General features: G+C 32.3%; 53 protein-coding genes, 2 tRNA genes, 1 pseudogene and 1 riboswitch. Of the genes and pseudogenes, 7 read left to right on the top strand and 49 right to left on the bottom strand.

Going from position 1 to position 50,573, the window contains the following annotated elements:
• Nucleotides 1-102 precede the first annotated feature (102 nt).
• The 36 genes from rsfS to J2Z35_RS09520 form a co-directional block, all read right to left on the bottom strand.
• Nucleotides 103-450 (bottom strand): ribosome silencing factor, encoded by a 348-nt coding sequence (gene rsfS / locus J2Z35_RS09345; RefSeq protein WP_209661138.1) that lies wholly within the window; start codon nt 448-450, stop codon nt 103-105.
• Nucleotides 451-461: 11 nt separating this feature from the next.
• On the bottom strand, nt 462-1,763 hold the full coding sequence (locus tag J2Z35_RS09350) for an LCP family protein (RefSeq protein WP_209661139.1): 1,302 nt from the start codon (nt 1,761-1,763) through the stop codon (nt 462-464).
• A 2-nt stretch (nt 1,764-1,765) separates the two neighbouring features.
• On the bottom strand, nt 1,766-2,956 hold the full coding sequence (nadD, locus tag J2Z35_RS09355; protein ID WP_209661140.1) for a nicotinate-nucleotide adenylyltransferase: 1,191 nt from the start codon (nt 2,954-2,956) through the stop codon (nt 1,766-1,768).
• A gap of 147 nt (nt 2,957-3,103) precedes the next feature.
• Nucleotides 3,104-3,397 (bottom strand): YhbY family RNA-binding protein, encoded by a 294-nt coding sequence (locus J2Z35_RS09360; RefSeq protein ID WP_209661141.1) that lies wholly within the window; start codon nt 3,395-3,397, stop codon nt 3,104-3,106.
• Nucleotides 3,398-3,412: 15 nt separating this feature from the next.
• The gene (gene obgE / locus J2Z35_RS09365; RefSeq protein ID WP_209661142.1) at nt 3,413-4,693 is read right to left on the bottom strand and encodes a GTPase ObgE; all 1,281 of its coding nucleotides are present in this window, start codon (nt 4,691-4,693) and stop codon (nt 3,413-3,415) included.
• A 145-nt stretch (nt 4,694-4,838) separates the two neighbouring features.
• The gene (gene rpmA, locus J2Z35_RS09370; protein ID WP_209661143.1) at nt 4,839-5,126 is read right to left on the bottom strand and encodes a 50S ribosomal protein L27; all 288 of its coding nucleotides are present in this window, start codon (nt 5,124-5,126) and stop codon (nt 4,839-4,841) included.
• 3 nt (nt 5,127-5,129) lie between these two features.
• Nucleotides 5,130-5,459 (bottom strand): ribosomal-processing cysteine protease Prp, encoded by a 330-nt coding sequence (locus J2Z35_RS09375; protein ID WP_209661144.1) that lies wholly within the window; start codon nt 5,457-5,459, stop codon nt 5,130-5,132.
• Nucleotides 5,460-5,461: 2 nt separating this feature from the next.
• Entirely contained in the window at nt 5,462-5,770 is a 309-nt protein-coding gene (gene rplU / locus J2Z35_RS09380) for a 50S ribosomal protein L21 (protein WP_209661145.1), read from the bottom strand.
• A gap of 100 nt (nt 5,771-5,870) precedes the next feature.
• A complete protein-coding gene (locus J2Z35_RS09385; protein WP_209661146.1) occupies nt 5,871-7,271 on the bottom strand; it encodes a ribonuclease E/G in 1,401 nt (466 codons plus the stop codon).
• Between the two features lie 28 nt (nt 7,272-7,299).
• Complete coding sequence (locus tag J2Z35_RS09390; RefSeq protein ID WP_209661147.1) at nt 7,300-7,980, bottom strand: TIGR03936 family radical SAM-associated protein; 681 nt, start codon at nt 7,978-7,980, stop codon at nt 7,300-7,302.
• Nucleotides 7,980-9,815, bottom strand: a complete 1,836-nt coding sequence (locus tag J2Z35_RS09395; RefSeq protein ID WP_209661148.1) for a TIGR03960 family B12-binding radical SAM protein — start codon at nt 9,813-9,815, stop codon at nt 7,980-7,982. Before J2Z35_RS09395 ends, J2Z35_RS09390 begins: the two co-directional genes overlap by 1 nt.
• Nucleotides 9,816-10,008: 193 nt before the next feature.
• Nucleotides 10,009-10,794: a lysine 5,6-aminomutase subunit beta gene (gene kamE, locus J2Z35_RS09400; RefSeq protein ID WP_209661149.1), complete on the bottom strand. Its 786-nt coding sequence runs from the start codon at nt 10,792-10,794 to the stop codon at nt 10,009-10,011.
• 16 nt (nt 10,795-10,810) lie between these two features.
• Nucleotides 10,811-12,367, bottom strand: a complete 1,557-nt coding sequence (gene kamD / locus J2Z35_RS09405) for a lysine 5,6-aminomutase subunit alpha (RefSeq protein WP_209661150.1) — start codon at nt 12,365-12,367, stop codon at nt 10,811-10,813.
• Nucleotides 12,364-13,836, bottom strand: a complete 1,473-nt coding sequence (kamC, locus tag J2Z35_RS09410) for a lysine 5,6-aminomutase reactivase ATPase KamC (RefSeq protein ID WP_209661151.1) — start codon at nt 13,834-13,836, stop codon at nt 12,364-12,366. Before kamC ends, kamD begins: the two co-directional genes overlap by 4 nt.
• 1 nt (nt 13,837) lies before the next feature.
• A complete protein-coding gene (gene kamB, locus J2Z35_RS09415) occupies nt 13,838-14,878 on the bottom strand; it encodes a lysine 5,6-aminomutase reactivase subunit KamB (RefSeq protein WP_209661152.1) in 1,041 nt (346 codons plus the stop codon).
• Nucleotides 14,841-16,094, bottom strand: coding sequence for a lysine 2,3-aminomutase (gene kamA, locus J2Z35_RS09420; RefSeq protein ID WP_209661153.1), 1,254 nt, complete (start codon nt 16,092-16,094; stop codon nt 14,841-14,843). Before kamA ends, kamB begins: the two co-directional genes overlap by 38 nt.
• Before the next feature lie 29 nt (nt 16,095-16,123).
• Nucleotides 16,124-17,158, bottom strand: a complete 1,035-nt coding sequence (kdd, locus tag J2Z35_RS09425) for an L-erythro-3,5-diaminohexanoate dehydrogenase (RefSeq protein WP_245330833.1) — start codon at nt 17,156-17,158, stop codon at nt 16,124-16,126.
• 32 nt (nt 17,159-17,190) lie between these two features.
• The gene (kce, locus tag J2Z35_RS09430) at nt 17,191-18,012 is read right to left on the bottom strand and encodes a 3-keto-5-aminohexanoate cleavage enzyme (protein WP_209661154.1); all 822 of its coding nucleotides are present in this window, start codon (nt 18,010-18,012) and stop codon (nt 17,191-17,193) included.
• Nucleotides 18,013-18,026: 14 nt separating this feature from the next.
• Nucleotides 18,027-18,410 (bottom strand): 3-aminobutyryl-CoA ammonia lyase, encoded by a 384-nt coding sequence (gene kal / locus J2Z35_RS09435; protein ID WP_209661155.1) that lies wholly within the window; start codon nt 18,408-18,410, stop codon nt 18,027-18,029.
• A gap of 85 nt (nt 18,411-18,495) precedes the next feature.
• A riboswitch (Lysine riboswitch) is annotated at nt 18,496-18,674 on the bottom strand.
• 87 nt (nt 18,675-18,761) lie between these two features.
• Nucleotides 18,762-19,154 carry a methylglyoxal synthase gene (mgsA, locus tag J2Z35_RS09440; RefSeq protein ID WP_209661156.1) on the bottom strand — a complete coding sequence of 131 codons (393 nt, stop codon included), beginning with the start codon at nt 19,152-19,154 and terminating at the stop codon, nt 18,762-18,764.
• Between the two features lie 22 nt (nt 19,155-19,176).
• Complete coding sequence (gene minE, locus J2Z35_RS09445) at nt 19,177-19,449, bottom strand: cell division topological specificity factor MinE (RefSeq protein ID WP_209661157.1); 273 nt, start codon at nt 19,447-19,449, stop codon at nt 19,177-19,179.
• A gap of 17 nt (nt 19,450-19,466) precedes the next feature.
• A complete protein-coding gene (gene minD / locus J2Z35_RS09450; RefSeq protein ID WP_209661158.1) occupies nt 19,467-20,261 on the bottom strand; it encodes a septum site-determining protein MinD in 795 nt (264 codons plus the stop codon).
• A gap of 24 nt (nt 20,262-20,285) precedes the next feature.
• Nucleotides 20,286-20,954, bottom strand: coding sequence for a septum site-determining protein MinC (gene minC, locus J2Z35_RS09455; RefSeq protein WP_209661159.1), 669 nt, complete (start codon nt 20,952-20,954; stop codon nt 20,286-20,288).
• Between the two features lie 67 nt (nt 20,955-21,021).
• On the bottom strand, nt 21,022-23,712 hold the full coding sequence (locus tag J2Z35_RS09460) for a penicillin-binding transpeptidase domain-containing protein (RefSeq protein WP_245330834.1): 2,691 nt from the start codon (nt 23,710-23,712) through the stop codon (nt 21,022-21,024).
• Between the two features lie 95 nt (nt 23,713-23,807).
• Nucleotides 23,808-24,296: a rod shape-determining protein MreD gene (mreD, locus tag J2Z35_RS09465; protein WP_209661161.1), complete on the bottom strand. Its 489-nt coding sequence runs from the start codon at nt 24,294-24,296 to the stop codon at nt 23,808-23,810.
• An 11-nt stretch (nt 24,297-24,307) separates the two neighbouring features.
• Nucleotides 24,308-25,174 (bottom strand): rod shape-determining protein MreC, encoded by an 867-nt coding sequence (mreC, locus tag J2Z35_RS09470; RefSeq protein WP_245330835.1) that lies wholly within the window; start codon nt 25,172-25,174, stop codon nt 24,308-24,310.
• A 24-nt stretch (nt 25,175-25,198) separates the two neighbouring features.
• Nucleotides 25,199-25,885, bottom strand: a complete 687-nt coding sequence (radC, locus tag J2Z35_RS09475) for a RadC family protein (protein WP_209661162.1) — start codon at nt 25,883-25,885, stop codon at nt 25,199-25,201.
• 27 nt (nt 25,886-25,912) lie between these two features.
• On the bottom strand, nt 25,913-26,482 hold the full coding sequence (locus tag J2Z35_RS09480) for a Maf family protein (RefSeq protein WP_209661163.1): 570 nt from the start codon (nt 26,480-26,482) through the stop codon (nt 25,913-25,915).
• Between the two features lie 97 nt (nt 26,483-26,579).
• Entirely contained in the window at nt 26,580-27,557 is a 978-nt protein-coding gene (rnfB, locus tag J2Z35_RS09485) for an RnfABCDGE type electron transport complex subunit B (RefSeq protein WP_209661164.1), read from the bottom strand.
• A 16-nt stretch (nt 27,558-27,573) separates the two neighbouring features.
• The gene (gene rsxA / locus J2Z35_RS09490) at nt 27,574-28,140 is read right to left on the bottom strand and encodes an electron transport complex subunit RsxA (protein WP_408627189.1); all 567 of its coding nucleotides are present in this window, start codon (nt 28,138-28,140) and stop codon (nt 27,574-27,576) included.
• 23 nt (nt 28,141-28,163) lie between these two features.
• Nucleotides 28,164-28,781 (bottom strand): electron transport complex subunit RsxE, encoded by a 618-nt coding sequence (rsxE, locus tag J2Z35_RS09495; RefSeq protein ID WP_209661165.1) that lies wholly within the window; start codon nt 28,779-28,781, stop codon nt 28,164-28,166.
• Nucleotides 28,782-28,793: 12 nt separating this feature from the next.
• Nucleotides 28,794-29,351, bottom strand: a complete 558-nt coding sequence (locus J2Z35_RS09500; RefSeq protein ID WP_209661166.1) for an RnfABCDGE type electron transport complex subunit G — start codon at nt 29,349-29,351, stop codon at nt 28,794-28,796.
• Nucleotides 29,351-30,295 (bottom strand): RnfABCDGE type electron transport complex subunit D, encoded by a 945-nt coding sequence (locus tag J2Z35_RS09505; protein WP_209661167.1) that lies wholly within the window; start codon nt 30,293-30,295, stop codon nt 29,351-29,353. Before J2Z35_RS09505 ends, J2Z35_RS09500 begins: the two co-directional genes overlap by 1 nt.
• A gap of 14 nt (nt 30,296-30,309) precedes the next feature.
• Entirely contained in the window at nt 30,310-31,638 is a 1,329-nt protein-coding gene (gene rsxC / locus J2Z35_RS09510) for an electron transport complex subunit RsxC (RefSeq protein WP_209661168.1), read from the bottom strand.
• A 188-nt stretch (nt 31,639-31,826) separates the two neighbouring features.
• Nucleotides 31,827-32,696, bottom strand: coding sequence for a C40 family peptidase (locus tag J2Z35_RS09515; RefSeq protein WP_209661169.1), 870 nt, complete (start codon nt 32,694-32,696; stop codon nt 31,827-31,829).
• A gap of 130 nt (nt 32,697-32,826) precedes the next feature.
• Nucleotides 32,827-33,684, bottom strand: coding sequence for an FUSC family protein (locus tag J2Z35_RS09520; protein ID WP_209661170.1), 858 nt, complete (start codon nt 33,682-33,684; stop codon nt 32,827-32,829).
• A 313-nt stretch (nt 33,685-33,997) separates the two neighbouring features.
• Here J2Z35_RS09520 and J2Z35_RS14975 point away from each other — a divergent pair.
• Nucleotides 33,998-34,393 (top strand): annotated as a pseudogene (locus J2Z35_RS14975) (transglycosylase SLT domain-containing protein); the annotation flags it as partial.
• A gap of 178 nt (nt 34,394-34,571) precedes the next feature.
• Here the strand turns inward: J2Z35_RS14975 and J2Z35_RS09530 are convergent.
• The 4 genes from J2Z35_RS09530 to polA all read right to left on the bottom strand — a co-directional run bounded on the left by J2Z35_RS09530 (nt 34,572) and on the right by polA (nt 38,546).
• Nucleotides 34,572-34,656 (bottom strand) — tRNA-Leu (locus J2Z35_RS09530).
• 83 nt (nt 34,657-34,739) lie between these two features.
• Nucleotides 34,740-35,264: a lytic transglycosylase domain-containing protein gene (locus J2Z35_RS09535; protein WP_209661171.1), complete on the bottom strand. Its 525-nt coding sequence runs from the start codon at nt 35,262-35,264 to the stop codon at nt 34,740-34,742.
• Nucleotides 35,265-35,300: 36 nt separating this feature from the next.
• Nucleotides 35,301-35,897: a dephospho-CoA kinase gene (gene coaE, locus J2Z35_RS09540; protein WP_209661172.1), complete on the bottom strand. Its 597-nt coding sequence runs from the start codon at nt 35,895-35,897 to the stop codon at nt 35,301-35,303.
• 9 nt (nt 35,898-35,906) lie between these two features.
• The gene (gene polA, locus J2Z35_RS09545; RefSeq protein WP_209661173.1) at nt 35,907-38,546 is read right to left on the bottom strand and encodes a DNA polymerase I; all 2,640 of its coding nucleotides are present in this window, start codon (nt 38,544-38,546) and stop codon (nt 35,907-35,909) included.
• Between the two features lie 131 nt (nt 38,547-38,677).
• Between polA and J2Z35_RS09550 the strand changes: the two genes are divergently transcribed.
• A tRNA-Leu gene (locus tag J2Z35_RS09550) sits at nt 38,678-38,763 on the top strand.
• Between the two features lie 50 nt (nt 38,764-38,813).
• On the opposite strand, the gene J2Z35_RS09555 is transcribed toward J2Z35_RS09550, so the two are convergent.
• The 4 genes from J2Z35_RS09555 to J2Z35_RS09570 form a co-directional block, all read right to left on the bottom strand.
• Nucleotides 38,814-40,013 carry a tyrosine-type recombinase/integrase gene (locus J2Z35_RS09555; protein WP_209661174.1) on the bottom strand — a complete coding sequence of 400 codons (1,200 nt, stop codon included), beginning with the start codon at nt 40,011-40,013 and terminating at the stop codon, nt 38,814-38,816.
• A gap of 110 nt (nt 40,014-40,123) precedes the next feature.
• On the bottom strand, nt 40,124-40,300 hold the full coding sequence (locus tag J2Z35_RS14980) for a helix-turn-helix domain-containing protein (RefSeq protein ID WP_209661175.1): 177 nt from the start codon (nt 40,298-40,300) through the stop codon (nt 40,124-40,126).
• Nucleotides 40,301-40,768: 468 nt separating this feature from the next.
• Nucleotides 40,769-41,164 carry an RNA polymerase sigma factor gene (locus J2Z35_RS09565; protein ID WP_209661176.1) on the bottom strand — a complete coding sequence of 132 codons (396 nt, stop codon included), beginning with the start codon at nt 41,162-41,164 and terminating at the stop codon, nt 40,769-40,771.
• 210 nt (nt 41,165-41,374) lie between these two features.
• Nucleotides 41,375-41,926, bottom strand: a complete 552-nt coding sequence (locus J2Z35_RS09570) for a hypothetical protein (protein ID WP_209661177.1) — start codon at nt 41,924-41,926, stop codon at nt 41,375-41,377.
• 175 nt (nt 41,927-42,101) lie between these two features.
• Here J2Z35_RS09570 and J2Z35_RS09575 point away from each other — a divergent pair, with 175 nt between their 5' ends.
• Together J2Z35_RS09575 and J2Z35_RS09580 are read left to right on the top strand one after the other, a co-directional pair.
• Nucleotides 42,102-42,560 carry a helix-turn-helix domain-containing protein gene (locus tag J2Z35_RS09575; RefSeq protein ID WP_209661178.1) on the top strand — a complete coding sequence of 153 codons (459 nt, stop codon included), beginning with the start codon at nt 42,102-42,104 and terminating at the stop codon, nt 42,558-42,560.
• 14 nt (nt 42,561-42,574) lie between these two features.
• Nucleotides 42,575-43,036, top strand: a complete 462-nt coding sequence (locus tag J2Z35_RS09580) for an ImmA/IrrE family metallo-endopeptidase (protein WP_209661179.1) — start codon at nt 42,575-42,577, stop codon at nt 43,034-43,036.
• A gap of 45 nt (nt 43,037-43,081) precedes the next feature.
• On the opposite strand, the gene J2Z35_RS09585 is transcribed toward J2Z35_RS09580, so the two are convergent.
• Complete coding sequence (locus tag J2Z35_RS09585) at nt 43,082-43,366, bottom strand: helix-turn-helix transcriptional regulator (RefSeq protein WP_209661180.1); 285 nt, start codon at nt 43,364-43,366, stop codon at nt 43,082-43,084.
• Nucleotides 43,367-43,907: 541 nt separating this feature from the next.
• Between J2Z35_RS09585 and J2Z35_RS09590 the strand changes: the two genes are divergently transcribed.
• Genes J2Z35_RS09590 through J2Z35_RS09600 form a run of 3 tightly spaced genes read left to right on the top strand, consistent with a single transcriptional unit; the run spans nt 43,908 to nt 48,814 of the window.
• Nucleotides 43,908-44,495, top strand: a complete 588-nt coding sequence (locus J2Z35_RS09590) for a TetR/AcrR family transcriptional regulator (protein WP_209661181.1) — start codon at nt 43,908-43,910, stop codon at nt 44,493-44,495.
• Nucleotides 44,495-46,774: a bifunctional diguanylate cyclase/phosphodiesterase gene (locus J2Z35_RS09595; protein ID WP_209661182.1), complete on the top strand. Its 2,280-nt coding sequence runs from the start codon at nt 44,495-44,497 to the stop codon at nt 46,772-46,774. Before J2Z35_RS09590 ends, J2Z35_RS09595 begins: the two co-directional genes overlap by 1 nt.
• 36 nt (nt 46,775-46,810) lie before the next feature.
• Nucleotides 46,811-48,814 carry a methyl-accepting chemotaxis protein gene (locus tag J2Z35_RS09600; RefSeq protein ID WP_209661183.1) on the top strand — a complete coding sequence of 668 codons (2,004 nt, stop codon included), beginning with the start codon at nt 46,811-46,813 and terminating at the stop codon, nt 48,812-48,814.
• A gap of 270 nt (nt 48,815-49,084) precedes the next feature.
• Here the strand turns inward: J2Z35_RS09600 and J2Z35_RS09605 are convergent, their stop codons facing one another.
• Genes J2Z35_RS09605 through J2Z35_RS14940 form a run of 4 tightly spaced genes read right to left on the bottom strand, consistent with a single transcriptional unit; the run spans nt 49,085 to nt 50,558 of the window.
• Complete coding sequence (locus tag J2Z35_RS09605) at nt 49,085-49,462, bottom strand: type II toxin-antitoxin system death-on-curing family toxin (RefSeq protein WP_209661184.1); 378 nt, start codon at nt 49,460-49,462, stop codon at nt 49,085-49,087.
• The gene (locus J2Z35_RS09610; protein ID WP_209661185.1) at nt 49,459-49,629 is read right to left on the bottom strand and encodes a hypothetical protein; all 171 of its coding nucleotides are present in this window, start codon (nt 49,627-49,629) and stop codon (nt 49,459-49,461) included. The genes J2Z35_RS09605 and J2Z35_RS09610 overlap by 4 nt, the downstream gene beginning before the upstream one ends.
• Before the next feature lie 16 nt (nt 49,630-49,645).
• Nucleotides 49,646-50,341 carry a Fic family protein gene (locus J2Z35_RS09615; RefSeq protein WP_209661186.1) on the bottom strand — a complete coding sequence of 232 codons (696 nt, stop codon included), beginning with the start codon at nt 50,339-50,341 and terminating at the stop codon, nt 49,646-49,648.
• A 58-nt stretch (nt 50,342-50,399) separates the two neighbouring features.
• Nucleotides 50,400-50,558, bottom strand: a complete 159-nt coding sequence (locus tag J2Z35_RS14940; protein ID WP_334300513.1) for an ATP-binding protein — start codon at nt 50,556-50,558, stop codon at nt 50,400-50,402.
• Nucleotides 50,559-50,573 lie beyond the last annotated feature (15 nt).

Here is a 50,573-nt window from a genome sequence, read left to right on the forward strand (position 1 = left end):
TTAATTTGCTGCCTTTTTTTTATATTTTTTTAAGAATTAAAAAAAGCGACAAAGTCGCTTTTTAGAAAGGGGCTATTTCCCGACAGCCCCTTTTTCATGATATTATATTGCTTCTAAATCAAGTTCCGGAGCATCTTTCCATAATCGTTCTAAATTATAGAATTCTCTATCTTCATTTTTGAATATGTGTATTATAAAGTCCCCATAATCAAGAAGCACCCAATTACATGTATTTGTACCTTCTTTTCCTCTAACAAAAAGACCATTTAACTCAAGCTCTTTTTCTATATTATCAGCTATAGCCTTAACCTGTCTCTCATTTGAAGCTCCAGATATTATAAAATATTCTGTAAGAGACGATATTTCACCTATATTTAGAACTTTTGTATCTTCCCCTAGTTTATCATCAATTGCCTTGTATGCTAACTTTATATATTGCTCTATTGTCATCAAATTCCTCCTTAAAAATCTTTTCCAACTATCACTAAAACATCAAAGTCCACTCCATTTATCCTGTTTGATTCTTGTATTAATTTTCCTTTTCCAAGAGCTTTTTTTATGCCTTGAGCAGTTTTTTTATCTTCCTTATAGTAAATAAGGGTTTCCTCATAATTAAAGTTATCGGCATTACCAGTTCTTGTAACCTTTATATCTGAAATTTTTACAAGGTCAGAAGCTCTTGTAGCAATACCATTTCTTCCAGAACCATTTAGTATTATAATATTCGATGCTACTTTTTCAGAAGATTCATTCGTATGGCTTACCGGGTTAGCTTTTTGTGCCTCCTCGGTTTTTTCTGTTCCCACAGATTCTTCTGTCTCACCAGAAATTTCCTCTTCTTTCAAATATTTTCCTGACATCAGATATCCTACCATTTCAGCTAGCTCGCTTTCGTTTATCTGATAATAAGATATTCCACTTATCATGGTAGATTTTCCTGGAATAGTATGCTTTTCTATTTCTGATGGCTTTATTTTTATTGCTTCTCTAGTAATATCAAGCATATCTTTTTTACTCATATCTGTATCAACATAAGTATAAAGTGTATCTATATACTGTGGTACTCTTATAACAGAAGCTGGGCTCATTACCTTTTCGATTAACGCCTGCAAAAACTCCTGCTGAGCGTTAATCCTTCCAAGATCTTGATTTGCATATCCTTTTCTAAATCTAAGATATTCCATTGATTTTTGTCCATCGAGTACTTGAATTCCCTTATTAATATTTATATTCAGCGGTGGGGTTGCATATGGGTCTTTATATTTCATATCCATAGGAACATCTATTTCTACTCCTCCTATATCATCTACAGTCTTAAATAAAGCCTGATAATCTACTCTGATATAGTGATGAATAGGAATTTGAAGCAAGTCTCTTGTGGTTTTTAAAGCTAAATCCACACCACCATAGGCATGGGCATGATTCACTTTATCCATTCCAGATCTGCCCCTTATCTTAACACGGCTATCTCTTGGAATAGATAAAATAAATGATGTATTGGTTTGAGGATCTAAACTTAAAAGCATCATAGTATCAGTTCTTGAACTATTTCCTTCATATTTTCCGTCAAGGGCATCAATTCCAAGCAAAAGGACATTAACTCTTTCTCCTTTTACTTCCTTTGTGTCTAATGCATCAGTTTTTTGCTCCACTTCTTCTGCTTTTACTCTATCATCATAATCTAGATAAAAATAAAATCCTGCTCCGAATATGATTGTAAAAACAAGAAAAAATGTAGTAAATATTCTAATAAAATATTTCATAATCATTCACCTCTTTGATTAGAGAGTTCTTCAATTAAATAATTTCTGGCTTCTAAGGTTCTGGGGTGTATAATTTCACCCATCTGTATTAGATGCTCTATTGTTCCATCTATAGCATCTATAAGCGCTTTGTCTAAGTTCTTAAATGAAATATCTCTCAGTTTATCAACTCCAGGAAAGCTCCTGTTTGGTTCTATATAGTCAGCTAAGAATATTAATTTCTCGAGCTTTGACATACCTCTTCTTCCAGTAGTATGATACTCGATAGAATTTAATATATCCTCATCTGTTATAAAGTATTTTTTATAAGCTATATCTCTTGCAATTCTTCCATGCATTAATTCTTTATTTGAAGATTCTATCTTATCAAAAGTGATTTCATTTTCAGCTGCATATCTAGTCATATCTTCAAAATCCATATTCTTTGAAAAATCATGAAAAAGAGCTGCTATTTCTGCTTTTTCTTGGTCTACATTCCATTTTAAAGAGAGTTTTTTAGCAGCGTCAATTACACCAAGTACATGTTTATACCTTTTGGGTTTTAATGTATTTTTCAACTCAGATAAAACTAAGTTGTTTTTATTTGAGTTTTCTAAATTTATATATATTTTGTTCCTTTTTATATAATCTTCAACCTCTTTAGGGACAAGATACCTTATACTTTGGTTTTTTTCAACCTTTTCTCTTATATGGGTCGAAGAAATTTCTATAAAAGGGGTTTTTGTTACATATATTTTGCTACAAAAGTCGTCAAATCCCTTATGTATATCCATAGTCATATTAAAACTTCTAGTTACTATAAGAATGTTTGTATATGAAAATATTTTTTCATAATCCTTCCAAGTTTTCAATTGCCTAAATGCATCTTCACCCATTATAAAAAATTTTTCATATTCTGGATACATATCATTTAACTCTTTTACAGTATCTATTGTGTATGTCTTGCCTTTTCTGTCAAGTTCTATTCTTGATATGCTAAATTTTTCATTTCCTGCTATTGCATATTTAACCATTTCATATCTATCTTCTTTTTCTGTAATTTTTAAGTTCTGCTTATGGGGGGGATCTCCTGATGGAATGAATAAGACTTTATCCATATTATACAAATTGCTAACTGTTTCTGCAATTATAAGATGACCATTATGAATTGGATCAAATGTTCCTCCCATTATCCCCATTACTGGCTTTTTCATTAGTTCCTCCAAAATACAAAAACTTATAGATTTCAAGGTTTGTTAAAAAAAGCTACCGGCATTTGTTTATTTGCTCTAAGCATATAAATACCCTTACTGCTCAGTATATGTCAAAAAAATCTCTATTTATTTACTAATTAATTACAATTATTTTGGCAACGTAATTACAGGGTTATTTTTAGATTTTTTGTAAATTGTAAAGGTAGAACCAATAGCCTGAACAAACTCAGCATTTATCGCTTCGCATACTTCATTAGCTGCTTCCTTTGCATCTATACCGCAATTATCTAAAATTCTAACTTTTACAATTTCTCTTTTTTCTATAACTTCTTCAAGTGAAGATAAAAAAGAGTCAGTAATTCCTTCTTTACCAATATGTGACATAACATCTAGGTTATGTGCTAAAGATTTTAGATAAGCCCGTTGTTTTCCTTTAATCATTAGTCTTCTCCTATTCTAATCATAAAATTCGAATTCTAAATCGTATATTCTTACTGTCTCTCCATCTTGAATTCCAATGGCTCTTAATTTGTCAAATACTCCAGTTTTTTCCATTACACTCTGGAAATACCTAATTGATTCCATATCTTCGAAATCTATAGAATAAAGAAGTTTTTCTAGTCTTCTTCCTTCTACGATATATATATCTTTTTCTTTATATACTTTAATCTCATTTGAATTATCTATTACTACCTGTTCTTCAGTAAACATTTGGTCTTCTTCAAAAAGTTCTATATCTTCTGCTTCTTTAAGCATTACAGATATTGCATTAAGTATATCTTCGATTCCGTACATTGTAGCAGCGGACATCTTAAATACCTTAAACCCATCCTTTTCAACTCTTGTTTTAAAATCTTCAAATTGCTCTTCTTCGAAAAGTATATCAGATTTATTCGCTACAACTATTTGCGGTCTTGATGCAAGTTTTTCATTGTATTTTTTTAGCTCGCTATTTATCTTTAAAAAATCATCGTAAGGGTCTCTTCCCTCAGATGCAGAAATATCTACAATATGAACCAGAACCTTGGTCCTCTCTATATGTCTTAAAAATTCATGACCAAGCCCTATTCCCTCATGGGCTCCCTCAATAAGCCCTGGAATATCAGCTACAACAAAGCTATCTCCACTTTTTAGCTGAGTAACTCCCAAATTCGGAGTAATTGTTGTAAAATGATAGTTTGCTATTTTGGGCTTTGCTTTTGAAATTATAGATAGGAATGTGGATTTACCAACATTAGGAAAACCAATAAGTCCAACATCTGCTAAAAGTCTCAGCTCAAATATCAGATTCTTTTCCTCTCCATCCTTACCTGCTTTTGCAAAATTAGGAGCTTGTCTTACTGCTGTTTTAAAATTTGTATTTCCTTTTCCGCCTCTTCCCCCTTTTGCAATAACAAAAGTCTGCCCAGGGGTCTTTAAATCAACTATTACTAAATCCGTTTCCTCGTCTTTTATTACGGTTCCTACAGGAACCTTTATTATTAGATCTTCTCCAGTTTTTCCTGACATGTTGGAGCCTTTTCCATCACCGCCTGGCTCTGCAGAATATTTTTTCTTATACCTAAAGTCCATAAGAGTTCTAAGATTTGGATCTGCAACTATTATTACATTACCACCTTTCCCTCCATCTCCTCCTGCTGGTCCTCCTGCTGGAACATATATTTCTCGTCTAAATGCTACAGCACCATTTCCGCCATTACCTGCTTTTACGTATATTTTAGCCTTATCTATAAACATTTTTTATCACCTTTTGGCTTAATTTATTTAAATGAATACTACCATTATTATAATGTATTTTTTCAAAAATACATAGTTTCTGATTTGATATATGCATAATATAAATAAAAAATTAGGAGTGCTTAGAAGCACTCCTAGTTTTTATCTATTCCGCTGCAACAGGGTATATACTTACCTGTTTTCTTTTTTTATCTTTTCTTTCAAACTTAACTACTCCGTCAACTAATGCGAAAAGAGTATCGTCTCCACCTCTACCAACATTGTTTCCAGGATGAATTTTAGTTCCTCTTTGTCTCATTAATATAGACCCAGCTGAAACCTCTTGTCCATCAAACCTCTTTACTCCTAATCTTTTTGATACAGAGTCACGACCGTTTTTAGATGAACCTACTCCTTTTTTACTTGCAAACAACTGGAGATTCATATTAAACATGAATTACACCTCCTCTTTTTTTATATATAAGTAATTATTATAATTGTTTTTTATATTCTTTAGTCCAATTAATAAAGTCTTAGTAAGGACGTTAACCTTAATCGAGTCTTCCTCAGATAAATCTTCTGGGATTTCGAAAAAAAGATTTCCATCAGAAACTTCATAGGTAATCTCGTCTTTTAAAAAATCCAAAAGCCCAAGTAGTGTAGTCTGAGTTATAGCCGAAACAGCAGCACAGACAATATCCTCGCCATGGTCAGCATAATTTGCGTGTCCATTTACTAATATGCTTTTTATAGAGTTATTTTTATACTTTATAAGTACATTAATCATAACTAAGCATTGATTGATTCTATAGTTATTTTTGTATATGGCTGTCTGTGACCTTGCTTTCTTCTATAGTCCTTCTTAGCCTTATACTTGAAAACTATGATTTTTTTTGCTTTACCTTGTGCTAAAACCTTAGCATTTACAGTAACGTTTGAAGCTTTATCTCCAGTAAGCATTTCTCCATCTTTTGATAGAGCAATAACCTTGTCAAGAGTAACACTTTCTCCTGCTGCTGCATTTAACTTTTCAACAAACAGAGTATCTCCCTCTTTAACCATGTATTGCTTACCGCCAGTTTCAACTATTGCGTACATACTGCACCTCCTCATTCCAGTCTCGCCACGAAAGGTTTTCTGAATCAGAAATTAGACCTTGCATGTGCGGCTCTTACAAAAATTAATTTTATCATGTTGTTTATCCCTTGTCAAGAACTCCTTGTAACTTTATAGTTACTTGATTAAAGGTATCTTTTAGATACCTGCTGTAGATTTGAATTTTATATTTTTCTTCCATATCCCTTAAAGCTTTTTCTATATGTTCATCAAATTTATTGGGGATATCTATGCTCATATTTGTAAGAGTATTATGAGCTATTTTATTTTCAATTTCTTGGGAAATTTCTTGAATAAGTAAATCAGTAGATATGGTTCTCCCTGTCCCTTTGCATAGGCTGCATTGCTTAGTATATCTAGATATTATATCTTCCTGATCTCTTTTCCTTATTATTTGCATAATCCCAAGCTCAGTGATTGATATCACAGAAACTCTTTTATAGTCCTCTTTTAGAAGCTTTTTCATTTTTTCAATTAGCTTGTTTTTGTTTTCTTCTTCTTTCATATCTATAAAATCAATTAAAATAATCCCTGAAAGATCCCTTAGAATAATTTGTCTTACAATTTCTGTACAGGAGCTTAGGTTTATATCTAGGGCATTTTTTTCAAATCCATAGGTATTTTTATCTCTAGTTCCATTTACATCTATAATATGAAATGCTTCCAAAGACTCTATATATATAGAATTTCCATTGCTTATTTTTACTCTTTTTTCAAAAAGCTGTTTGATAGACTTATATATTCCATAGTTTTCAAATAGAAAATTTTCATCTTTATAAATAAACTCTTCAATCTCTATTTTATGTTCAAGTTTTTCTTTAATGATTTTCAAACTATCCTTATCATTAGAGATAATCCTGTTTATCTTCAAAGGATTTATTTTCATTATGAATTTCTCATAAGGATCATATTGTCTTATTAACAGCTTTGGAGCTTTTATGGTTTTATATAAACTGGATTTTTCTTTCCATATATTTTTTAATTCTTCTATTTCTTTTTTTATTAGTTCCAAGCTTCCTAAATTAGAAATAGTTCTTATAATAATACCTGAATCTTCAAAGTCTTCTTCTTTTATTTCATTTTTTATATAGTCTAAAGTATTAGTATCTTTTATCTTATTTGAAATACTAATGCCCCTTGAAAAAGGAAGAAAAACTATATATCGCCCCACTATACTTATTTCTTTTGTTAGCTTTGGATGCTTTGAATCAATTCCAGGCCTTTTTATTTGGACAAGAATTTCCTGACCATTTTTTATTTTATCAGCCAGCTTTCGCTCCTGAAGAAATCCTATTTCCTTATTCCCTAAATCTACTAAGGCAGCATCCATCCCTGTAAGAATTTTTTTCACTACCCCTAGATATATGTCCCCTTCATATATAGATTTAGTCTTATCTATAAAATCAAACTGCTTAAGCTTGTTTTCATCAATATAGGCTATCTTATCTATATAATCTCCTTTTTCTATACATAATTCATTCATAAATTCCACCTCTTTTAAGGCTACAAATTTATATCAGATATCGCTTATTGTCTTTTTCATCAATGTGAAATGCCTCTAGCTTAATGAGCTCAAAATCAAAATCTTTATCTAATATGTTTTTTATATGTTCTATTACCGTTTTAGGATTAATACTTTTATCAGATCCGCTACAAACTGTTAGGGTGAGCTTTATAGAATCATTCGAATCAGTAATTTCTATATTCCCTATAAACTCCTTCATGTTGTATTCTTTAATTTTTCCCTTTTTTGTTTTTTTAGTGAGCATTATTTCATCTTTAGTATTTATTGAGTTAACAACTTCTTCTAGCTCCTTTATTTCTATTTCTTCTTTAGGAATTAATATTTCATATGTTGAGTGAGTGATAAAGGCAACAATTGAGTTTACTTTTCCTTCTAATATTTTTCCTTCAATAAACTCAAGACCATCTACAGAGGATTCATTCATTTTTTTGAGTATATGACTCAAGTCATAATCTTCATCTAGGGTGATATCAACAAATTCCGAAAGACTCTGAACTCCTAGCTGAAGCGCGGGAGAGAAAGAAATTTTAGGATGAGGATTAAAACCCTCTGAATATCCAACCTTTAACTTTGCTCTTCTTATTATTCTTTCAAGGAGTTTAATTACGTCTAAATGTGAGATATAGCATATATCTCCAGTCTTTTTGTATTTTAGTCTGATATTCATTAGCACATCCCCCTAGCGATATCTGTGTTGATGCCGCATCCACTACAATTTTCTCTACAGTCCGGTGTAAGATTTGCATCTATTGCTTTTTCATTTTCCCTTATTAGAAAGTCCTTAGTTACTCCGCAGTCCATGTTGTCCCAAGGAAGGATTTCCTTATAATCCCTCTCCCTAAGACTATAGAAATCTGGATTTATATTTGCCTCTTCAAAAGCTTCTAACCATTTTTTGTAGTAAAAATGCTCATGCCATCCATCAAATTTACATCCTTTATCTACAGCAATTTCTAAAACTTTCGACAGTCTTCTATCACCTTTAGCAAATACAGCTTCAAGATTGCTTGTTAAGGTATCATGATAATTGAAGGAGATATTTTTATTTCTTAATTTATCTTTTAGATACATCTGCTTATCTCTAAGCTCTTCTATTTTATTTTGACCAAACCACTGAAACGGTGTAAAAGGTTTTGGCACAAATGAAGATACGCTTACAGTTACATTCATTCTAGGACTTAGTCTTCCGTTATTGACGCTCTTATAGACATCTAGTACGCTATATGCCATGTTGATAATTCCATCCAAATCTTCATAGGTTTCAGTAGGAAGTCCTATCATAAAATAGAGCTTTATCTTATTCCATCCATTGGAAAAGGCTTTGGTTGATGTTTCAATTAGGTCCTCATGTGTAACCCCTTTGTTGATTACGTCTCTAAGTCTCTGTGAACCTGCTTCGGGTGCAAAAGTAAGACCTGATTTTTTTACCTTTTGAACTTTTTCTGCAAGCTCCACAGAAAAATTGTCCATTCTAAGGGAAGGCAAAGATATGCTTGTCATATCTTTTAGATGAGCATCATTAAGCTCGTCCAAAAGACCTCCCAAATCACTATAATCACTACTACTTAGCGAGGTTAAGGACATCTCTTCATAGCCTGTGCTATCAGAAAGCTTTTTTGATATTTCAAGAAGCTTTTCAATACTTCTTTCTCTTATAGGCCTATATATCATTCCTGCCTGACAAAATCTGCATCCTCTTGTACATCCTCTAAAAATCTCAAGCATTATTCTACTGTGAACAATCTCTATGTTTGGCACAATTAGGTTTTCAGGATAAAATGTGCTATCTAGATCATTAATTATTCTTTTTTTAATTTTTGATTTTACCCCTTCAAATTTTGGTTTAAATGAGTCTATAGTGTTGTCTTCTTTATAATTTATTTCATAAAATGATGGAACATATACTCCTTCTATATTAATAGCAGCTTCAAGAAGAAAATCATGTTTATTTAGGCCTTTTTCTTTATGTTTTTTATAAACCTCCATAACCTCTGTTATGATTTCTTCCCCTTCCCCAATAAGAATTATATCTGCAAAATCCGCAATTGGCTCTGAATTATAAGAGCAAGGCCCCCCCATCATTATAATAGGATGACTTTCATCTCTGTCTTTTGAATATATTGGTATAGAGCCTAGCTTCATCATATTGATAATATTTGAATATGATAACTCATACTGAAGAGTAAAGCCCAGAAAATCTAGCTCACTTACAGGAGTTTTTGATTCTAGTGTAAAAAGATCAATATTTTCAGCCTCCATCTGCTCCTGCATATCTGTTGCCACAGCAAAAACTCTTTCACACCATACGTAGTCAAGGCTATTTAAAACGCCATACAGTATATGAAGACCAAGATGACTCATTCCTATTTCATATAAATCCGGAAAGGCAAATCCATATCTTATTGATACATTATTCTTATCTTTAACTACACTGTTTATCTCATTACCTATATATCTTCCGGGTTTTTCAACCTTATCCAAAATTTTTCTATATTTTAACAACTTTTACCTCCTATTATTAATCTCTATTTAAATCCTATCCGAAAACAAATTATACCTTATATATCATTTTAATGTCTATAACATATAGAGAAGAACTTTCATAAGATTTGTTTTGTAAATAGCTTTTTAAAAATAAAAGATACCAGCACTAGGGCTGGCATCTTTTATTTTAAGAAATCTTATTTACTAAAGTTTACTTTACTTTTTCATGAATCATTTTTACTGCAAATGTAGCTACATCATCCGCAAATTTACCTGGACCAAACCCTGCGTCATATCCAAGCTCTTTAGCAACCTCATTTGAAATCCTTGGTCCTCCGCAAAGGAGTACAACTTTATCTCTTATTCCTTCAGCCTCTAGAATTTCAACAAGATTTGTAAGGTTTTGTATATGAACATTTTTCTGAGTTACAGTTTGAGAAACCAGTAGTACATCAGCATTTAATTCAATTGCTTTTTTTACGAAATCTTCATTTGGAACCTGACTTCCAAGATTATAGGCTTCAATCATTTCATATCTTTCAAGACCATAATGTCCTGCATAACCCTTCATATTCATTATTGCATCTATTCCAACCGTATGAGCGTCTGTACCAGTACTTGCCCCTACAATTACTAATTTACGTCCAATATTTTCTTTGATATATAAATCAGTCTCTAACATATCCATTATTTCTGAATTGATGACTTCAACTTCTATTTCATTATAGTTTACAGTGTGAGTCAAGTTCCCATATACCACGAAAAACGTGAAGTTTTCATCTAGTGGTTTGAAACTAACTACAGATGGCTCCTCTAATCCCATTTTGTATGCAAGCTGCTTTGCGGCTTCCACAGATCTTTCATCTGCTTTTAATGGAAGAGTGAAGCTTAGCTGTATCTTCCCATCGTTCATTGTATCTCCATAAGGCTTTACTCTTTCTAGGTCTAAAAATTTGTCAAAATCCTTTTTTTCCATAGAATATAATCCTGAACTCATAGCTTTCACCCCTTTATTATTTATGGTTTTGTAACATTAACTCTATAAATGGATTGTAATAATTTTCGTCTTTTTCAAGTACTCCATCTAAACCTTTTCCACCATCTTTAGGTCTTTTAACCCCTCCGAAAACTCCTTTTTCTAAGGTGTCAAATAATCCTAAGTCTCTTATTTCTTCAAGTACCTCATGGGCCTTTGATACAATATGTTTTGCTCTTTGCTGAATGATTCCATCTTTCTTAAACTCTATTTCTTCATTCATGGAGTTCATATTGTTGAATATATAACTTGCATTTTCTATCGAAAGAGCTCTATCCGACATAAAAGGTGTGTGTATAGCTTCTGTAAGCATTCCCAAAAGATGTATTCTTTGATTAGTCATTATAGTGATCATATTGAATAACGTATCTTGTACATGTCCTTTAAATATATCTCCTGTTTTAAATTTTGTTGGAGGCATATACTTAAGGGGCGCTTTAGGGAAAATCTCTTTTGCCATTTGAGCCTGAGCAAGTTCGTATAGGAATCCATCTTTTAATTCAGGATCCATCTCAAATGCATGTCCAAGTCCCATTTGCTCTTCTGGAAGGCCTGCTAGTAAAGCAAACTGCTCGTTTATGTATTGTGATGCAAGTACAGTATGTGCTTCTTCAAATGCATCTGCAGTTGTAAGATAGTTATCTTCTCCTGTGTTGATTATAACTCCAGCAAATCCATTGATTATTCTGGAGAAGTTCTGGTCTACCATAGTTCTTTTCATATTAATATCTCTAAATAATATTCCGTAAAGAGCATCATTTAGCATCACATCTAATCTTTCTATTGCTCCCATAGCTGCTATTTCAGGCATACAAAGACCTGAACAGTAATTACAAAGTCTTATATATCTACCAATCTCATCTCCAACTTTGTCAAGAGCCTCTCTCATTAGTCTGAAGTTTTCTTGAGTAGCAAATGTACCTCCAAACCCCTCTTCAGTTGCTCCATACGGAACATAATCAAGAAGTGACTGTCCTGTCGTTCTGATTACTGCAATTACATCTGCTCCTTGTTTTGCAGCTGCTACAGCCTGAGTTATATCCTCATAAATATTTCCTGTTGCAACTATAACATATAAAAGAGGACCTGATTTGTCTCCATATTTCTCAAAAAGATTTTCTCTATGTTCTCTATTTTTCTTGATTTTTTCCACGGATTCCTTTGCCATTGAAAGGGCCTTCATTTTCACCTCAAACAAATCTCCCATTGGTATAGCTACAAGATTTAACTGCCCTTGGGAAACCATCTGTGCTATCTCTTGAGGAGTTTTTCCTGTGTGAAGCGCTGCATTAGCTATATACATAGCTGCTCCAATTGCAAGACCGTTTTCTTTTTTCAGGTGGTCAACTATTATATTTGGAAGGGGAACATCAAATTCATCTACCCCATCTATTCCAAGAAGTCTACATACTGATCTTTCTACAGTTGTTGTTGTATGTTTTTCAATAAATTCCTGTGTTTCAACTGCAATCTCTTTTGCAACCTCTTTAGATTTTGATACAAGTTCAAAATCCAGATTCAGCTTACTATTCATTGCTTTTCCTCCTTATAGTACTGCTCTATTAAATTAAATAATTCTTCATTAAGACCTAAAAAATTACAGATATTGAGTGCATCTTTTGGAACTTCACTACTTTCACTTAGTTCAAGTCTGTAATCCATCAATTCTTGAAGCAGTTCGCTTGGATATACCTTATAACCTTGATATTTTAGTCTTACTTCTTCAAAGTCTACATTCTTAAGACCAATAACTCTATATTGTTTGATTCCCTTTAGATCAACTCCATCATAATGAGTACTTATTATAGAATACGAGGGTTTGTCGTTTAAATATTTTAAGGTTGCATTAACTATAGATCTTCCTTCTTTAGGGTTTGTTCCTCTCGCAAGCTCATCTATTATAATAAGTCCTTTGTATGAATTCGCAGCCTCTATTGCCTTGTGAAGCCCTTTAATCTCTGCACCAAAGCTACTAAGCCCTCTATTAACAGATTGCATATCATCTGATATCATAAATATAAAATCAAGCAAAGGCACTTTCATTTTTTTTGCAAAACAATAAAATCCTAATTGGGATAAGGCAATATTTAAACAGAGTGTCTTTAGGGTTAGGGATTTCCCTCCCATGTTCGCTCCTGTGATAACTGTAGAACCGACTTTTAATGAAAGTGAAATTGATACATATTCTTTTCCTTTTAAAGAAAGGATCTCTCCAAAATAAGGATTATGCATGTCTATTATCTCAATCTCATCATTTGAGTCTAATAATCTAGGCTTATTGCATTTATTTTCTATTGCAAACTTTGCTTTTCCTAATAAAATATCAATATATGTAATCTTTTTAAGATTGTTAGAAAGGTTAGTAATGCTTGAATAAAGCTCTTCGGAAAGTTTCTTTCTAATTTTTGCTTCATTCGATTCTTCTTGATTTACAAGCTCTCTTCTAGTTTTTAGCATGTTTTCATATTCCAAAGAATTTGATTCTTTATACATAAGTTGTTCAATATCTCTTTTTTGAGACCTTATTTTTCGTAAATCCTGGGAGTATGAATCATATATCATAAATGTTGGAAGCCTCAAATTTTCTGGGTCAAGAAGAGAATACTCTTTAATTAATCCTTTAAGCTCTATTTCATCTATATCTATCTTCCATAGTTCAAAGAAGTTTATTAATTCGTTGCTATAATAGCAAAAAAGCTTTATTTCATGGAGCTCAACCATATCTAGAACCTTAGAGTTTTCTAAATTTTTTATAGAACCTGATATATCTTTTATCTTCCCTAAAATACCTGCTATTTTAGGATAAAAACCTTTATTGTTTATTATATAATCTGATATTTTTTCAATATTGTCATACTCTCTTTGAAGTAAATCTTGGTTTTGACTTCCCAAAAAGTCTAATTTTTTAATCCTTGCCCTTGCCATAGATGTAAAAAGTCTGACATTATTGAAAACATATTCAAGACCTATTTCCCGGATTTGCTCTGTGCTTAAATAATTCATATTAAGCTCCTTCTAAAACATTAACTATTTTTAATGGAATCTCTTTTTCCAAGAGCATCTTAAATTCATTATTGTCGAACAGATAGCCATCATACGAGTATGGGTTATAGCAAAGTAAATTCATAGCTATTTCATCTTTGACATATAATTGGACGTTGTTTCTACTTAGTTGCTCAAAGATTTCTTCTGAAATAAATGATTTGGTTCCATCTTCAATTATTAAATCTATAGTCTTTTTAGTGTTTTTTATGGAAACTATTTTCTTGCAGAGATTTTCAGAAAGCACTCCCTTTATTGAAATTGCTTTTAAGTCGTCATCAATATAATCCTGAATTTTTTCAGAAAGTTCGAGGGCAGTTTTGCAATCTAAGTTTAATATTTTATTTTCATAAAAAAACAATGCTCTTTTGTCTTCATTTTTCCTTATATAATCTAGTACATTAACATCTTTGAATTTTGAAAGAGTAAGCATTTTTACTACATGGGAAGTTTTTTTCGTTACCTCTATCATATTTTTGCTAAGAGAAGCCCCAGTACATAAGATAGCCTCGTCTACAATAGAAGGTGAACATTGAGTCATCCTTGATATTGCCCCATCAACCAAAATAAGATCTGCTCCCCATTTTTTGAGCTTTTTTACGATGATTTTCATTTGCTCTGTTACAGAAGGACCTGCAATTTCAACAAATCCGTCACTTAGTGCTCTAATTATTATTATTTTTCCCATAGGGGTATTCATATCTGTGGTTTCAAGTATTTCTTTAGTAATATCTGACTGTTCAAGACACTGTCTGGATGTCCCTATTATTGTATTTTTTCTAACATATATTTGAGGTTTATATGTCTTTGTTACTCTGTCTTGACTCTCTCCATCTCTTCCAATTGAAGTAAGACCAAGGATTTTAGAATCCTCAGTCTTACTAATTATATGATTCAAAACTGTGGTTTTTCCTACATTTTTATCCATACCTATTATAGCTATAGATCCACAGCTTCTTATCAAATTAAGCATGGCTTGAGTGGCCTCTTTGTTTACGCTCAAGACCTTCTGGCTCCATTGTAGCAACTTCTCCATTTAAAAGTCCTGCTACTCCTACCTTATGTCCTGTTTTTTCTCCAGTGCATACTTCACAGTCACATTTGAAAGTATAGTGATCTGGCTCATCATAAGTAGTTATTACCCCTTCAAAGTTTCTAAGGATTACCTTATTATGATTTTGAGATATTACATAATTTGGCATTACAGGAGTCTTTCCACCTCCACCAGGAGCATCTACAACAAATGTAGGTACGCAGTAGCCTGAAGTATGGCCTCTTAATCCTTCTATTATTTCTATTCCCTTAGCTACTGGAGTTCTAAAATGCTCAATTCCCATAGAAAGGTCACATTGATATATATAGTAAGGTCTTACTCTTATTTTTACTAGGTCGTTAACTAGTTTTTTCATTACATGCATACAGTCATTTACTCCAGCTAAAAGAACACTTTGGTTTCCAAGTGGAATTCCAGCATTTGCTAGGAGCTCACAGGCCTTTTTAGACTCTTCAGTGATTTCACTTGGGTGGTTGAAGTGAGTGTTAAGCCAAATTGGATGATATTTTTTAAGCATATTTACAAGATCTTCTGTGATTCTTTGTGGCATTACAACTGGAACTCTACTTCCAATTCTTATAACCTCAACGTGAGGAATCTCTCTTAATCTTTTAATAGTATACTCAAGCTTATCATCTGAGATTAAAAGTGCATCTCCTCCAGAAAGCAGTACGTCTCTAACTTGAGGAGTATTTCTTATATATTCAATCGCTCCATCTATTTGACTTGTGCTAACCGCAGCATCAGTTTGTCCTGCAAATCTTCTTCTTGTACAGTGTCTGCAGTACATAGAGCATTGATCAGTCATAAGAAGAAGTACTCTATCTGGATATCTATGAGTAAGCCCAGGTACTGGAGAATCTCCATCCTCGTGAAGTGGATCTTCTTGATCAGAAGCTGATCTATGAAGCTCTAAAGATATAGGAACTGCTTGTTTTCTTATTGGGTCATTAGGATTTTTTTCATCCATTAGAGAAAGGTAGTATGGAGTAATTGACATTCTTAATGTCTCAAGACATCTTGCAACTCCATCTTCCTCCTCTTTTGTAAGAGGTATGTATTTCTTTAATTCATCAACACTCTCTATTCTGTTTCTTACTTGCCATTTCCAGTCATTCCAGTCTTCCATGCTTACAGTTGAAAAAAACTTATCTTTTAAACTCATATTTTTTCCTCCTAAATATTTTTAAAGTTTTATATATACATTTCCTCGAAAACTTTTCTAACTATTTCAGATTCTTTTAGAATTGCAAGTGTGATTTCAGCATGTCCTTTTGTGTATCCGTTTCCTATTATCATATTGATATCTTTTCCTACACCTTCAGCTCCAAGCGCTGACTTTGTAAAGCTTGTAGCCATAGAGAAGAAGTAAACCGTTCCCCCATCTTTTACAGGAAGGATTGAAGACATTTCTGTGTTTTCTACATTTACGCAGTTTATAGATATGTCATATTCTTCACCTTTGTTAGCATTTAAGCTCATCTCCATAACCTCAACAGGCATCTGAGCATTTGCAATTATTACATCATCAACTACTCCAAGTTCCATTAGTTTTCTTTTGCTTTCTTCATTTCTTACAAGACCAACAACTCTTCCTGTAGGGCCCACCCTTTTCTTTGCTTCATAGCAGCATAACATACCTGATTTACCAGCTGCTCCAAGTATTAGTACTGATTCACCTGGTTTTACTAGTTTTGCTGTTTGAGCTGGAGCTCCTGCAACGTCAAGAGCAGCAAGTGCTAATGTTTCACTCATATCATTTGGAAGCTTTGCATATATTCCACTTTCAAATAATACTGCCTTCCCTTTTATTTCTACCCTATCTATATCCATTTTAATATCTATAATTTCATCTATTTTAAGTGGAGTCAGTGAAAGGGAAACAAGAGTAGCTATTTTATCCCCAACTTTTAAATCTATTTTTCCCTCTAAATCTTCTCCTATTTTTTCGATTGTTCCAATTAACATTCCGCCAGATCCTGTAACTGGATTTTGCATTTTACCTTTCATTTCAACTATTTCTTTTATTCTTGAGGCTATTTTTTCTTTGTCTCCATTTACTTCATTTTTGATTTGAGTGAAGCTTGCTGAGTCAACGTTAAGAGCCTGAACATCTATAAGTATCTCATTGCTGAAAATATTCATGTCATTTGATATTTTGTCTGCTGGTTGTGGAAGTGTTCCTTTCGGCTCTATTACTCTATGTGTTCCGTATTTGCATCCTTTCATAATTCATAACCTCCTAAGTATGTTTTTTTATTTTATTTTTTTAGTCCAAGAATTCTCCTAGCATCTTCTGGAGTAGCTATTTCTCTTCCAAATTCAGTTGCAAGTCTTACAACTTTTTTTACAAGCTCTCCATTGCTTTTTGCAAGAACTCCTTTTTCAAGATAAACGTTGTCCTCAAATCCAACTCTAACGTGACCACCAGTTATAATAGCCATTGCTGCCATTGGGAACTGGTTTCTTCCCAGTGCAGATATAGTAAAGGTTGCATCATGAGGTATACTATCTCTCATAAATAAAAAATCTCTTGGTGTTGCAGTAATCCCACCATTTACACCTAAAACAAAATTGAAGTGAAGAGGTTCTTGTATGTAGCCCTTTTTAGTCAGTCTTAATGCCATATCTATCATACCTTTATCAAAGACTTCGCACTCAGGCTTTACTCCATGTTCTATCATTTTTTGAGAGAAATTAATAATCATATTTTCTGTATTTATAAAAATTTCATCTCCTCCAAAGTTACATGTTCCGCAATCAAGTGATGCCATTTCTGGAGATAAAAATACAGGCTGAAGTCTTTCATCATCTGTCATCCCTACAGCTCCTCCAGTGGAAGGCTGAATTATTGCATCTGGACATAATTCTTTTATAGCATCCATGCAGGCTTTGAACCTCTCTTTTGATTGAGTAGGTTTTCCATCATCTTCTCTTACATGAAGATGAATTATACTTGCTCCAGCCTTATAGGCTTCATAAGCTTCTTTAGCTATTTCTTCTACGGTATACGGAATGCTTGGATTATGCTCCTTTGTAACCTCTGCTCCGCATATTGCAGCTGTTATTATTAATTTTTCCACTCTATTCACCTACCTTATTTTTTTCTTTGCTTATCTTTAGGCACAACGCAGGTTCCTATAGCTCTACAAACTACTACAGGCTCCTCTAAAACATCACATGCCGAATCATTTAAGTCAGGTCTTGGAACTATTGTTTTTCTAGCCTCAAATTTCATTTTTCTTGATGAGTTTCCTTGCTCAATTATTTCTCCTTCTATCTCTATGTATTCTCCTGCATATACAGGAGCCATAAACTCAACCATTTCATATGCTTTAAATAATCCTTCATCACCATCATTCATTATTAAAAGCTCTGTTGCTACATCTCCAAAAAACTGAAGCATTTTTGCTCCGTCTACAAGCCCTCCACCATAATGTGCATCATGGGAACTCATTCTAACTTTTAATATACTCTTCATTACTTTCTTCCTCCCTAATTAATGATGTAATTTTGTGAAATCTTATTGTTAGCAATAAAAAAACGCCATCTGGTCAATTTATTTTCGACCAAATAGCGCTCCATAGTTTTTCTATGGCAGTGATAAGTGCTGAACATTATCACCAAAAAACCAACCTAAGAACAGATAGATTTTTTTCGGCAACAAAGACATTCCTATAATGTATTGGATGTTCTTATCCTTTGCACCATTACAGTACCTTCTTGTTGCACCTCTATTTTGCTAATATTTTGTTATATTTTTAATTAATTATATTCCTTTGAAAAGTAATTTGTCAACCATGTATTATAAATAAATATTTATAATACATATTTATGCATTATTTCTATAATCCAGTTCGCCTCGTTCTATGGCTTTTATAAATATTTCCGCAGATGCTAGATTTGTTGCAAGGGGAATCTGGTGTACATCACAAAGTCTCAAAAGGGCCTGTACATCAGGCTCATGGGGCTGAGATGTAAGGGGATCCCTTAAAAAGATTACAAGATCCATTTTTTCTTCAGCTATTTTAGCTCCAATCTGCTGATCTCCACCAAGAGGACCTGAAAGGAATTTGAAAACTGGAATTTTAGTGTTCTCCTCCACCAGCTTTCCTGTTGTTCCTGTAGCAAAAATCTGATGTTTGCTTAAAATATGTTTGTAAGCAATTACAAAATTTACAAGCATTTCCTTTTTCTTATCATGTGCGATTAAAGCTATATTCATATAATTCCTCCAAATAATTGCATTATTTCATTCTTTTTATTGGAATATTGGCTACAAGGGCAGGTACAAATTCGCCTCCATCTTGGCTTTTAGTTTTAATCATTTTTACATCTATATTTTCTTCGTCAACTTCCATATAATTATCTATCACTTTTAAAATATCTACTCTCAGACTTTCAAGAACTGATGGAGAGTAGTTGCCTTTATCATGTATAAGAACCAGCTTCAAACGTTCTTTAGCTACATTTTTACTGGCTTTTTTATCATTAGAAAAAAACTTAAATATATCCAGCATAAAAATCCCTCCATAAATTATTTTAGTCCAAAAATATTTTTTAATTTACCTAAAAATGTCACTTGGGTATTGAGCTCTAAAAACCCTACCTCTTCCCCCTGAATTCTTTTAGCAATATTTATATAGGCTTGGGCAGCAAGAGATTTTGAATTTTCTACTACTGGTTCTCCTTTGTTAGTTGATATTACTATATTCTCATCATCTGGTACTACACCTATAAGATCAATAGCTAATATATCTATTATATCATCTATATTCATCATATCTCCACGCTGTACCATATCAATTTTAAGTCTATTTATTATTAGTCTCGGGTTATAAATCTCACTTGCCTCTAAAAGACCTATAATTCTGTCAGCATCTCTTACTGCTGATACTTCAGGAGTTGTAACAACAATAGCTTCATCTGCACCTGCTATAGCATTTTTGAATCCATTTTCAATACCAGCAGGGCAATCAATTATTATGTAATCAAAATCCGTTTTTAGACTTGCACAAAGTTCCTTCATTTGCTCTGGAGTTATGGCATCTTTATCTCTAGTTTGAGCCGCTGGTATCAGATAAAGATTTTCATATCTTTTATCTTTTATCATAGCCTGCCTAGCTTTACATCTTCCTTCGATTATATCCACAACGTCATAAACTATTCTATTTTCAAGACCCATCACAACGTCTAGGTTTCTAAGACCGATATCGGCATCAATAACCACTACTTTTTTTCCATCTAGACTAAGAGCTGTTCCTATATTGGCTGTTGAAGTGGTTTTACCTACTCCACCTTTACCTGATGTTATAACAATAACTTTGGACATTAATTTGCCTCCTTAAATCTTTTTCTATTCCATTATTTTCACTCTAGTTTGGTACGACTCTATCACTATTATGTTTTCACTGATAAAAGCAATTTGTGGCTCTGTCTTTAGACTGGTTTCTTCCTCAGGAGGAATTGCTATAAAATCTGATATTCTAAGCTGAATTGGGCTTAGCTTGTTTGCAGCCACAAAGGCATTGTTGTCTCCTTTTGCTCCTGCATGAGCAATTCCTCTTAATGCACCCATTACAACTATATTTCCAGTAGCTATAAGCTGAGCTCCTGGATTAACATCTCCAAGGACCACAATATTGCCTTCGTAATCAATAAAACTCCCAGATCTAATTGTAGTTTTTACAAATTTTGTAGGAAGGTCTTCTGACATAGATTCTTCTTTTTCATCTTTAGCTACTGTCTCTTCCTTTTGAGTATAACTTACCTTTTTATGAGTAATATCCACAAATTCTATAGCACATTTTTCTTTAAGATGATTTATTATTTCCTCAGTGGTTTTTTTATCTAAATTGTCAGAATTAATCCCTATAAATTTTGCTCCTTTAAAAAATTCTATATTTGAGTTTAACTTATTTATTAGTTCTGACTTAACTGCATTAATATCAAAATCGCCTTTTATATTAATCAAAAAACCATTTTTTGTGCCTTTAAATTCGATACTTTCATGTAAATTTCCCATATACAGACCTCCAGATTAACTTATATATATTAATTCGTGACTTTTTCGTAATATCCTTCAAAAGTCTCTAAAAATCTGATGTTGAATCCGGATCTTCTTCTAGTAGTTCTTCTTCCTCATTAAGCCCAAAATACTGGGCCATTATATCTCTAGCAACAGGACCTGCATAGCCTCCACTACCTCCTTGGAAAATAAGAGAAACAACTGCGATTTCTGGATTATCGTGAGGGGCATATGAAACAAACCAAGCAAAGTTATCGTAAGTCTCTTTAAATCTATTTATCTGAGTATCTGTTAAAGATGGGTTTAAATCTTTAATAGCTCTTCTTATATATCGATGCTTTGGAAGATTTTCATTAGACTCTTTTTCTAATTCCTCTGCACGCTCAAGTACTCTAGCTTGATTTAAATTGAAATCTCTAAGGTGTCTAAGTAAATATGCCTCCTCATCAGCCTCAGGGATAGTACCTGTTTTTTGAGCTGTTCCAGTCTTTGAAGCTACTTTGATTGGAAACTTTTCAAAAAGCTGTTTTGCTGTTCCCTCATCAGATACGTCAATCATACCTCTTCTTAAATATTCTAGATTACCATAATTATTTAGTGGAATTCTTTCAGATTCTCTTGGGATTTCGTTTATTTGCTTTTTATCATATGATTCTATTTTATCCACGACTGTAACTTTATTAAGATATCCATCATTTGCTATAGCAGAAATATAATTAGCCATTTGTATAGGAGTATAGGCATGCGCTCCCTGTCCTATGGCTAGGTTGAAGGTATCTCCTTGATTCCAGTTTCCTTGAGTGTAATAACTATATTTCACATGATCAGTAATTTCTTCAACCAATTCTTTTTTTACATTTAGGTCAGTCATTCTTCTCATAAGCTCACTTCTTGAAGGATTTTCCTGAGTCCATCCTACTATTTCATTTATTCTATCTTCATAGGTTTGAGAATTTTGGGTTATATCTGTAAAGTGATTAGCCATTCTATTGTAGATATCAAAATATAAAGATCTTCTTGTTTCAATAAGTTTTTGATCTGGATTTGGAACCCTTCCAGAAATCTCTTCAATCTGAACACCTGTAAGGTTGTCTAGCCCAAAGAGCTTTGACATCTCAAGAATATCCTGTGAACCCATCTTAACAGGAAGTGGTTTGTCCTTTGAATAATCATATCCTACACTTATAGAATAAAAATAATAGTTACAAGAATCCCTAAGTGCTCCTATCAGATCTTCTTCTCCATGCTTTTGCCTATAGACATTCCATAGCCAGCATCCAAAGGTTCTTCCTCCAAGTTCTATATATCCTTCATCTTTAATTTTATAATTTGGATCTAAACCATTTTCAATAGCTGCAAGTCCAGTAATCATTTTAAAGGTAGATCCTGGCTGTACTGCAGTCATAGTAGCGATATTATAAAGAGGCTTTGGCGCTAGAGGATCATTCATATTGGCTGGCATTAAATTCGCCATATCCTCAATAGATATACCTGTTGCAAATAAATTTGGATCATAATCCGGATAACTTGCCATTGCAAGTATCTCTCCAGTTCTTACATCCATAGCAACTACAGCTCCTGAAGTTGCCTTGTTGTATACTCTTCTGTTGTTTCTAAGCCTCATATTGCCCCATTGACTTTCGTAAATTCCTCCAACTTGAATTGTTTCAAGGGTCTTTTTCAGGGATTCTTCAGCAACCTTTTGAAGCTTTGAATCTATAGTAAGGTAAACAGTATCCCCAGCACTTGGTTGAGTCGTTTCAATATTTTCGATTAGTCTTCCGAAAGCATCTACCTGTACTCTTCTATATCCGTTTTCTCCCCTTAGTACATCCTCAAAATGTTTTTCAATCCCAGTCTTTCCTATCATATCCGATCTATTGTAACCTAAACCTGTAACATATTTTTCAATTTCATCCTGGGAAGATATTCTTCCAATTTGTCCAAGGATATGAGATGCGAAAGCACCATTTGGATAATATCTAATAGGCTCTACATCTACAGAAACTCCTGGCAATTCTAAAGAAAGCTCTTCTATTTTGGAAACTGTGGTCTTTGAAATATCCATTGCCACAACAGCCGGTTCATATTGGAAATAACCTTTTGACCTTAGAAGGTCTTTGATTACCATTATATCTCTCGCCTTGTCATCACTGATATTTTCATCTATATTATGAAATGTTTTTAATCTTTTAAAAGCTTCTTCTGCAGTTATATCTTCCTGTCTAATCCTATATCTCAAAAGCCATTCCTGCTTTTTAATAAATTCAGTAAACTCCATCTTTGAAATTGATATAGGAGGATAGAAGCCTGCCTGATTTATTTTTCTTTGAATCTCTAAATCTGAATCATCAGGATTAATTTTTATAATTCCTTGATCATTGAGATTTCTTGCTACGGTTCTAAAACTTTCTTCAGCATTTTTTGATAAATCTATATTATTTTGTATTTTCCAATCCCTTACTTTTTGCTCATAGGTAAAGGCATATCCATTTTCTGTAAACACTATAGGAAACTCATCTATGTATGTTTCTTGATTTTCTTTTAATATATTCATAAGTAAGCTGGCAGTTTCATTAACCCCTTCTTGATTGAGCTCATTTTGGGATATTGATACTGTAAAGCTAGGCTTGCTTCCTGCTAATAGTACTCCATTTCTATCTCTAATCTCACCTCTAGGAGCTTGAGTTTCAATATTTCTATATACTTTGTTTTCTGCTATTAAATAATAATCTTCTCCTTTAATAGCTGTCATATATACGATTCTCGCAAATAATAATATAAATAAAAAACATATAGCGGTATAAACTATTTTAAATCTATTTTCTGTATTATTAGACATATTCACCATCAGCTTTCAATCTTATTGACAATATATTTTATAGGATAGTAGGCGATTATTCCTAAAAATATATTCATAACCATTATTTCTATTATCCGCATTCCATTTTGATACAAATTCAAGCTATTAAAATTAACATTGCTAATTAAAGTCATAACAAAGCTATCAATCATCACTGCAAGAATTAATAAAATAATGGGAGCAAAAACTCTATCTTTAAAGATTTTATCCTTAAATGTTCCATATAAAAGACCCAGCAGAAAAAAAAGTAGACCGTTTAGTCCAAAAAATCTACCTACGGAGACATCTAATACAAGCCCTAATATAAGACCAATAATAGATGATCTCTCACTACCTATAAATATAGAAAGATAGACTATATATATGATTATAATATTGGCCTTATAATTAAAAATAAGGGGTTCTCTAAAATTCAAAACAGCACTTGATAAAGAAACCAAAAAAAGACCAATTACTAAATATAAAATATTTTTCATTTTTCACCTCTTTAATTGATTTCCCTAGGATTTAATATAAGTAATTTGCTTAAATTTCTAAAATTGACATAAGGTCTTATCTTTACGTATTTTAAGAGGTTGTTTGGATCTTCTATTACTTCATATATTTCCCCTATCTGGATTCCTCTTGGATACATCCCCAGCCCAGATGTGATTATTACATCGCCTGGTACAACATCATAGTTTATATCAAACATATAACCCTTAATAAAACCCTCAAAATCAGTTTCAGAATCTATGTTTATATTCTGACTTGCAATTCCTGTATACTCATTATTTCTTAGGACTTCAAAGCTTACAGAAGATTTATTATCAAGGATTGATATAGCTTTGGAATAGTTGGCTGATACTTCATATATCCTGCCAACTAGGCCTTTTCCTGCAAGCACAATACTATCTTTTTTCACCCCATCATTTTCTCCTGCAGAAAGGGTAAATGTAGTGTAATAATTTCCATCATTTTTTGCAACTATTGATGTGGTAATATAATTTTGCTCGTATTCATCTTCTATAAAATTTAGAGCTCCTTTAAGCTCTCTAAGTTCTATCACATCTCTTTGAACTATAAAATCATGAATTTGCTTATCTCTTAATTCTGCAACTTGATTTTCTAGTTCCTGTATTTTTATATCTTTTTGTCCATTTGGAAAAAAACTAGAAATCAAATTTGAAAATCCACCTCTTGCCTCACTAATCTGACCGTTTACTGGTGAAGTTGTTTCTAGTATTGCTTTGCTTGCTATATTATTGTTTCCATTTTTTATAGAGAAAAAAAGAGTTAATATTAAAATTCCCCCTGTTACAATAAAAAACAGGGTTTTCTTTTCCATTTTTCTTGGGTCTTTATAAAAGTTCATGTTTTTCACCTTATATAGTTAAATTTATAGTCTTTCGTCTTCTTTAAAGCTGTAAAATTTATGGTTCCCGATAATTACATGATCCAAAACTTCAATTCCAATTATTTTCCCAGCTTCTACAAGTCTCCTTGTTATTGCTTTATCTTCACTACTTGGCTCTATGTCTCCAGAAGGATGATTATGTATTAGAATTATCTTATTGCTGCTTTTTTTTATAGCTTCAATAAATACCTCTCTAGGATGCACTATTGAAGCATTTAGAGACCCTTCTGAAATTATTTTGTCTGATATTATTTTATTTTTAGTATCTAAAAGTACGATTTTAAATATTTCTTTTTTCAGATGCATCATTTCATCCATATATATATTTCCTACATCTTGGGGAGAGGATATTTTAAATCCCTCTTCTTTAGATGCTACAGCTACTCTTTTTCCAAACTCTAGGGCGGCTATAATATTTGATGCCTTTGCAAGCCCTACTCCTTTTATAAGAGAAAGCTGCTCAACTGAAATATTGGATAAATACTTTATCCCTCCAAAAGTCGTTATTATCTCATTTGCAAGGTCTATAGATGATTTTTTCTTGGTTCCAGTACCAAGGATTATAGCAAGAAGCTCAGCATTAGAAAGATATTTTTCTCCCTTTTTTAATAGTCTTTCTCTAGGTCTTTCATCTTCTGAAATATCTCTTATAAATATATTTTCCCCCATAGAAAATACCTCCTTGATATGAAGCATCTAAAATACATCAAAATCAAAATGCGTCTTTAATACATCAGCTACTTTGCTTATGGGAAGTCCAACCACGTTAAAATAGTCTCCTGTAATTTTTTCAACCAGTATGCTACCCATTCCTTGGATACCATAAGCACCAGCTTTGTCTAAAGGCTCTCCTGTATTTACATATTTACTTATCATTATATCATCAAATTCTTTGAACATTACCTTTGTCTCAACATAATCCACATATTTTTTTGTGTCCGATAATATTGCAAATCCAGTAATTACGCTGTGACTTTTTCCAGAAAGAGACTTCAGCATAAAAACTGCCTCATCCTCACTTTTTGGTTTTAAAAGTATTCTTCCTTCAAGCTGAACTATAGTGTCTGCAGCAAGTACAATGCAGTCTTTGTTTTTGTTTTTAATATCTGCTCCTTTGATATAGGCATTATACATTGAGTTTATTTGAGGAGAAAAACTCTCATTTATGGATTCTTCAACGTTTGAAATTTCTACATCATATCTTAAATTAAATAGATTTAATATGTCCTTTCTTCTGGGAGATCCTGAACCTAAAATCAATTTCAAACCTATCTCTCCTTCCAGTGTCAACTTTGCATTTTAAGTTTATCATTACAACCAAAAAAAAACAATAAGACTAAGAAAAGCCTTATTGTTTTTAAGCTTAAATCATTTTAATTGCATCTTTTGGGCATTTTTTGTAACATACGCTACAACCAATGCATTTTTCTTTATCCACTTTATGGATTGCTTTAAGCTCTCCTTCTATTGCATCTACAGGACAGTTTTTAGCGCAAATAGTACAACCTATACACTTTTCATCTATTACCTCAGCTTTTTTTCTAAGAGATAAATCTCCCCTTATAGCCTTAGTAGGGCATTTTTCTACACATATCATACACTGGGTACATTTAGAGTAGTCTATTTTTGCAAGATTATTTTCAAAACCTATCGCTTCAAAAGGACAAGCCTTAACACAAATTTGACACCCTATACAGCCAGTTGAGCATTTGTCTTTAACTTCTTTTCCCTTATCATTGCTATTACAATCAATAGATACTTCTTGAGAATAAGGTATCCATTCTATGACATTTTTCGGACAGGCTTCAAGACATTTCCCACAGGCTACACACTTCTCCTTATCCACATGAGCTATCCCATCTTCAAGGACATGAATAGCATCAAATGGACATACTTTTTCGCATGTACCAAATCCTATACAGCCATATGTGCAAGATTTCGGACCATTAGACACCATAGTGGCCGCCTTACAGTCTAATATTCCGCTATACATTGATTTATCTTTTGCGTTTTTATTTGTTCCATTACATATTACATTTGCGATTTTTCTTTCTCCCGCACCTGCATTTACTCCCATTATATTTGCTATTGTTTCAGCAAGCTCTGGGCCTCCAACTGGACATGCATTCGCTGGCGCTTCTCCCTTTGCTATAGCAGCTGCTAGTCCTCCACATCCTGGAAAACCACATCCTCCGCAGTTTGCCCCAGGCAGACTTTCAAGAATAGCCTCTTCCTTTGGATCGATTTCAACTGCAAATTTCTTAGATGCATATGCAAGACCTGCTCCAAAGATTAAACCCATAGCGGAGAGACTTGCAACAGAATTAATTATTGAGCTCATAAAATCCCTCCTAATTTTAAACTAGTCCACTAAATCCTAAAAATGCTATTGACATAAGTCCCGCTGTTATAAGAGCTATAGGATAACCCTTAAACACCTCAGGAACATCTGAAATTTCAAGTCTTTCTCTAATTCCTGCAAATAAAACTATTGCTAAAGTAAATCCTATTGCCGCTCCAAGTCCATTGAAAATAGTCTCTACTAGAGTATAGTTATTTTGTATATTAAGAATTGCAGCTCCAAGAACAGCACAGTTAGTTGTTATCAGTGGAAGATATACACCAAGTGCCTGATAAAGAGTAGGACTAGTCTTTTGGATTACCATCTCTACAAATTGTACAAGTGATGCAATAACAAGAATAAATGCTATTGTCTGCATATACTGTATCCCCATTGGAACAAGCACAAAATTTTGTATAAGGTATGTAATTATAGAGGCAAGAACCATAACAAAGGTAACTGCCATTCCCATTCCAAGAGATGTTTCAACTTTTTTTGAAACTCCAAGAAAAGGACATATCCCCAAAAATCTTGAAAGTACAAAGTTATTAACAAAAATCGAGCTTATCATTATTATAAAAATCGATTGCACCTTTGACCCACCTCCTAGCTAGCAGCTTTAATTTCTTTATTTTTTTTAGAACTGGTTACCTTTTTAAATACAGCAAGCATCATACCAAGAGCTAAAAACGCCCCTGGAGGTAATATCATTATAAGAGCAGGCTTAAAGCTTTCTCCAAACAATGAAACCCCAAATATTGATCCCGCTCCTAGTATTTCTCTTATAGATCCAAGTATAGTAAGGGCAAGTGCAAAACCAAGCCCCATAGCTACTCCGTCTACAGTAGACTCTATAGGATTGTTCTTAGATGCAAAGCTTTCCGCTCTTGCTAGTATAAGACAGTTAACAACTATAAGCGGAATAAATAATCCAAGTGCTGCATCTAAAGCTGGAAGATATGCCTTAAGGAGCATTCCCACAATAGTAACAAAAGTTGCAATTACAACAATAAAAGCTGGTATTCTTATTTTAGAAGGAATTACCTTTCTAAAAAGAGATATAACAAGATTTGACATTGTAAGCACTGCAGTTGTTGCAAGCCCCATCCCCATACCATTTATAGCTGAGGTAGTTACTGCAAGTGTTGGACACATTCCAAGTACCTGAACAACTATAGGATTTTCATTTATAATTCCGTTTTTGAAAATCTTAATTAATTTCATCACTCCTACCTCCTATTCTAATGATTCTTTAAATATTCTAATGGCCTCGTTAACACCTCTAGTAACTGCATCAGATGTAATTGTAGCTCCAGAAATTGCTACTATTTCATCATCAGAAGGCTGACCGCTTTTAATTACATTTATAAAGCTATCAACGCTCTTTCCAACATATTGACTTAAGTAAGACTGTTCAGTTATTTTAGCCCCAAGACCAGGAGTCTCCGTCATTACTCCTATAGATACCCCAGATATGTTTCCATCTAGGTTTATTCCCGTAGTAACCTCTATCTCTCCACCATATCCTTTGGGCATGGTTTTGATAGTATACCCAACTACAGATGAACCACTTCTCCCTTCATAAACTTCCTCTACATCTGGTCCAAAATCTCTATCTATAAGCTCAAATGAGTCAGCCTCTGGAAGTATATCTTGTCTTGCTTGATTATTAGCCTGCTCGATTTGATTCTCAATAACAGGGGATGTAACTTCGTTTACAACTCCAAGTAAAAAAGCAGCTATTGCAGTTATAAGAAATAAAATCAAGCCTAGTTTAAGTATGTCATTTTTCATTATTTAGCCACCTCCCCAAAAACTCTAGGTGAAACATATTTGTCTATAAGAGGAGTAGCTACATTCATAAGAAGTATTGAGTAAGAAACTCCTTCCGGGTATCCTCCATAGTATCTAATAACAGCCGTTAAAAGACCACATCCAATTGCATATATTATTTGGCCCTTTTGATTTACAGGGGATGATGAATAGTCTGTTGCCATAAAAAATGCTCCAAGTATAAGTCCACCTGCAAAAAGATTATAGCCAACCATAGAAACATCAAAACCAGAAAATAAAAAGCTAAGTACAGCAACTGTTCCAATATAGTATGTAGGTATAACATATGTAATTACACCTCTATATATTAAATAAAGGCCTCCTAGAATCAGAAGAATAGCAGAAGTTTCTCCAATAGATCCTCCTACATTTCCTATTAAAAGATCAAATATAGACGCACTAGAAGCTCCAGCTTCTGCACCCTTTAGTACAGCAAGGGGTGTAGCCGCCGCTATAGCATCAGGACCTGGTGCAACCCAATTTGTCATTTCTACAGGCCAAGAAGCTAAAAGCACTGCTCTTGCAGCAAGTGCAGGATTAATAAAATTATGTCCTAGTCCTCCAAATAGCTGTTTTGCAACTGCAATTGCAAAAATCGAACCGATTAGAGTCATCCACCAAGGAAGTGTTGCTGGAACGTTAAAAGCTATTAGAAGTCCAGTAACAACTGCACTGAAATCTTTAATTGTAACTTTTCTTTTGAGAAGCTTTTGGATAATAAATTCTGTAGCTACTGCACCTATAACTCCTACAATCATATTTATAATTGCACCAGTTCTAAAATAATAAGCTCCTGCTAATGCGGCAGGCAGTAAAGCTATTACTACATCTCTCATTACAGAAGAAACATCTTCTTTCGAGCTCACATGAGGAGATGAGGATAGCGTCAACTTAGGCATTTCCATTAAAATTTCCCTCCCTATTTTGATTCTTTTCTTCTTTTAGCTAGTATTTCTTTTTTTGCTACTCTGATTGACTGAAGTAGCGGTCTGCCTGATGGACATATAAATGAACATGATCCACATTCAATACAGTCTAATGCCCTATAAGAAGCAGCTTTTTCGTAGTCATCATTAAGAGAATATGCACTAATAAAAAGTGGCTGTAAGCCGGCAGGACATATATTCACACACTTTGCACATCTCATACAGTTTTGAGTTTCTTTTGGCTTCACTTCGTCTTCTGTTACACATAATATCCCTGAAGATCCTTTATTTGATGGAACCTCTAGTGTAAATTGAGATATTCCCATCATAGGTCCTCCACTTATAACCTTATATGGTGGAGTAGAAAAACCTCCGCATTCCTCAATTATCTCATTATAAAGTGTTCCAATTTTTATTAATAGGTTTTTAGGGTTTTTGACTGCACTTCCTGTTACAGTACAGATTCTATCTATAAGAGGCATACCTGTTCTTATAGTTTTAGCAAGCTGAGCCGCAGTTGCCACATTATTCACAACTACTCCTACATCCATTGGAAGTCCACCAGAAGGAACTTCTCTTTTTGTACATGCATAAATTAGCTGCTTTTCTGCTCCTTGTGGATATTTAGTTCTAAGTCCAACAACCTCAACGCCTGCTTTTCCTTCAGCTGCTTTAGAAACTGCTTTAATGCAATCTGGCTTATTGTCCTCTATTCCTATGTAACCCTTTGTAACATTTAAGGCTTTCATTATAGCTAGTAAGCCTTCAACAACATCCTCAGGAGTTTCAAGCATCAGTCTATGGTCAGCCGTCAAATACGGTTCACACTCTGCGCCATTAAGTATAATTGTGTCTATTGGTTTTTCTTTTGGAGGGCTTAGCTTTACAGCTGTTGGAAATGTCGCTCCACCCATACCTACAAGACCTGAATTTTTTACAATTTCTAGAATTGCAGATGAACTTAAATCCTCAAATTTTCCATATGGTTTTATTTCTTCAAAGATTTCATCTGTAAAATCGTTTTCAATGACTACGCACTGAGTCATCTGCCCACCTGGTGAAGTCATCATTTTTATTGCTTTTACTTTACCGGAAACAGAAGAATGAACAGGAGAAGATACAAATCCTTGAGGTTCTCCAATCCTTTGTCCGACCTTTACTTCGTCACCGACTTTTACAAGGGGACTACAGGGTGCTCCTATATGTTGAGACATTGATATGTATACAACTTTAGGGCTGTTAGCTTTTTCTAACGGAAGATGCTCTGTAGCCTCTTTGTTATGGCTAGGATGAACTCCTCCTTTAAAGGTTAAAAGCTTCATTAACGTTACTACCTCCTTTAAAATGTATAATTATAAATAGATTTTTATAAAACTCTGTCCAAAAAAATAAATGGTCAGGGTATAATTGACATCCTTATTAAGTATACTACATTTTCATCAAATGATAAGTTTAAATAATAAATTAACAATATGCAGTGTTTAATGCAAAAAACTAACCTAAAATTAGGTTAGTTTATTATTCTAGTTGCACCAAGATATCCATTTTTATAATGTCTTTCATTTAGCGATGATACTACTACTTGTCTTACTTTTCCCGATGACGCATGTATAAATTCATCATTTGATATGTATATCCCTACATGTGTGACTTTACTTCTGCCTCCTGTAGTATCAAAGTATACTATATCTCCAGGCTGAAGTTCCTCTCTTGAAACTTGAGTACCTGCCTTACTTTGACTTGAGGATACTCTTGGAAGCTCTATATTTAAAGCATTCTTATATGTATATTGCACAAAGCCTGAGCAGTCAAATCCGCTACTGCTTGTTCCCCCAAATTTGTAAGGAGAGCCAAGCTTTGAATAAGCAACCTCTAAAATCTTGTCCGAACTTCTCATATCACCCCTATTGGTGGTGGTATTTTCTTTAGTATTTACAGTTAAAAGTTCGTTAAAAACATAACCTTCCTTATCTTCAAATCTTATTTTGCTCCATTGAGCTTCTTGACTTACTACTTGAACCATGCTGCCTACTCCCATAATTGTAATTACATCACTTTCTGTTGTAGGAAACATCCTAAGATTAACTCTATCTTTATTAATAATTCCTGTTTTTAAAACTTTCATTGAAGAGCTGTCTATATATCCTTCTATCCCTGCACCAAATTTTATTTTTGACCAGTTTCCATTTTCTTCAAGAATTAGTACCTCTTGTCCCATTGCTACCTTTGAAATAACAAGAGATGTTTCTGCTGCTTCCTGTTTTATATCTTGAATAGGAACAATGATTTCTGCTGTTTTATATGCATTGGCATGGGATATTCCTGTCATAGTAAAGAAACTGCTGGCTATCAGAGCACATGAAATTAAGACTTTTTTCATGATTAGTACCTCCTATGCTAGTTAATTTAATTTGCATTTTTAAAATGAAAGCTAATTTTTGATTACATATTTAGTCTATCTGTTAAATTCTATTTAATTATACTATAAGGTTTTAAAGTGTGCAAATATTTCAACTATATCTATAAATTTCTAGTTTTTTCATTTTACTAATATCGTTTGTAATAATTTTAATATGATAATTGTATACCAAAAAATCTTCAGTATCATTTTCAGGACTTTCATTCACTTTTATATTGAGCTTATTATAGATTCCTAGAGCATTTTTACTAGAAATTTCTTTTTTCATTGAGTTAATTATGCTAAAGTTGTGAGCAACTTCATCCATAAGAAATAAAATTCTCATAACATCTTTTTCAACTAATATTTTTTTTTCATTTTGTATAAATTCTGATTTGTAAATATCAAAAAGCTGGGACAAGGCTTCAAGTTTTTCTTGAATATCTTTTACATTTAACTCCGTATCAGAAAGCAGATAAGACTTAAATTCTAAATAAGCACTATCAATTAGCTCCACAGCATTTATATATATTTTTTCCTCATGTTTTGGAGGGGAAATCACAGTGTTGATTACAAAAGCAATTATAATTCCAAGAGTTGTATCTATAACTCTAAGTGCAGAATTGAGAACAACATCTTGTCCATAGCTCATCATAATCGAAGAAAAAACTATAAGAGATATAACTAGTGACTTTGACCAGTTCATCTTATTATTTATTGTTATTAAAAGAATAATCCCAAGGCCTGTAAGAACTATGTTATTTGGACTTATATTAAAAAATATAATTCCAATTACAGCCCCTACAATTGTTCCTAGTATTCTATTGAGGCCGCTTTGAAAGGATTCATTTAGGCTACTTTGCATAGATACAATAGCCCCTATTGTAACGAATAGAGGATAGTTAACATTGAGTCTCATAGAAACAATAATAGAAATCATTACAGCTATAGCAGTTTTTATAGTTCTCATACCTACCAACAGACTCACCCTGACTCATCTATTATATTTTAAAGATTAAAAATCTATTTTCTAAATATATAATAACATATTTGACTTAATTTATCATTTTTGGGATATATATAATTACAATGGAACTAATTAAAGTTTGACTAAAAGTTTTTTTTATAATATAATCCATAACCTGTGAAAAAATAAAAAAAGGAGTGATTTAATGATTTTAGAAAATTCACTGCTGTTTCTCACTATAACTTCTTTTTTCTTATCTCCTTCATATGCAGATTTTCAAACTGCTAAAGAGCATAATAGACCAGTAATCCAGCTGATGGACACATATAACACCCATCCTTATATAATTGAAGAAAAAGATACTCATCCCATATATGATATCCCATTGTCTGAAGAACTTCAAAAATACGTCTACGAAATATCGCTTGAGTACGAAATCGACCATAAACTTCTTCTTTCAATTATGTGGGTAGAGACTGGCGGAACCTTCAAATTAGATTTAATCAGCAAAACCAATGACTATGGATTGATGCAGATTAACAAGTCAAATCACAAGTGGCTTTCTAATGCTGGCCTTGATGATATGCTTGATCCTTATGATAATATAAGAGCAGGCGCTATTATTCTTGGAGGACTTGTTGAAAAGTATGGGAATTCACATCAAGCCCTAATGGCATATAACTTTGGAGAAGGCGGAATGAAAAAAGTAATGAGAAATGGACATCAAAGCAGCAGATACAGCAGAAGGGTCTTTGAAATTAAGAAGACTCTATTTAATGAAAGTCTAACATTTTTAGAGACAGAAATATTTTACGAAAAAAATAGTAAGCTAAAATTTGCAGATAAAGTAAAAGACCCATCTATAATAGATGGGTCTTTTACTTTATCTGTGGTGCGAGAGATGGGACTTGAACCCACACATCCTAAGATACACGCCCCTCAAACGTGCCTGTCTGCCGATTCCAGCACTCTCGCTTATACGGGCAAAACTAAATCACAGTTCACCCGAGAAAAATAATATCATTTATTGAAAACCCTGTCAATATGTCTATTTATAATTAATCTAACTCTTCGTACAGCTTAATATATGAAGATTTGAATTCATTTACTTTATAGATGTAACTCTTTGTTTCAGGAAAAGGAATATCCCACTTAGTAAAGTCTTCTCCATCAAGCCTTCCTTGACTTATCCAGTTTTGAACATTGCCTGAACCCGCATTATAGGCGACTATTGCAAGGTTTTCATTTTCAAACTCTTTTAAAAGTGCAGAAAGATACCAAGCTCCCACCTTTATGTTATAAAAAGGGGAATATATGCTAGAGATATTTGCACCAGTTTCATTACAAGCCCATTCCCATGTGATTGGAGCTATCTGCATAAGTCCTTTTGCATTTTTTCTGGACTTTGCATAAGGGAAAAAACCGCTTTCAGCTTTCATTACAGCATATATAAGATAGGGGTCTACATTATATAATTCTGCGTTTTCATAAACTATAGTTTCATATCTTAATGGATATTTTAACCTTTCAGTAAAATTTAATTTATTTTCAGCTAAAAAAGCTAAAATTATTATTAACGCCATTAGGATATATATATTTGACTTGTTTTTTTTCATATTCTATACCTTTACAAGCTCTTGTAATATAATTTCCAGGCTTTCAAATAACTTTTTTCTGCTTTCATTGTTTTTTAAAATGAAATCTGCAAAAACTCTTTTTTCCTCAAAGCTCATTTGAGCATTAATTATTCTCCTAGCCTTAGTCTCATCTATATTATCTCTTTTTATGATTCTTTTAATCTGTATATCTTCATCAGCTGTAATAAGAACTACTTTGTCTACATTTTCATAAAGCTTAGTCTCAATCAATAAAGGAGCGTCTATAAAAACAATAGCCTCCCCTTTATTTTTATAGACGTTTTCTAGTTCACTAATTTTGTCTATTATAACAGGATGAAGTATAGAGTTGAGCTTTTCTAGTTTTTCTTTGTCAGAAAAAACTATCTTTGAAAGTTTTTGTCTATCTATATTTTCTTCTTTATCAATTATTTCCTTTCCAAAGTAGTCTAACAGTTTAAAGTACCCTATCTCTCCTTTTTTTACAACATCCCTTGATATCTTATCTGCATCTATTACCTTATATCCTCTTTCTAAAAGGTATTTTGTAACAGTTGATTTTCCTGTCCCTATCGAACCAGTAAGCCCTACCGTAATCATTTCACTCTCCTACTTCGTATCAAACCATGATTTTCCAGATTCAATATCCGCTTTTAACTGTACATTTAGTTTAACTGCATTTTCCATCTCTTCTTTTAGGATTTTTATTGCAATTTCCTTTTCATTTTCCGGGGCTTCTACTATAAGCTCATCATGTACTTGAAGAATTAATCTAGATTCTAACTTTTCTTTTCTTATTCTTTGCCATACTTTTAGCATAGCTATTTTTATAATATCTGCGGCTGTCCCCTGGATTGGAGTATTCATTGCCAGTCTTTTACCAAGTGATTTGACAACAAAATTCTTCGAGCTAATTTCAGGAATATATCTTCTTCTCCCTAAAAGCGTGGATACATACCCCTTTGTTTCTCCATCTTTTACTACGTCTTCCATATATTTTTTTACATTAGGATACTTTGCAAAATAACTCTCTATATATTCCTTTGCTATCTTTACAGGAATTCCCAAGTTGTTTGAGAGTCCAAAATCGCTAATTCCATAGACAATCCCAAAATTCACTGCTTTTGCGGCACTTCTTAGTTCCTTTGTTACATCCTCAATAGCAACATTAAAAACCTCCGATGCAGTTGCTGTATGGATATCTATATTTTTAGAAAAAGCTTCTATAAGGTTTTTATCATCTGATATATGAGCAAGAACTCTTAACTCTATCTGGGAATAATCCGCATCCACTAATATACTCTCTTCTTTTGAAACAAATACCTTTCTAAGCTCACGTCCAAGCTCTAATCGTACTGGTATATTTTGAAGGTTTGGATCTGTAGATGAAATCCTCCCTGTCGTAGTAATAGTTTGGTTAAATGAAGAATGAATCCTCCCAGTATCTGGGTTTATAATCTTTGATAGCCCTTCTACATATGTGGATTGTAGCTTAGTATACTGTCTATAAAGGGTTATTTTCCCAATTATTGGATGCTTCTCCTTTAAGGCTTCAAGCACTTCCGCATTTGTAGAGTATCCAGTTTTTGTCTTTTTTATTACCGGAAGCTCAAGCTTATCAAAAAGTATATGACCAAGTTGTTTTGGAGAATTTATATTAAATTCTTCCCCTGAATAAGAATAAATATCTTTTTCTAGTAATGATATTTCAATAGAGAATTTTTCCTTGAGATTATCCAGTACATCCTTTCTTACCATGATTCCATGGTACTCCATATCTCCCAGTACCTTTATAAGCGGTATTTCTATTTCAAAGAAAAGATTTTCCATTTCATTTTCTTTGATTAGAGGCATCATAATATCTTTTAATCTTTCCGTTGTTTCAAGGACATCCCAATAATAAAGAAATAACTCTTGCTCAGGAATTTCCATAAGATTTTTCTCGGATTTTCCTTTTCCAAAAAAATCTTCTTTTGATTTTATGTCACCAGCTCCATATTTCTTTGATAATATGCTCAAATCATTATTGGTTCCTGATGAGTCAATCAAGTACTCCCCTATCTCAACGTCGAAGTATATCCCATCTAGCTCAATTTCATAAGGTAAAAGCAAAATATAATCCTGCTTTAAATCGAATCCAGATTTTTTAATGCCTTCATCCTCTAAAATATCTTTTATAAGAATTACATCATCTTCTTTAAAAAGGTATAGTTTATCATCTATTTTTATAAACAAGCTACTTATTTTTCTATGTCTTATATTTCCTTTATGTGCTGATGCTTTAATAAAAATTTCCTTACTTTTATTTGCACTAATTTTAAAAGCTTCAAGATTATCTTTATCAACTTTTATAAGCTTCATTTCCCTAGATATAATTTCAGGATTTGGAGTAGTCTTTATTTTGCTAAGTAAAGTATTGAATTCAAATTCATTGAATAATGCACAGAGCTCTTCAATATTTTTTTCTCTAAGCCTAAGTTCATTCAAATCAATTTCGATAGGCATATCAGTAACAATCGTTGCTAGCCTTTTACTTAAAAATGCCTGATCATAATTCTCTTCAAGCTTTTTTTTAAGCCCTGCACTTAAGCTATCACGGTTTTCATATACATCTTCAAGACTACCATAATCAAGTAGAAGCTTGAGTCCTGTTTTTTCTCCAATCCCAGGAACACCCGGTATATTATCAGACTTGTCTCCCATAAGACCCTTTAGGTCAATAAATTGAAGAGGCGTGATTCCATATTGGTCCTTAAGAGCTTTTTCATCATAAATATCAAGCTCTGAAATTCCTTTTTTAGTAAGTAATATCTTCGTTGTATCAGATGCGAGCTGAAGAGCATCCTTGTCTCCAGTTATTATATATACATCTATATTTTGCTTTTCATATACCTTGGCAACTGTACCGATTATATCATCAGCTTCATACCCCTCAAGCTCAAGTCTGCTTATACCAAAGGCATCAATAGTTTTTTTGAGTGGCTCTATTTGCTCCCTTAGCTCATTTGGCATCCCTTTTCTATGGCTTTTATAGCCTTCATACTCTTTATGTCTAAAGGTTGGAGCCTTAAGATCAAATGCTATAGTAAGGTAGGTTGGATTATATTCTTCTAATATTCTAAAAAGGATGTTTGTAAATCCATAAATTGCATTGGTATGCTGTCCTTTTTTATTCATAAGCTCTGGAAGTGCATAAAAAGCTCTATTTACTAAACTATTTCCATCTATTATTACTAACAATTCTCTCATCATGTAATGCCCCCTCAATATATAGGTGTACTATAAACTTACTGTCATCAAATTATATCAGAAAGATTAATAAGTTCCAACTCATTAAAGTATTGATTTGATAATGCTTCTATGCTATTATATTTTGGTAGGCGGGCGTGGCGGAACGGCAGACGCAGCGGACTCAAAATCCGCCATAGGTGACTATGTGGGGGTTCAAATCCCTTCGCCCGCACCAATTTATTTAAAAAGTTCTCTCCAAAGTTCTCTCCAAATATTTTTAGGCTATTAACAATTAGCTTTAGAAATTGCATTTGATATGACAGAGGCGGTATTATTTTTAGAAGTGGAGTCTAAATGGACGTATATGTTTGCAGTTGTTGAATAATCACTATGACCTAACCATAATTGAATTTCTTTTAAACTTATTCCATTTGCAATAAGTATACTTGCACAACTATGTCTTAAATCATGAAATCTTATCATTTTCATTTTGTTCTTTTTTAGGAATATATTAAAATGTTGAGTAATATAATTAGGCTTAGTACGAATTCCCAATTCGTCTAAATAAATGTAACCAGCAAATTCATCGTGATAGGATGACTTTGCTATTTTTTTATTCTTTTCCTGATTTTTCTTGATTTCAAGTAAATATTCTTCAATTTCAGGAAGAAGAGGCAAAACTCTATAACTCCCCTTATTCTTAGTTCTATTTTTTTCAACTTCTTTTACTTTTCCATTTTCTTTAATTTCTGTTACTGTATGCTTTATTGTAATTATTTTTTTATCAAAATCTATAGCTTCCCATTTCAATCCTAATATTTCACTTCTTCTAAGCCCATAGTATACTGCCATTTTAACAGCATATTCTATTTTTAGTCCTTTTACTCTCTCTAACAATTCTGATATTTCTCTATCGTTGTAATAATTATATATCACTTGTTGCTTTTTAGGTTTCTCTACTAAATCGGCCTCATTGACAGTTACTAATTTTAATTTCAAAGCATATTGTAATGATTTTCTAATATTAGCATGATACCTTATCAATGTAGTATTTGATAAATTATACTTTGATTGAGCATATTGATAAAATTTTTGTATATGATAAGCCCTAATCTCAGAGACAGTTATTGAATATTTTTCAAAATAAGGGATTATCCTTTTATGAATAATGTACTGATAGGACGAATAGCTGGTTTTTTCTAAATTTGGCTTTACCAGCTCTAACCAGTCTTTAATGAAATCTGTAAATAATAAGTCTTCAACTTTCTTTTCATCAGCTTTATTAGATTCAGTATTAATATTTCCATTTAGTATCGTGTCATATTTTATTTTATAATCAGTTAAAATTTGTTCTGCTCTCTTTTTATTATTTTTTATTGGTAGCTTAGTGGATATCCATTTAGTTTTTCTCTTATTTTGATTATCTTTATAGCTTAGTACTACATAATAAAGACCCTTCTTTTCTTGTAGATGACCTGCTATCATTTTACCCTCCTGTGTTATTTAGCATGTACACCTAATTGTGATACTTTTATATTAGGTTATACAGTATATGAAGTCAATATCTTTAGAAAAGTAAAGATGCTGACTTTGGATTAATTTTTTTTATATAAAAACTCAATTACATAGATTTTAGGAATTTTATATACTCGTCCAATCTTAATATATTTTATTTTGTTATTTCTAAGCAAACTATATGCAGTCTTTTCACAGATCCCTAGCATATTACTTAATTCACTTACATTAACAACATCTGGAAAATTTTCAAACATATTTACTCACCTACTTTTAACTTATAATAAGGTAGTAATTCAAAATATTTAATAGTCTATCTAAAATAATTATTGTGATTTAATTTTTATTAATATAAATACTTTAAGCTACTTATGATTAGTAAGTATCATAGGCTCTTCGCCTCTCCCACATTATGCGAGCTGCTCTCCATACGATGAGTTAGGACTAAGCAGAAGTATCATTATTTTCCTGCGCAGGTTATGGCAATCGAATTTATCAAATTCGTTTTGAACAGAAATTTATCGCTCAGCCCAAAATATAATTTTTCATTATTATTTGAGTTTCTTGGCGTTTCCTTCATGTTGCTTAAGGGTTTGTCCCTATGCACAGTAATGTACTTAAAGTACTTAGTATTCTTTTTTCAAGGAACATAGGAGGGCTTAGAAAAATGCCCTCACTATATAGCCTTGAGAAAGGATAAAAAGGGACAAAAAAATTAAAAATTTTTATTTTAAATCTTTTCTTAATTTGGCAAGTGCTCTTTGATGTCTTTTTTTAGTTGATTCATTATTAAGGCTGAGCTTTATTGCAATTTCATTAATAGATAGACCAAACCTATATTTGAGTTCTATTATTTCCAAATCTGATTTAGTTAGCTTTTTTAAGGCTTTTATTAGGTGTTCATTACTAATAGCATCTATAAATGCCAATAATGCCTCTGCTTCTTTTTCTACATCAGAATCGCATTTATAGTTTTCTACTTTTAAAGGAACAAATTTTTTCTCTAAATACTCTAGTGAAATATTATGTCTGTAATATCTCCTGTCTTGATTTTTGTCTTTTTTCTCCTGCTCTTTTAAAAACTCATGAACCATTTCTAAGCTTTTCTTTTCTTTTGACATTTGAAACACCCCTTTCTAAACGAAAAAAGGAGCCACACGAAATGTGCGACTCCTTCTTTAAAATATGGTTATTAAATTGGATTTTAGGCATAAAAAAACCCCTGAAACTTCACGAGTTTCAGGGGCTCATTTAATGCATATTAATCCTATTGTATCAATGCTATCATTATTAAAATTTTATGTCAGTACCAATAAAGTATCTATTTAGTATCATGAATGTATCAAGCCTATATCATTATTTTCATCTAATAGTTCTGGGATTAGGTATCCCCAAAGAATAGTGCTAAATATAGTTATAGCTTTTTTCTTTTCTCTAAAATAAGTCGCTCTAGAGCAACGTAGGAAATCAATAATATCATTTTCATTGCATTTTTCAGGTGTTATATATGCCTTATATATTATCCAGTAATACCTTTCTTCATTATCAGGATATGATTTTAGCATAATCAGAGCTTTATCTATTAACTTTATAATCTCTCTACTATCTTTTATTGATTGAAGTCTACTTTCTAGTCTTGCTTCAGATACAAACATTTCTGCATCTAATAAATTATCTACTAATTCATCCATCTTTTTTCCAGTAGTATAACTGCACTCATCCTCTATGATTTGAAAATTATTGTTAATCCTCCAAAGAACTTTGTTATATAGCTTTAGTAAAAGTTTTGTATTGTGGTAATGCTTTGGATTAATTTCATTATTTTTCATTATCTGCAATTGCTTTTGCTTTCTATTATTAATTTCATTAAAAAACAGGTCCATAATTATGCACTCCTTTCTGCTTATAGCATTGACATAACCTCTGTTCTAATATTAAAATATATTTAAGTACTTTCGTTCTATTTTAAAGTATATATCGTTTTAATAATTTAGTCAATATCAAAAAGAACATATGTTCGTTTTTGTGTTAAAATATACTTAACTGGAGGAATTCAAAATGAACTTTGGAGAAAAAATAAAGGAATTAAGAAAGAAAAGAGGATTTTCACAATCTGAACTAGCTGAAAAAATTGGTGTTACTCAGAAAACTATTTGTAACTATGAAAACGGAACTAGATTTCCAAAAGGTCAGAAAATAATCAATGGATTTGCAGATATTTTTGATGTGTCTATAGATTATCTATTAGATGATACAGAAATAGATTCTAATAAACAAAATATTAAAATTGAATATAAAGATGAGTTTATATCTACTGCTAAAGAAAACTTTGGTTATAAGGGGAAAAAAGAGGCAGAAAATTTACTAGAAAAAACAGCAGCTATATTTTCTGGTGGAAGTCTTTCGGATGAGGATAAAGATGCTTTCTTTCAATCAATAACTGAACTTTATTTTGATGCAAAATCAAAATCTAGAAAAAAATATGGGAAAAAGGGAATTGGGGAACCTAAAAAATAGAGAGGGAATATATTATGATAAGTAGAATACTTGAAGAGGTAGACAAACTTACACGAAAGTATAAAACTAGAGATCCTTTTGAAATTGCCAAGGGCCTTAATATAGATATCATATACCATGACCTTGGCAACTTAAAAGGGTATTATTACTATCAGTCTAGAATGAAATATATAGTTATAAATAAAAACATTTCAGAAGATTTAAAGCCAGTGATTTGCGCCCATGAACTTGGCCATGATAGGCTTCATCTTCATTTTGCCAAAAACTTTGCTATAAGAGAATTTGGCTTATTTGACATGTCTTCAAAACCAGAACGTGAAGCTAATATTTTTGCTGCTGAGCTTTTGATTGATGAACCTAAGTTTTTAGAATTGGTTTTAGCAGGCCATACTTATTCAGATATAGCTTCTGAGCTTTGTGTCCCTATTCATCTTGTTAAAAATAAAATAGATATATTGAAAATAAAAAAATGTTAAAATAATAATTGAACATAAATCAACTATTAACTTCTTACTTTTATTTCATTTCTTTATATCCATATCATCTTTATCTTCAATACATTTCAATTTTTCAAGGTAAATAACTTCCATGTTATTCCAAAAGCTTACTGGAATACCTAAAACAGATTCTAATCTCAATGCAACATCTTGAGTCAACTCTACTTGTCCATTAATCAATCTACTTATATGATTTTCTGATAAACCCATTCTTAGAGCAAACTCTTTTTGCTTCATTCCTCTATTTTCAATCTGCTCTCTTATTGTCGCACCTGATGGAATATCAATAGTGTAATTACTATACCTCATAACTCATTCCTCCTAGCCGCATCCATTTAGCGGCAATACTATATAAAGCATTTAATTTTTATTAATCCTCACATAATAAACTTTTCGGTTCATTTTTTATTCTCTTCCAGGTTTTTATCTCTCCAGAACAAAGACGACTATCATCGATCGATCTTATGCCAATTCTAGACACTTTCCAGAAAAGGGTCTCATCAACTAAACAGTTTCCGCAAGTACGAGGACCTAAAATTCCAAAAGTCCCCATTTTAGGAGGATAATCCCATCCTGTATCTTAGGCCATGTCAGCAGTAATAAACTCTTTGTTCCCACATATTTCACAAGTAATTCCAATTTTTCTGCTATTCATACTTTCAATAAGTTTCTTTTCATAAGTATGCTCTTTTCTAGCTTAGTAAATACTTCCAATTTAATTTTTAATAGTGAATACCCATGGATGAAATTGTTCCCACTTTTAGTTAATTTATCAATAGACACAATTGATTTATGGTGTTAATATTTATATAAACTTACGCTAGTCAGTTTAAAAAAGGAGTTATTAAAAATGACTAAACAAAGGTTGATGAATTGCACTTTTAAGTATTTTTCAAAAAAAGGATATAATGCTTCTCTATCTGAAATATCAAAATGCTGTGGTATAAAAAAGCAATCTATATATAATCATTTTAAAAATAAGGATGATCTTTTTTATCAGGTTATTGATGAGGAGGTATCTACCTTTTTTAAAGATAAAATAGAGGAGTTTTCTAATTTACAAATTGAGTCTCCAGAAGAAAAGCTTAAAGCTATTTTTTTCTCATTCATAAATTACTACAAAGACATAGAGAAATTAAGATTCTGGAGATTCATTCTTTTTATTGAATCAGAGGAACTATTTCTAAAATCTAGAGATTTAATTAGAGAAAAAGAGATTGAATTTGCTAAAAATATAATTGGAGAGTTCGAAAAAGTATTATCAAAAAACAATCCGGAAGTGGTTCTTAATAATTCTATTGCAGCTACTCAAACTTTTATGACTTGTATCCACGGTATTTTAGATGGATTTATGCTTTATAGGGGTGTTTTTGACATTGATATACTTGCCAACAACGTATGGAATCTGTTTTGGAATGGTGTAGAGAGGACTAATTAATGATAAGATTTCCTAGATATATAAATAAAGGTTCTATATTTAAAGCTTTATTAATTTTCATCTTAGTTTTCTCTCTTTTTCTTTTTACTGCCTTTGTTGAATTTCAAAGGGAAGTTGAGAAAAAAAAGCAAAACTTAAAGGATGAGCTTTTAATTACTCAAACAAATATAGAAAATACAATAACTTCAAGAATATCTAAGCTATATGGATTAGTGACCTATATAAAAATCAATAGTTATTTCGATCAAGATCAATATGAAAGATTTGTATATGATGTATACAGGTCTAGGGATGATCTAGTTCAAAGAATTTTTTATTTAACAGATACTACAGTAACCCACATCTTCCCTTACGAACAATACAAAGAGGTAATAGGTAAAGATCTTTCACTAATACAATCCCAAAAGGATTTAGTAATGTATGGTAAAAATAACCTAAGGACAGTTTTTGCTGCACCTGTTAATCTTGTTGAAGGTGGTGACGGAATAATAGTTAGAATACCTGTAGATATAGATGGGGATTATGTAGGGCAGTTGTCAATAGTATTTGATTATGAAAAGACATTAAGTGCAAGTGGTGTTTATGATAAAGGGTTAGAAAACTTTATATCCTTAAGTTCTGTAGATCCTCTTACAGGAAATATGTATTGTGTATGGTCAAATGATCAGAATGGTTATTTAGATTTAAATAAAGTGGAGATTGATTTTAATATTTATGATACTCCCGTATTTTTAAGGGCAATATCTAAAAATGGGTTTTCTGGAAATTCTAATCTATTTTATATAATACTTTCAACTGGTTGGGTCATATCTTTTTTCTTAGCTTTTACTTCCTACAAATTCTTTGAAACCAACTCTAAATTAAAATATAGCAAATTAAAACTTCAAAAAACTCAAACAAAACTTATAGACTCAAATCAAGCTCTTACAACAACAGTGAACAAGTTGCTTTTAAGTGAACAAGAACTGGAAGCTAAATACGAGGAGATTAAGGCAAATGAAGAACATATACTTTTTTTAGCTGAAAAAGATTTTCTAACAGGATTAAAAAATAGAATGAAATTCTCTCAAGATTTAGAGTATAGACTAAAAAATAATTTAAGTGGAGTTATATTGCTTATAGATATTGATAACTTCAAGGATATAAACGACACAATTGGACACATCTATGGAGACAAAGTCCTGATTCATATAGGTGAACTTATAAAAAAAGCCTTACTTGAAAATTCGGAAGCTTATAGAATCGGTGGAGATGAATTTATTGTTCATATGGAAGATGCTGTTAATGAAGATATTATAAATCTCTTTATTTCAAAGCTTTTAGAATACTTTAAGAAATATAATGCTATAGATGATATAAATAACTATATAACTGCAAGTATAGGAATATCAAGATATCCACAAGATGGTTCAACTGTAAATGAATTAGTAATGAAATCAGACATTGCAATGTATGAAGCAAAAAGAGCTGGCAAGAATCGATACTGCTACTTCTCTATTGATATGACTGATAAGATTGATGAAAAAATGAATGTAATAAGCATCCTCAGAAAATCAATTGAAGAGGATCAATTTAAACTTCTTTATCAACCTATATATGATTCAGTTTCTAAGAAAGCATCTTCTTTTGAAGCTCTTATTCGTATAAAAGATTCTAGTTTAAGTCCTGGTGTTTTTATAGATATCGCAGAAGAAACTGGCCTTATAGTGCCTATAGGAAGATGGGTTTTACAAGAGGTTTTTAAGCAATTACAGTTTTGGCAAGATAGAAACTTTGATTTAATTCCTGTGGCAATAAATATTTCTCCAAGGCAAATTAGAGATGACAACTTATTTGATTTTATTAAATTTCTTTTAGAAGAATATGAAATTTGTCCTTCCCTTATAGAGTTAGAAATAACCGAGAATATGCTTTTAGAAGATAAGGATGACAACTTAAAAAAACTAAATAAAATCAAATCATTAGGCATATGTATATCTTTAGATGATTTTGGAACAGGATATTCATCATTGAGTTATCTTTCTTATATGCCTATAGATAAAATTAAACTTGATAAATCTATTAAAGATAAGTTTTTAGACCGTAAAGATACAGAGGTTATAAAAAGTTTAATTTCAATGTTTCATGGTTTAAATCTTAAAGTTGTGGCAGAAGGTGTAGAAACGGAAGAAGAATACATCCAGCTTTTAAGTCATTCTACAGACTACATCCAAGGATATTTATTTAGTAAGCCACTTAATCCTGAAGATGCAGCTTTGATTTTAAAAACTAATCAATAAAAGTTAAACAAACTAATGTAAAAAGGAGTGAATTATTTGAAAAAGGGATTAGCACTTAAGATTGCAGTTTATATCGGTATATTTGTAATATCTATAGCTCTTATAACTGGTAGTGTATCTGTATTTATGAGCCGTAACTATATGATTAGGGAAGCTGAAATCGGTATGTCCCAAGTAACACATTTAGGAGCAGAAAAAATAGAACTAGCTATTAAATATAGATTAGATATTCTTAATGAGATTGCTGAAAGAGATAGAACCCAGACTATGGATTTTGATATTCAAAGAGAATCCTTACTAGATGATGTAAAAAGACTTGGATACCTTGATATGGCAATCGTTGATTTAAATGGTCAGGCAAGATATATCCTTGAGGATAATATAGCTGATTTATCTGATAGGGACTATATCAAACGAGCATTATCTGGAGAAGCTACAGTTTCAGATGTTTTGATAAGTAGAGTTACAAATAGTGCAGTTCTTATGTACGCTGTTCCCATAAAAGAAAATGGCAGGGTTTTGGGTGTCTTACTGGCTAGAAGAGATGGTAATGCCCTTGCTGATATTACAAATGAAATGGGCTACGGTGAAACTGGTTACGCCTATGTAATCAACGATAAAGGTGTAACTGTTGCCCATCCAAATCGTGAACTTGTAATGGAACAATTTCAACCTATTGAAGTAGCAAAGACAGATTCAAAATTTGCCCCTGTTTCTGATTTATTTAATAAAATACTATCTGAAAGGCAGGGCATTTCATCATATACCTTTGATGGAGCAGTTTTATATGCTGCTTTTGAGCCTATAGATGGGACAAACTGGTTTTTAGTTATTACTGCAAACCAAAGCGAGGTTCTTAGTGGAGTTTTAAATCTTACTAGAGTACTTATATATATAATACTTGGGCTTCTTACTTTATCTATTTTCATAGCTTTTGCCCTTGGAAAATCATTGGCAAAACCAATAATAAGTCTTACTGAGATTGTAAAACGTCAATCGAATCTTGATTTTAGTGAGATAGATTCAAAATCTTCTAACTATCTAACAAAAAGGAAAGATGAAATTGGCCTTATGGCAACTGAGCTTATATCAATGTCTAAAAATGTAAGAGACCTTCTTATAAATGTATCTGATACATCAAGCAATGTTTCTGCTACATCAGAAGAACTAACAGCAACATCACAGCAATCTGCAAGCGCATCTGAAGAAGTTGCCCAGGCTGTTAATGAAATTGCAAAGGGCGCATCAGAGCAGGCAGGAAATATATCAGAAGCCTCTTCATCTCTTGACTCCCTTGGACAAGACATTGAAAGCAACAAGGTTAAAAGTAATGAACTTCTTGAATCCTCTAATGAAATTTCAAACCTTGTAAATTCAGGAATAGAAGTTGTTACTGATCTTGGAGAAAAAACCAAAGACAATAGTAATGCTGCAAAAGTAGTGTTTGAAAGTATTCTAAAAACAAGGGAAAGCTCCCAGAAAATAGGAGAGGCTAGCTCCCTTATAACAAGTATATCGGATCAGACTAATCTTCTTGCCCTTAATGCATCTATCGAGGCTGCAAGAGCTGGTGAACATGGCAGAGGCTTTGCTGTTGTGGCAGATGAAATAAGAAAGCTTGCCGAACAGTCAAGAAATACAACCACAACAATAGACGATATGGTTGAAAAACTAAAAGTTGATGCTGAGGTTGCTGTTCAAAAAATGGAGGAAGCAGGAAAGATTGTGAAACTTCAGGAAGATAGTGTTGTTAAAACAAGAGAAACCTTTGAAGGAATATCCTCTGCAATAAAAAATTCAGAGCTTATAGTAAATGAAATATCAGGTTCCGCAAATGATATGAACCTTAAAAAAGAAAATATTATGTCAAATATCGAGATGCTTTCAGCAGTTTCTGAAGAAAATGCCGCTTCCACTGAAGAAACCTCCGCAGCAATAGAAGAGCAAACAGCAGCAGCCCAAGAAATTGCAAACGCCAGCTCAGAGCTTTCTGAAATGGCTCAAAGTCTGCAGGATATGATAAGAAGATTTACATTTTAACCAAGTAATATTCGAGTAGTATGTAGATAATTATTTTAACTACCAATTTCTCCCCCAAGCTATATCTTTCTGTACTTGGCTATTCATTAGGAACCAATGTATTAACTGATAGCGCTTACTAATACTTTTATACCCTAGTTTTTCTAGGTGAGTATTGGTAAGCGTTGTTTGCAAATAGGACTTTTGGATATTCTTGAATAACCTTTATATAAAAAAATTCTAAAATTTTATATTTAGAATCTAAAATATTGATTTATTTATATTAAATTATTAAGAATTATGTTTCTTTATCCAATTAAGTAAATCATTATCATCAATACTTCCATCAGCCAGTCCTAATCCTAGCTCTATAATTTCATTATCTGTTGCATTAATTTTTATATTATTAATCTCAAGATATACTAGGAATAACAATACTCCTATTCTTTTATTACCATCAACAAATGGATGATTTTTCACTAAATAATATCCTAGCTTTGCAGCTTTTGTTTCTATTTCTGGATAAAGTTCTTGGTTATAAAAGGTTTGAAATGGTGAATTGATTGCTGATTCTAAAAGCTTGGAGTCTCTTAATCCTTTGCTTCCACCAGTTTCATTTATTAATAGATTATGCATCTTTATTATTTGGCTCTGAGTTATTTTTTTCATTTTGCTAACTCCTCAAAAGCTTTTATATATTTCGATAAAATATTTTTTGAAATTAATTCTACTTCTAAATCATCAGCATACACTATATCTTCATTGATATTATTTAATGTAATATTGTTATCATTACTCAACTTATTACAGGGAAAATTATTATCTTTTTTATCCATTAAAAACCTCTCTTTACTAAAAAACCACTAGACATTTGTCCTGTAAAAATTCTGTAGCCTTAAAATAGTTATTAGTTTCATAAAAATCAGATAGAATTTCATTAAAATCATTTATATATTCATCATTAACTATTAATAAGCCTTTTCCTTTAGATAAAAGTAATTTATTTGCTGCCAAAATGCTGGTTCTTTTATTTCCATCCCAAAATAACTGACTTCGGCATCCCCATAGCATCAATCTTAATGCTTTTTCAGTTGTAGATAATTCAGAATCTAAAATTTTCGTAATATTGATTGTAACTTCATCTTCTATAGGAACTTTAGGTCTAAACTTCACACCAGAAATTCCTACTTCTCCACTTCTAAGTTTGCCCCACTCAAGACTATGATTCATTGATACATAATAGTTTATATGAGAAATAAAATCTAAATTTAGATTTAAATCTATATTTTCCAATACAAAATTCCATGCATTTTTTAAATTTATTATAACTTCTAAATCATGCTCATTTATTATTTCAGAGCTTATATTATTCTCATTTAAAATATTTTGAATGTCAAGTAAAGAAGCCTCTACACCTTCTATCTTTGCCAAGCTATATATAAGTTTAGGATATAATTTTTCGGCTAAAGATATACTTTCTTCCCTTGTATAATTAAAGCAATCTTTCATAATAAAATCCTTTCCATGGTGTCGGATTGTTACCGGCAAGCATTTTTGTATAAATTTCGGCAAATAATTTTCCCTATTTTTTGGAATATAACTTTCCCTAAAATAGGGATTTTCTATTTTCTAAGCGATAGCTTTTTCCAGTCATATTAAAGAGCTCACATTTATATGTTAACCTATCTAAAACTGCTGTAGTTAGGGCTGGATCGCCCAACAGCTCTGACCAATCTTCAAGCCCTTTATTAGAAGTGATTATTATTGAGGCTTGCTCGTG

This window comes from Acetoanaerobium pronyense, from assembly GCF_017874355.1.
GTDB lineage: Bacteria > Bacillota > Clostridia > Peptostreptococcales > Filifactoraceae > Acetoanaerobium > Acetoanaerobium pronyense.

What these genes read in the sequence shown, in the direction of transcription:
- rsfS (WP_209661138.1), bottom strand. Translation starts at nt 450, where the DNA reads ATGACAATAGAGCAATATATAAAGTTAGCATACAAGGCAATTGATGAT.
- J2Z35_RS09350 (WP_209661139.1), bottom strand. Translation starts at nt 1,763, where the DNA reads ATGAAATATTTTATTAGAATATTTACTACATTTTTTCTTGTTTTTACA.
- nadD (WP_209661140.1), bottom strand. Translation starts at nt 2,956, where the DNA reads ATGAAAAAGCCAGTAATGGGGATAATGGGAGGAACATTTGATCCAATT.
- J2Z35_RS09360 (WP_209661141.1), bottom strand. Translation starts at nt 3,397, where the DNA reads ATGATTAAAGGAAAACAACGGGCTTATCTAAAATCTTTAGCACATAAC.
- obgE (WP_209661142.1), bottom strand. Translation starts at nt 4,693, where the DNA reads ATGTTTATAGATAAGGCTAAAATATACGTAAAAGCAGGTAATGGCGGA.
- rpmA (WP_209661143.1), bottom strand. Translation starts at nt 5,126, where the DNA reads ATGTTTAATATGAATCTCCAGTTGTTTGCAAGTAAAAAAGGAGTAGGT.
- J2Z35_RS09375 (WP_209661144.1), bottom strand. Translation starts at nt 5,459, where the DNA reads ATGATTAATGTACTTATAAAGTATAAAAATAACTCTATAAAAAGCATA.
- rplU (WP_209661145.1), bottom strand. Translation starts at nt 5,770, where the DNA reads ATGTACGCAATAGTTGAAACTGGCGGTAAGCAATACATGGTTAAAGAG.
- J2Z35_RS09385 (WP_209661146.1), bottom strand. Translation starts at nt 7,271, where the DNA reads ATGAATGAATTATGTATAGAAAAAGGAGATTATATAGATAAGATAGCC.
- J2Z35_RS09390 (WP_209661147.1), bottom strand. Translation starts at nt 7,980, where the DNA reads ATGAATATCAGACTAAAATACAAAAAGACTGGAGATATATGCTATATC.
- kamE (WP_209661149.1), bottom strand. Translation starts at nt 10,794, where the DNA reads ATGAGTTCAGGATTATATTCTATGGAAAAAAAGGATTTTGACAAATTT.
- kamD (WP_209661150.1), bottom strand. Translation starts at nt 12,367, where the DNA reads ATGAATAGTAAGCTGAATCTGGATTTTGAACTTGTATCAAAATCTAAA.
- kamC (WP_209661151.1), bottom strand. Translation starts at nt 13,836, where the DNA reads ATGAATTATTTAAGCACAGAGCAAATCCGGGAAATAGGTCTTGAATAT.
- kamA (WP_209661153.1), bottom strand. Translation starts at nt 16,094, where the DNA reads ATGAGTTTAAAAGATAAGTTTTTTTCAACTGTAAGCATGGAAGACTGG.
- kdd (WP_245330833.1), bottom strand. Translation starts at nt 17,158, where the DNA reads ATGAAAGGATGCAAATACGGAACACATAGAGTAATAGAGCCGAAAGGA.
- kal (WP_209661155.1), bottom strand. Translation starts at nt 18,410, where the DNA reads ATGAAGAGTATATTAAAAGTTAGAATGAGTTCCCATGATGCACATTAT.
- mgsA (WP_209661156.1), bottom strand. Translation starts at nt 19,154, where the DNA reads ATGAATATAGCTTTAATCGCACATGATAAGAAAAAGGAAATGCTTGTA.
- minE (WP_209661157.1), bottom strand. Translation starts at nt 19,449, where the DNA reads ATGCTGGATATATTTAAGTTTTTTTCTAATGATAAAAAAGCCAGTAAA.
- minD (WP_209661158.1), bottom strand. Translation starts at nt 20,261, where the DNA reads ATGTCCAAAGTTATTGTTATAACATCAGGTAAAGGTGGAGTAGGTAAA.
- minC (WP_209661159.1), bottom strand. Translation starts at nt 20,954, where the DNA reads ATGGGAAATTTACATGAAAGTATCGAATTTAAAGGCACAAAAAATGGT.
- J2Z35_RS09460 (WP_245330834.1), bottom strand. Translation starts at nt 23,712, where the DNA reads ATGACAGCTATTAAAGGAGAAGATTATTATTTAATAGCAGAAAACAAA.
- mreD (WP_209661161.1), bottom strand. Translation starts at nt 24,296, where the DNA reads ATGAAAAATATTTTATATTTAGTAATTGGTCTTTTTTTGGTTTCTTTA.
- mreC (WP_245330835.1), bottom strand. Translation starts at nt 25,174, where the DNA reads ATGAACTTTTATAAAGACCCAAGAAAAATGGAAAAGAAAACCCTGTTT.
- radC (WP_209661162.1), bottom strand. Translation starts at nt 25,885, where the DNA reads ATGGGGGAAAATATATTTATAAGAGATATTTCAGAAGATGAAAGACCT.
- rnfB (WP_209661164.1), bottom strand. Translation starts at nt 27,557, where the DNA reads ATGAGCTCAATAATTAATTCTGTTGCAAGTCTCTCCGCTATGGGTTTA.
- rsxE (WP_209661165.1), bottom strand. Translation starts at nt 28,781, where the DNA reads ATGAAATTAATTAAGATTTTCAAAAACGGAATTATAAATGAAAATCCT.
- J2Z35_RS09500 (WP_209661166.1), bottom strand. Translation starts at nt 29,351, where the DNA reads ATGAAAAATGACATACTTAAACTAGGCTTGATTTTATTTCTTATAACT.
- J2Z35_RS09505 (WP_209661167.1), bottom strand. Translation starts at nt 30,295, where the DNA reads ATGGAAATGCCTAAGTTGACGCTATCCTCATCTCCTCATGTGAGCTCG.
- rsxC (WP_209661168.1), bottom strand. Translation starts at nt 31,638, where the DNA reads ATGAAGCTTTTAACCTTTAAAGGAGGAGTTCATCCTAGCCATAACAAA.
- J2Z35_RS09515 (WP_209661169.1), bottom strand. Translation starts at nt 32,696, where the DNA reads ATGAAAAAAGTCTTAATTTCATGTGCTCTGATAGCCAGCAGTTTCTTT.
- J2Z35_RS09520 (WP_209661170.1), bottom strand. Translation starts at nt 33,684, where the DNA reads ATGAGAACTATAAAAACTGCTATAGCTGTAATGATTTCTATTATTGTT.
- J2Z35_RS09535 (WP_209661171.1), bottom strand. Translation starts at nt 35,264, where the DNA reads ATGGCGTTAATAATAATTTTAGCTTTTTTAGCTGAAAATAAATTAAAT.
- coaE (WP_209661172.1), bottom strand. Translation starts at nt 35,897, where the DNA reads ATGATTACGGTAGGGCTTACTGGTTCGATAGGGACAGGAAAATCAACT.
- polA (WP_209661173.1), bottom strand. Translation starts at nt 38,546, where the DNA reads ATGAGAGAATTGTTAGTAATAATAGATGGAAATAGTTTAGTAAATAGA.
- J2Z35_RS09555 (WP_209661174.1), bottom strand. Translation starts at nt 40,013, where the DNA reads ATGATAGCAGGTCATCTACAAGAAAAGAAGGGTCTTTATTATGTAGTA.
- J2Z35_RS14980 (WP_209661175.1), bottom strand. Translation starts at nt 40,300, where the DNA reads ATGTTTGAAAATTTTCCAGATGTTGTTAATGTAAGTGAATTAAGTAAT.
- J2Z35_RS09565 (WP_209661176.1), bottom strand. Translation starts at nt 41,164, where the DNA reads ATGTCAAAAGAAAAGAAAAGCTTAGAAATGGTTCATGAGTTTTTAAAA.
- J2Z35_RS09570 (WP_209661177.1), bottom strand. Translation starts at nt 41,926, where the DNA reads ATGGACCTGTTTTTTAATGAAATTAATAATAGAAAGCAAAAGCAATTG.
- J2Z35_RS09575 (WP_209661178.1), top strand. Translation starts at nt 42,102, where the DNA reads ATGAACTTTGGAGAAAAAATAAAGGAATTAAGAAAGAAAAGAGGATTT.
- J2Z35_RS09580 (WP_209661179.1), top strand. Translation starts at nt 42,575, where the DNA reads ATGATAAGTAGAATACTTGAAGAGGTAGACAAACTTACACGAAAGTAT.
- J2Z35_RS09585 (WP_209661180.1), bottom strand. Translation starts at nt 43,366, where the DNA reads ATGAGGTATAGTAATTACACTATTGATATTCCATCAGGTGCGACAATA.
- J2Z35_RS09590 (WP_209661181.1), top strand. Translation starts at nt 43,908, where the DNA reads ATGACTAAACAAAGGTTGATGAATTGCACTTTTAAGTATTTTTCAAAA.
- J2Z35_RS09595 (WP_209661182.1), top strand. Translation starts at nt 44,495, where the DNA reads ATGATAAGATTTCCTAGATATATAAATAAAGGTTCTATATTTAAAGCT.
- J2Z35_RS09605 (WP_209661184.1), bottom strand. Translation starts at nt 49,462, where the DNA reads ATGAAAAAAATAACTCAGAGCCAAATAATAAAGATGCATAATCTATTA.
- J2Z35_RS09610 (WP_209661185.1), bottom strand. Translation starts at nt 49,629, where the DNA reads ATGGATAAAAAAGATAATAATTTTCCCTGTAATAAGTTGAGTAATGAT.